At 40.9% G+C, this 57,671-nt stretch carries 38 protein-coding genes (2 of these 38 cut by a window edge); 13 read left to right on the forward strand and 25 right to left on the reverse strand.

Going from position 1 to position 57,671, the window contains the following annotated elements:
* Nucleotides 1–1,098, reverse strand: the 5' portion of a protein-coding gene (gene acsA, locus ACQCT5_RS14550) for an acetate--CoA ligase (RefSeq protein ID WP_499642723.1). Its footprint begins 621 nt before the window's first position; the window shows 1,098 of its 1,719 coding nt (coding positions 1–1,098); its start codon is at nt 1,096–1,098; its stop codon lies beyond the left edge, outside the window.
* 218 nt (nt 1,099–1,316) lie between these two features.
* Between acsA and ACQCT5_RS14555 the strand changes: the two genes are divergently transcribed.
* The 5 genes from ACQCT5_RS14555 (at nt 1,317) to motB (ending at nt 5,527) form a co-directional block, all read left to right on the forward strand.
* Entirely contained in the window at nt 1,317–1,949 is a 633-nt protein-coding gene (locus ACQCT5_RS14555; RefSeq protein WP_499642724.1) for a GNAT family N-acetyltransferase, read from the forward strand.
* 45 nt (nt 1,950–1,994) lie between these two features.
* Entirely contained in the window at nt 1,995–2,639 is a 645-nt protein-coding gene (locus ACQCT5_RS14560; protein WP_499642725.1) for an acetoin utilization AcuB family protein, read from the forward strand.
* Entirely contained in the window at nt 2,636–3,811 is a 1,176-nt protein-coding gene (locus ACQCT5_RS14565; RefSeq protein WP_499642726.1) for an acetoin utilization protein AcuC, read from the forward strand. The genes ACQCT5_RS14560 and ACQCT5_RS14565 overlap by 4 nt, the downstream gene beginning before the upstream one ends.
* A gap of 188 nt (nt 3,812–3,999) precedes the next feature.
* Complete coding sequence (gene motA / locus ACQCT5_RS14570; protein WP_499642727.1) at nt 4,000–4,794, forward strand: flagellar motor stator protein MotA; 795 nt, start codon at nt 4,000–4,002, stop codon at nt 4,792–4,794.
* Complete coding sequence (motB, locus tag ACQCT5_RS14575; RefSeq protein ID WP_499642728.1) at nt 4,787–5,527, forward strand: flagellar motor protein MotB; 741 nt, start codon at nt 4,787–4,789, stop codon at nt 5,525–5,527. The genes motA and motB overlap by 8 nt, the downstream gene beginning before the upstream one ends.
* Nucleotides 5,528–5,592: 65 nt before the next feature.
* On the opposite strand, the gene motS is transcribed toward motB, so the two are convergent.
* From motS to ACQCT5_RS14595, 4 genes are all read right to left on the reverse strand, one after another.
* Nucleotides 5,593–6,348, reverse strand: a complete 756-nt coding sequence (gene motS, locus ACQCT5_RS14580; RefSeq protein WP_499642729.1) for a flagellar motor protein MotS — start codon at nt 6,346–6,348, stop codon at nt 5,593–5,595.
* A complete protein-coding gene (gene motP / locus ACQCT5_RS14585; protein WP_386642966.1) occupies nt 6,345–7,160 on the reverse strand; it encodes a flagellar motor protein MotP in 816 nt (271 codons plus the stop codon). The genes motS and motP overlap by 4 nt, the downstream gene beginning before the upstream one ends.
* Nucleotides 7,161–7,264: 104 nt before the next feature.
* Complete coding sequence (gene ccpA / locus ACQCT5_RS14590) at nt 7,265–8,263, reverse strand: catabolite control protein A (protein ID WP_499642730.1); 999 nt, start codon at nt 8,261–8,263, stop codon at nt 7,265–7,267.
* 419 nt (nt 8,264–8,682) lie between these two features.
* Nucleotides 8,683–9,759 (reverse strand): bifunctional 3-deoxy-7-phosphoheptulonate synthase/chorismate mutase, encoded by a 1,077-nt coding sequence (locus tag ACQCT5_RS14595; protein ID WP_499642731.1) that lies wholly within the window; start codon nt 9,757–9,759, stop codon nt 8,683–8,685.
* A 361-nt stretch (nt 9,760–10,120) separates the two neighbouring features.
* Between ACQCT5_RS14595 and pilM the strand changes: the two genes are divergently transcribed.
* On the forward strand, nt 10,121–12,274 hold the full coding sequence (gene pilM / locus ACQCT5_RS14600) for a pilus assembly protein PilM (protein ID WP_499642732.1): 2,154 nt from the start codon (nt 10,121–10,123) through the stop codon (nt 12,272–12,274).
* A gap of 37 nt (nt 12,275–12,311) precedes the next feature.
* On the opposite strand, the gene ytxJ is transcribed toward pilM, so the two are convergent.
* The 3 genes from ytxJ to ACQCT5_RS14615 form a co-directional block, all read right to left on the reverse strand.
* The gene (gene ytxJ, locus ACQCT5_RS14605) at nt 12,312–12,638 is read right to left on the reverse strand and encodes a bacillithiol system redox-active protein YtxJ (RefSeq protein ID WP_499642733.1); all 327 of its coding nucleotides are present in this window, start codon (nt 12,636–12,638) and stop codon (nt 12,312–12,314) included.
* A gap of 78 nt (nt 12,639–12,716) precedes the next feature.
* Nucleotides 12,717–13,202 (reverse strand): YtxH domain-containing protein, encoded by a 486-nt coding sequence (locus tag ACQCT5_RS14610; RefSeq protein WP_499642734.1) that lies wholly within the window; start codon nt 13,200–13,202, stop codon nt 12,717–12,719.
* A 13-nt stretch (nt 13,203–13,215) separates the two neighbouring features.
* Nucleotides 13,216–13,650: a DUF948 domain-containing protein gene (locus tag ACQCT5_RS14615; RefSeq protein WP_499642735.1), complete on the reverse strand. Its 435-nt coding sequence runs from the start codon at nt 13,648–13,650 to the stop codon at nt 13,216–13,218.
* 242 nt (nt 13,651–13,892) lie between these two features.
* Here ACQCT5_RS14615 and ACQCT5_RS14620 point away from each other — a divergent pair, with 242 nt between their 5' ends.
* Nucleotides 13,893–15,008 carry an aminopeptidase gene (locus ACQCT5_RS14620; RefSeq protein ID WP_499642736.1) on the forward strand — a complete coding sequence of 372 codons (1,116 nt, stop codon included), beginning with the start codon at nt 13,893–13,895 and terminating at the stop codon, nt 15,006–15,008.
* Between the two features lie 500 nt (nt 15,009–15,508).
* Here the strand turns inward: ACQCT5_RS14620 and murC are convergent, their stop codons facing one another.
* From murC to ACQCT5_RS14645, 5 genes are all read right to left on the reverse strand, one after another.
* Nucleotides 15,509–16,819 (reverse strand): UDP-N-acetylmuramate--L-alanine ligase, encoded by a 1,311-nt coding sequence (gene murC, locus ACQCT5_RS14625; protein WP_499642737.1) that lies wholly within the window; start codon nt 16,817–16,819, stop codon nt 15,509–15,511.
* Between the two features lie 331 nt (nt 16,820–17,150).
* Nucleotides 17,151–18,236: a nicotinate phosphoribosyltransferase gene (locus ACQCT5_RS14630; RefSeq protein ID WP_499642738.1), complete on the reverse strand. Its 1,086-nt coding sequence runs from the start codon at nt 18,234–18,236 to the stop codon at nt 17,151–17,153.
* A gap of 170 nt (nt 18,237–18,406) precedes the next feature.
* Complete coding sequence (locus ACQCT5_RS14635) at nt 18,407–20,947, reverse strand: DNA translocase FtsK (protein ID WP_499642739.1); 2,541 nt, start codon at nt 20,945–20,947, stop codon at nt 18,407–18,409.
* Between the two features lie 75 nt (nt 20,948–21,022).
* On the reverse strand, nt 21,023–21,634 hold the full coding sequence (gene ytpR, locus ACQCT5_RS14640; RefSeq protein ID WP_499642740.1) for a YtpR family tRNA-binding protein: 612 nt from the start codon (nt 21,632–21,634) through the stop codon (nt 21,023–21,025).
* Nucleotides 21,635–21,650: 16 nt separating this feature from the next.
* Complete coding sequence (locus tag ACQCT5_RS14645) at nt 21,651–22,460, reverse strand: DUF1444 domain-containing protein (RefSeq protein ID WP_499642741.1); 810 nt, start codon at nt 22,458–22,460, stop codon at nt 21,651–21,653.
* Between the two features lie 686 nt (nt 22,461–23,146).
* Between ACQCT5_RS14645 and ACQCT5_RS14650 the strand changes: the two genes are divergently transcribed.
* Complete coding sequence (locus ACQCT5_RS14650) at nt 23,147–27,586, forward strand: S8 family serine peptidase (RefSeq protein ID WP_499642742.1); 4,440 nt, start codon at nt 23,147–23,149, stop codon at nt 27,584–27,586.
* A gap of 46 nt (nt 27,587–27,632) precedes the next feature.
* Here the strand turns inward: ACQCT5_RS14650 and ACQCT5_RS14655 are convergent, their stop codons facing one another.
* On the reverse strand, nt 27,633–27,944 hold the full coding sequence (locus tag ACQCT5_RS14655; protein ID WP_499642743.1) for a thioredoxin family protein: 312 nt from the start codon (nt 27,942–27,944) through the stop codon (nt 27,633–27,635).
* 5 nt (nt 27,945–27,949) lie between these two features.
* A complete protein-coding gene (locus tag ACQCT5_RS14660; RefSeq protein WP_499642744.1) occupies nt 27,950–28,963 on the reverse strand; it encodes a PTS sugar transporter subunit IIC in 1,014 nt (337 codons plus the stop codon).
* Nucleotides 28,964–29,175: 212 nt separating this feature from the next.
* Here ACQCT5_RS14660 and ACQCT5_RS14665 point away from each other — a divergent pair, with 212 nt between their 5' ends.
* Nucleotides 29,176–31,323, forward strand: a complete 2,148-nt coding sequence (locus ACQCT5_RS14665; protein WP_499642745.1) for a methyl-accepting chemotaxis protein — start codon at nt 29,176–29,178, stop codon at nt 31,321–31,323.
* Nucleotides 31,324–31,433: 110 nt separating this feature from the next.
* Here the strand turns inward: ACQCT5_RS14665 and ACQCT5_RS14670 are convergent, their stop codons facing one another.
* A complete protein-coding gene (locus ACQCT5_RS14670) occupies nt 31,434–31,964 on the reverse strand; it encodes a hypothetical protein (RefSeq protein WP_499642746.1) in 531 nt (176 codons plus the stop codon).
* Nucleotides 31,965–32,131: 167 nt separating this feature from the next.
* On the opposite strand from ACQCT5_RS14670, the gene ACQCT5_RS14675 reads away from it, so the two are divergent.
* Nucleotides 32,132–32,572: a YtoQ family protein gene (locus ACQCT5_RS14675; protein ID WP_499642747.1), complete on the forward strand. Its 441-nt coding sequence runs from the start codon at nt 32,132–32,134 to the stop codon at nt 32,570–32,572.
* A gap of 180 nt (nt 32,573–32,752) precedes the next feature.
* Here the strand turns inward: ACQCT5_RS14675 and ACQCT5_RS14680 are convergent, their stop codons facing one another.
* Nucleotides 32,753–34,009, reverse strand: coding sequence for a helix-turn-helix domain-containing protein (locus ACQCT5_RS14680; protein WP_499642748.1), 1,257 nt, complete (start codon nt 34,007–34,009; stop codon nt 32,753–32,755).
* 252 nt (nt 34,010–34,261) lie between these two features.
* Between ACQCT5_RS14680 and ACQCT5_RS14685 the strand changes: the two genes are divergently transcribed.
* Nucleotides 34,262–35,518, forward strand: a complete 1,257-nt coding sequence (locus ACQCT5_RS14685; protein WP_499642749.1) for a helix-turn-helix domain-containing protein — start codon at nt 34,262–34,264, stop codon at nt 35,516–35,518.
* 63 nt (nt 35,519–35,581) lie between these two features.
* On the opposite strand, the gene ACQCT5_RS14690 is transcribed toward ACQCT5_RS14685, so the two are convergent.
* The 5 genes from ACQCT5_RS14690 to ACQCT5_RS14710 form a co-directional block, all read right to left on the reverse strand.
* On the reverse strand, nt 35,582–39,754 hold the full coding sequence (locus tag ACQCT5_RS14690) for a S8 family serine peptidase (protein ID WP_499642750.1): 4,173 nt from the start codon (nt 39,752–39,754) through the stop codon (nt 35,582–35,584).
* 692 nt (nt 39,755–40,446) lie between these two features.
* Nucleotides 40,447–41,160, reverse strand: coding sequence for a hypothetical protein (locus tag ACQCT5_RS14695; RefSeq protein ID WP_499642751.1), 714 nt, complete (start codon nt 41,158–41,160; stop codon nt 40,447–40,449).
* 18 nt (nt 41,161–41,178) lie between these two features.
* Nucleotides 41,179–41,718, reverse strand: coding sequence for a signal peptidase I (locus tag ACQCT5_RS14700; protein ID WP_499642752.1), 540 nt, complete (start codon nt 41,716–41,718; stop codon nt 41,179–41,181).
* 423 nt (nt 41,719–42,141) lie between these two features.
* Entirely contained in the window at nt 42,142–43,377 is a 1,236-nt protein-coding gene (locus tag ACQCT5_RS14705; protein WP_499642753.1) for a helix-turn-helix domain-containing protein, read from the reverse strand.
* 221 nt (nt 43,378–43,598) lie between these two features.
* Nucleotides 43,599–47,699, reverse strand: coding sequence for a S8 family serine peptidase (locus tag ACQCT5_RS14710; protein WP_499642754.1), 4,101 nt, complete (start codon nt 47,697–47,699; stop codon nt 43,599–43,601).
* A 404-nt stretch (nt 47,700–48,103) separates the two neighbouring features.
* Here ACQCT5_RS14710 and ACQCT5_RS14715 point away from each other — a divergent pair, with 404 nt between their 5' ends.
* A complete protein-coding gene (locus tag ACQCT5_RS14715; protein ID WP_499642755.1) occupies nt 48,104–48,376 on the forward strand; it encodes a hypothetical protein in 273 nt (90 codons plus the stop codon).
* Between the two features lie 20 nt (nt 48,377–48,396).
* On the forward strand, nt 48,397–48,753 hold the full coding sequence (locus tag ACQCT5_RS14720; RefSeq protein ID WP_499642756.1) for a dockerin type I domain-containing protein: 357 nt from the start codon (nt 48,397–48,399) through the stop codon (nt 48,751–48,753).
* 128 nt (nt 48,754–48,881) lie between these two features.
* On the opposite strand, the gene ACQCT5_RS14725 is transcribed toward ACQCT5_RS14720, so the two are convergent.
* The 3 genes from ACQCT5_RS14725 to ACQCT5_RS14735 form a co-directional block, all read right to left on the reverse strand.
* The gene (locus ACQCT5_RS14725) at nt 48,882–52,910 is read right to left on the reverse strand and encodes a S8 family serine peptidase (protein WP_499642757.1); all 4,029 of its coding nucleotides are present in this window, start codon (nt 52,908–52,910) and stop codon (nt 48,882–48,884) included.
* Nucleotides 52,911–53,124: 214 nt separating this feature from the next.
* Nucleotides 53,125–57,237 carry a S8 family serine peptidase gene (locus ACQCT5_RS14730; protein WP_499642758.1) on the reverse strand — a complete coding sequence of 1,371 codons (4,113 nt, stop codon included), beginning with the start codon at nt 57,235–57,237 and terminating at the stop codon, nt 53,125–53,127.
* Between the two features lie 288 nt (nt 57,238–57,525).
* A protein-coding gene (locus ACQCT5_RS14735) for a DUF84 family protein (protein WP_499642759.1) crosses the window boundary here: on the reverse strand, nt 57,526–57,671 show its final stretch. Its footprint extends 379 nt past the window's final position; only the last 146 of its 525 coding nucleotides appear in the window; the start codon falls outside the window, past its right edge; it ends in the stop codon at nt 57,526–57,528.

Consider the following 57,671-nt stretch of genomic DNA (forward strand, 5'->3'; position numbering starts at 1 on the left):
GATCAGTTGTGCCCCTGTTTCCGTCATCCACCATGTATCATGTACACGTAGGTTGAAAACTTTTACTCCCCAACGAATTACTTCTGGGTTCAGAGGCTCGCCTACACTCAGGATGTGGCGGAGCGAAGTCAGGTCAAACTTCTTCACTACCTCGTCCCCTGCACCCATCAGCATACGAAACGCAGTCGGTGCGCTATACCATACAGAAACGCCGAAGTCCTCGATGGTCTGATACCACGCCTCAGGTCTGAAGCGTCCTCCCACGATGACGTTCGATGCGCCAGCCAACCATGGTCCGAATATACCGTATGCGGTTCCTGTCACCCAACCTGGGTCGGCCGTACACCAGTATACATCCTCTTCCTTTAGGTCCAATACCCATTTAGCGGTTTGATAGTGCTGTACCATCGCATTATGGACGTGCAGCACACCCTTGGGCTTGCCAGTGGATCCACTTGTATAATGAAGAACCAGTCCGTCCGTCTTATCCACCCATTCAATCTGCAGCTTTTTGCTCGCATCTTTCATGCGTGTATTAAAATCAATAAACGGTCCTTCCTCTTTTACATTTTCCCCTACCAGCACAACATGCTTTAATGCTGGCAGGTCATCAAACGGAATACGCTTAAAAAGCTCAGGAGTCGTTACGATCACCTTCGCTTCACTATCCTCCAAACGGTCTTTAACGGCACCTTCCATAAAAGCCTCGAATAAAGGCCCTACGATGGCACCTAATTTAATCGCCCCGAGTGCCGCAAAATATAGCTCCGGTGAACGTGGCATAAAAATGAATACGCGGTCCCCTTTTTCAACATCACATGTCTGGCGAAGAATATTCCCCGCTTTGTTGGACATTTCCTTCATTTCCTTGAACGTGTATTTTTCATCACGTTCCGGGTCGCGGTAGTAAAGCGCCACTTTGTTCTTTCTGTGAGTCATGGCATGGCGGTCAATTGCTTCGTATGCCACATTCACTCTTCCTGTTTCGGCAAAACTGAAGCTCTTTTCCACTTCTGCCCAATCGAAATTTTGGTAGGTTTGTTGATAGTCTTCGAGATTATAGTTCCCCTTTGTTACTGGTAGCGCTTCCACTTTCATCTACAACTCCCCCTTATGTAAAATATACCCTCTATTATAGTATAGTTTTTATTTTTTCTCAATTTTTTAAAAAATCGGTGTAATGACATGAATTATTTCCCGTTTTCTAGTAGACTTAAAGGGTAGCAGGCATGAAAGCGTTTTATTTCTCTTGTTTTTTTCCAGTAAAAAGAGAAAATAGTTTTATACTATCGTAGGTAAAAGTGGGTGAATGATTGATGGAACATAGAAAAACGTACAATGCAAAGGAAATCAAAACGAAAAATAGCCGCTTGATTATTGAAGGGCCCGTAACGCCTGAAAAACTCGCAAGCTATGAGTTCCATGAAGATCTGATTGCTTTCAGGCCGCCTGCTCAGCAGCGAAAGGCATTGATTGAGATAGCGGGACTTCCTGAGGGGAGAATCCTGATTGCACGGACACATGATACGATCGTAGGATATGTGACTTTTTTATATCCTGATCCGATGGAAAGATGGTCGGAAGGAAAGATGGAGAACCTGATAGAACTCGGTGCCATTGAGGTTGTGCCAGAGGTCCGGGGTAGTTCAGTCGGTAAGACCCTTCTACAGGTATCAATGATGGATAAAATGATGGAAAATTATATTGTCATAACAACTGAATATTATTGGCATTGGGATTTAAAAGGGACTGGGCTGAATGTCTGGGAATACCGGAAAGTGATGGAAAAAATGATGAATGCCGGTGGCTTGGAATATTACGCTACCGACGATCCGGAAATCAGCTCGCATCCTGCCAACTGTCTGATGGCAAGGATCGGGAAAAACATTGATGCAGAGTCTGTACAGAAATTTGATCAGCTACGCTTTCACAACCGCTTCATGTACTAGCATATGATGTCTTAAGGGAACTTGTTTTACAAGGGGGAGAGACTTTTGATCGTTGAACGTATAATGAAGAAAGACGTTTTTACGCTTTTGCCTACCGATACGGTGGAACAGGCACTTCAATTGATGGAGAAAAAGAGTATCCGTCATATTCCGATCGTCAATGCCAAGCAACAGTTGGTCGGGATCATTTCGGACAGGGATGTGCGGGACGTGATGCATTCCTCGCTATCTGAACATGCAGGCAAGGATGATTTGAATCAGCCACTTTCCAAAGTGATGAAGACCAACCTTCTCACCGGGCATCCGCTTGATTTTGTGGAAGAGGTTGCGGCATTATTTTACGAATATAAAATAAGTTGCCTGCCGATTGTAAGTGACTCTAAATTGGTTGGTATTGTAACAGAATCAGATCTGCTGTATACCTTTATCCAGCTGACAGGTGCCCACCAGCCGGCATCGCAGTTCGAAGTCAAGGTGGAGAACATCTCTGGTAAACTTGCAGATGTCACATCGATCTTACGTAAACGGAAGCTCAATATTCTAAGTGTCCTGGTGTATCCACATGAGGACGAACAGTATAAGATTCTGGTACTGCGTGTGCATACCATGAATCCTACCGGGGTAATCAAGGATCTCCAAGAGGAAGGCTATGATGTGCTATGGCCTAATCTTCCGGGTGTGACCTCATGAAAAAAGCGGTTTTCGTTTATTCGGATGATTTCCAAACCTATAAATTCAGTGAGAATCATCCATTCAACCAACTTAGAGTCAGGCTCACCTATGATTTGCTTCAAAAAAGCAATCTTCTGTCCTTTCAGGATGTGGTCCCTCCTCGGATGGCGACTGACGAAGAATTGGCTTTGGTCCACGATCCCAAATACATCGAAGCTGTAAAACTCGCTGGCAAGGGACTATTGCCAAAAGAAAAAGCAAACAATTATGGACTTGGAACAGAAGATACCCCAATCTTTCCAAATATGCATGAGGCAAGTGCCCTTTTAGTGGGAGGCACCTTGACTGCTGTGGACTATGTGATGACAGGGAAGTCGGAACACGCACTGAATCTGGGTGGCGGGCTGCACCATGGATTCCATGGGAAGGCTTCCGGATTTTGCATTTATAATGATAGTTCTGTGGCCATCAGATATTTACAGAAGAAATATAATGCGAGAGTGTTGTATGTGGATACCGATGCCCATCATGGCGACGGTGTGCAATGGACCTTTTACGAGGATCCTGATGTCTGCACCTTGTCCATCCATGAAACAGGTCGGTATTTGTTCCCAGGAACCGGGAATGTGAATGAGCGCGGGCAAGGGGATGGCTATGGCTACTCCTTCAATATTCCAGTCGACGCCTTTACGGAGGATGATTCCTTCCTTGAAGTGTATGAGCAGGCATTGACCGAAATTGCGGCCTTTTTTAAACCGGATATCATCTTGACGCAGAATGGCGTCGATGCCCACTATCATGATCCGCTGACCCATCTATCCACCACGATGAAGGTTTACCGGGAAATTCCGAAGCTCGCCCATAAAATTGCCCATCAATACTGCAACGGCCGCTGGATTGCTGTTGGCGGTGGCGGCTATGATATTTGGAGAGTGGTACCGAGGGCCTGGTCGCATCTTTGGGCTGAGATGATTGATAATAACACTGTCACGGGAGCAATCCCGGAGGAATGGATGAAGGAATGGGAAGTGCAAGCTCCTGTAGCTCTCCCACCAAACTGGGAAGATCCAATAGACATGTACAAGGCCATTCCACGAAAGCAGGAAATAACCGAGAAAAACAAACAGATTCTCTTAAAAGCCCTATATCCGATCAGCCATCTCAATAATGACAACCACAACATCGGCTGACCCACCCTACAAAACACTTTTCTTATTATTGGAAAAGTGTTTTTCTTTTTGGATTATCCGGTCGCACAATTTTATCAATTTAAAATAACCCTCTATAAAAAAATGAGAGATTATGTCGAAGTAAATAGAAAGAGAAGTTAAATCTTGTATTTGCAAAAGTTTATAGAATAGGAACAGGTGGTTATTTCATGGATAAAACATCGGTAGTAGGTCTCATTTTAGGATTAATAGCTGTTGGAGTTGGGATGTTTTTTAAAGGTGTCACTCCAGTTGCTTTAATCAATCCAGCCGCTCTTTTAATTATTTTATTGGGTACAGTAGCTGCTGTAACGATCGCCTTTCCAACCTCTGAAATCAAGAGAGTGCCAAAGCTTTTCGGAATTTTATTCAAAGAAAGAAAAATGATGGATCCGATAGAATTGATCAAAACTTTTTCCGGTTTGGCTCAATTGGCAAGAAAGGAAGGTTTGCTGGCACTTGAATCAACAACCATCGATATTGAAGATGAATTTTTGAAGAACGGCTTAACATTGGCAGTCGATGGTCAAAGTGCCGAATTCATCAGAGATGTATTATCAGAAGAAGTTGAAGCGATGGAAGAAAGACATCAATCCGGAGCTTTAATATTCTCACAGGCTGGTACATACGCTCCTACATTAGGAGTACTCGGTGCAGTTATCGGACTGGTTGCTGCATTAAAATATATGAATGATATCGATGGTCTCGGCCAGGCGATCAGTGCAGCATTCATTGCGACATTACTTGGGATTTTTACAGGATATGTGCTTTGGCATCCATTTGCAAATAAGCTGAAGAGGAAATCAAAACAGGAGGCCAAATTGAAATATATGATGATTGAAGGAATATTATCTATTCATGAAGGCGAATCTCCTAAAGTAATTGAACAAAAGCTAACCTCCTATCTGCCTGCAAGTGAAAGAAAGAAAATTTTTGAAGGAAGTGATGGGAACAAGGATGAGTAGAAGGCGGAAACGACATGACGAAGAAGAACATATTGATGAGTCCTGGTTAATTCCGTATGCTGACCTATTAACACTACTCTTAGCATTGTTTATCGTTTTATTCTCCATGAGTTCCATCGATGCAAAAAAGTTCCAAGCACTTTCTGAGGTTTTTAATGAAGTTTTTTCTAAAGGCTCAGGTATCATGGAATACCCAAATCCAGTTCCACAGCAGAATGCAGCAGTTTTGGATGAACAGGATGAGGTTGAAGAGCAGTTGGAGAAAAAGGCAGATATGCAAGAACTTGAATCCCTTCAAAAGAAGATTGACTCTTATATCGAAGAAAAGGAACTTAGTAATATGCTGGACACTTCCTTAACAGATGAAGGGCTATTGGTCTTAATCCGGGATAACGTATTATTCTCATCTGGAAGTGACCAGGTGAGAACAGATGATTTGGAGATGGCAAAAGAAATTTCCGATCTATTAGTGATAAACCCGCCGAGAAACATTATTATCAGCGGTCACACAGATAATGTTCCAATCAATAACTCCCAATTTGCTTCAAACTGGGAATTAAGCGTAATGAGAGCCGTCAATTTTATGAAGATTGTAATTGAAAACGATAGGCTTGATCCCAGCTGGTTCAGTGCTAAAGGTTTTGGAGAATACGAACCTATTGCTACCAATCAAACTGCAGAAGGAAGAGCACAGAATAGACGTGTTGAAATATTGATACTTCCAAGAAACTGACGCCAACCCGAATGAGGATTGGCGTTTTTTTATCATGCTCTTTCGTAAAGAAAAAAAGACCAATATTAATTGATCTTTTCCTCATACTGCGGGTCCGAAATGACTATTTCTACCCTTCTATTCTTTTGAAAATTTTCACTTGATGTGTTTGGTACGATTGGCCTTGTATCCCCATACCCCACTGCTACAAAGCGCTCGGAGTCGAGATCATGCTCAGCAACGAGGTAGCGGATGACACTGCTTGCCCGGGCAGCGGACAATTCCCAGTTAGAAGGGAACTTTTCAGTGGAAATCGGCCTATTATCCGTATGTCCTTCCACCTTCACCAAATTTGGTATTTTCGTCAGTAACGTACCTACTTTATCCAGGAAAGGATAGGCTGTTGGAAGGATTCGTGCTTCTGCCGTTTCATAGAGTACTTTTTCTTCCAGAACGAGCACGATTCCGCGTTCGGTGCGATTTGCAAGGACGACATCCTCCAAATCGTTCTCATTGAGGAATTTCTGTACTTCATACAATAACTCCTCTAGATTTTGCTCACTTTCCTGTGGATTCGTCTGATCTTCTTCCTTGTTGTTCGTTGATTCTGTCTCCACAGTAAAATCGGTAGGATGGTCAAACGGAACGGCGGAAGGATAATAATCCAAAATGTTCGTCTCTTTGAAGGATTCTGCCACCGCCTTGAATTTAACCAAATCTATTTGGGACATGGAAAATAAAAGGATAAAAAATACGAGTACAAGCATGAAAAGGTCGGAAAATGTCACCATCCATAGTGGTGCACCTGGTGCCTTTGACGATTTTCTCTTCCTGATCATCATCGGACGGTCTCCTCCATCCCCTCCATCACTTCCACTTCTTCTTTTTCACGATCTTGTGCAGTCAGGAATGCAGATAACTTCTCTTCGAGGATTTTCGGGTTCTGACCGGATTGGACTCCGATGACCCCTTCGATGATGATCTGCTTCATAAATACTTCTTTTTCTGTCTTGTTCCCTAATTTATTCGCCATGGGCAAGAAAACAAGATTTGCCAGCAAAGAGCCATAAAGAGTAGTCAGAATGGCAATGGCCATGTTTGGACCCAACGTTGTGGGATCGTTTAGATTGTTCAACATTAGTACAAGACCGATCAATGTACCGATCATTCCCCATGCAGGTGCATATTCCCCCGCTTTTTCCAAGATGTTTTTGCCTTTTAGGTGGCGTTCTTCCATTGCGCTTATTTCTGCGTTCATAATATCATGAATGACTTCCGGATCCACTCCATCCACTGCCAGCAGTATCCCTTTTTTTATAAAATCATCTTCCACATCCTCGAGCTCTGCTTCCAATGCCAATAAACCTTCTCTTCTTGCACGGTCAGAAAGACGGACAAATGTTTCAATGAGAGCAGGCAGTTCCGTTTCCTCTCGGGAAAATGTCGCCTTCAGCACTTTGGGCATCAGCTTCATTTCTTTTAAGTTAAAGGTAATGAAAAGTGCGCCTGTTGTGCCTCCAAGAACAATAAACAAGGACGCAGGGTCCAAGAAGCTTGCAGCTCCGGCAAATCCAGAGTTGCTTAATATTCCAAAGGCAATCATCGCAAATCCAAGAACTAGTCCAATAGGTGTTAACATATCAAGCTTTTTCATACTTTCTCCCCTGACCTTACAGCGCTTTTTAAAATTTTTGATATAAAAAGAGGACAAATTTTAAAGCATTTTGTCCTCTTTTACTATCTATATCGACAGTTTTTTTATTTTGTTGAGCGCCTAAATTCAATTCGGTGAGGAAGTACGACAGTTTGTTCTTCGACTTTTTCCTTGTTCATGAATTTGGTCAATAAACGCATTGCCACTGCACCGATATCATACATCGGCTGTACCACGGTCGTAAGAGTCGGGCGTACCATCGTAGCCAGACGGGTATTATCGAAACCGATCACTTCTATATCATTTGGAATATGAAGACCTTGATCCTGTGCACCGTGAATGACACCAAGCGCCATTTCATCTGTACCAACAAAGATTGCTGTTGGTCTATCATCCAAGCTGATGAGCTTCTCTACAGCTTCAATTCCTGAGTCGTAGCTGTAATCACCTTCGAGCACGATTTCTTCATCGTAGGAAATGCCTGCTTCCTGAAGCGCATTTTTATAGCCGGTCAATTTCTTTTCCCCATTGATCGGTTCATCAAAAAGTCCGGAAACATATCCAACACGCTTATGGCCTTTTTCCACGAGGGCAGTAACTGCATCAAAGGAAGCTTGTACATAATCAATAGTAACGGACGGTACTTTGTTGTCTCTTTCAATGGAGGCTGCAAGTACGATTGGTACAGGGGATTTTTCGAATTCTGCAGCAAGGTCTTCTGTGATATTTCCGCTCATGAATACGATTCCATCTACTTGCTTGCCAAGCATCGTATTTAAAAGATGCAATTCCTTATCAACATTCTGATCAGAGTTGCTCAGGATTATATTGTACTTATACATTGTCGCAATATCTTCAATTCCACGTGCCAGTTCTGCGTAGAAGATATTCGATATATCAGGGATGATTACACCGACAGTAGTCGTCTTTTTGCTTGCCAATCCACGGGCAACTGCATTTGGACGATAGCCCAATCGTTCAATCGCTTCGAGCACTTTCTTTCTTGTGGTCGGTTTTACATTCGGGTTTCCGTTTACTACACGGGAAACCGTTGCCATGGAGACATTCGCTTCTCTGGCAACATCATAAATTGTTACGTTCATTCAAACACACACTCCTTCATTTACATGCATCTATGTAGGTAAAACAGATATATATAAGATAATAATGGCAATTTCAGCGCATTTATTTTATTATCATACGTTATTATGGTGGGACAAGCAACGAATTTACTGCCTTTTTGTTCATCTTGCCCTATCCGGGATAAATTATTTGTTTTTTCGTGATAAAAGCTGTTCTAATCAAAAGCTCTGTTGAACACCGCTGTTGATTTCCGCACTAGGCTTCGCTTTCCGCGGGACGTTTGTGAGCCTCCTCGGCTTCGCCTGTGGGGTCTCCCCTAAGCGCAACACCCGCAGGAGTCTTCGCCTATTGCTCCAATCAACAGCTATTATCCTGAAAATATGCTTTATTTACCAATAAAAAGACGAGCAGCTCGGTGCTCGTCTTGGATGGTTATCTCTTATGATTTATAAGCATAATGGCTGCGGAGCTCTGTTATGAATTCATTGAACATATCGATATCCATTTGCTGTGCAGAGTCGGAAAGCGCAACAGCTGGATCTGGGTGAACCTCTGCCATGACTCCGTCGGCTCCGATTGCCAGGGCAGCTTTTGCTGTAGGCAATAGAAGGTCTCTTCGCCCAGTGGAATGTGTCACGTCCACAAATACCGGTAAATGTGTTTCCTTTTTCAGAATAGGCACTGCGGAAATATCCAAAGTGTTTCTGGTTGCACGCTCGTACGTTCTGATACCGCGTTCACAAAGGATGATTTGATCGTTTCCTTGTGAGATGATGTATTCTGCTGCATTGATGAATTCATCAATCGTTGCAGCTAAGCCGCGTTTTAATAGTACAGGCTTTCTTACGGCACCAGCAGCCTTCAATAATTCGAAATTCTGCATGTTACGGGCACCGATTTGGATAACATCCACATATTCACAAGCAGTTTCGATATCTGCCGGGTTGATGATTTCACTGATGATGGCCATGTCGAACTCATCGCCGACACGCTTCAGGATTTTCAAGCCCTCAAGGCCAAGACCTTGGAAGTCGTAAGGGGAAGTTCTAGGTTTGAATGCTCCACCGCGTAAAAGCTTGATTCCTTGAGCTTTTGCAGCCTGTGCCACTTGTGCCACCTGCTCGTAGCTTTCCACTGCGCACGGTCCGATGATGAAGTGTTGAGAACCGTCGCCGATTTTTACACCTTTTACATCTACAATTGTATCTTCCGGTTTTTTCTTCCTGGATACTAATAGGGCTTTTCTATGATCATCCTTTTGGAGTTCAAGACCAGCCTTGAAAATTTCCTTGAAAAGATGCTGCAAGGTAGATGTCTCGAATGGACCATCATTATGTTCCGTAATCAGGTCGAGCATCTTTCTTTCTCGCACAGGGTCATATCGATTTACACCTTGCGCTTCCTTGAGCTTCCCAATTTCCTGTACAAGCTCACCGCGCTTATTGATGACCTCTAATAGTTGTAAGTTAAGTTCTTCTACTTGTTTTCGCAAGGCGTCTAGCTCGTTATGACTCATTTAAATTCATCCTTTCCTTATTTATAGGCCATTTTCGCAGAAATTGTTGCTTTTGACGAATACAACATAAACACGAAAATATACATTACTTCGTGCTCTTTTCGATGTATCAGATAACATAATTTTTAAATAATGCGAAGTTAATCTCTGTAAAAAATCCAAATGCCGATTTTTTACGGTCAGAAGCAACAAACTTTATGAAAAGAGCTTATTTATAACAGCACCAAGTTATGGTACATTTCTATTAATTAGTTATTATAAACGAACAATCAGTGATTGTCACGAAAAATCTCTTTAATAATTAAACGCTTTTAAGCGATAAAGTATTATATGACTTTTTATAGAGGAAGGTGTACCTATTTTGGAGGGTAACTCGAAAGTCTTTGCATTGGATATTGGAACAAGATCAGTGGTCGGCCTATTATTGGAACAGCAGAATCAACAGTTCAAGGTCCTTGATATGGTGACAAAGGAGCATGAGGAACGAGCCATGCTGGATGGGCAGATACACGATATTTTAGCAGTTTCCAAGGTGATCGAATATGTAAAAATGGAGCTTGAAAAAAATCATGGTCCGCTTACGAAAGTTTGTGTTGCAGCTGCGGGTAGAGCCCTTAAAACGCAGACCGCCCATTCGATCCAGAACATTAAAGGGAAATCACTTTTTACAGAAAATGATATTTTCCTATTGGAGCTGGCAGCTGTTCAAGAAGCTCAAGCGCAGCTATTGAACGATCAGCTGGATTCCGCCAATCAATATTTCTGTGTAGGATATTCGATACTCCGCTATTACTTGGATGGCGAGGAAATCGGTAGCCTTCTTGATCAAAGAGGTGAGATTGCTTCAACAGAGGTCATCGCCACCTTCTTACCGAAAATTGTGGTGGAGTCCCTCATCTCTGCATTACAGCGGGCAAACCTACAGTTGGAAGCATTGACCCTGGAACCGATAGCGGCAATCAACGTGCTGATTCCACCTAGCATGCGTCGCCTGAACGTTGCACTTGTAGATATTGGTGCAGGAACCTCGGATGTTGCCATTACAAGGGATGGCACAGTTACTGCCTATGGAATGGTCCCTGTTGCTGGAGATGAGATTACAGAGGGATTAAGCGACCAATTCTTATTGGACTTCCCTCAAGCGGAACTGGCAAAAAGAGATATGATACATAAAGACATGATTACCTTCACAGACATTCTAGGATTTGAACATACTCTTACGAAAGATTCCATAATTGATTCTATTAAGCCTTTCATCGATAAACTGGCAAAAGCCATTACAGATGAAATCAAGCACCAGAATAATAGGCAATCACCGAAGGCTGTCATGCTTGTAGGCGGCGGAAGCTTAACGCCCACCCTAACCTCCATGATTGCCCATTACCTTGAGCTTCCTGAGAACCGCGTGGCAATTCGTGGGGTGGATGCCATCCCACAGCTTCAAAAAGCGGACATTACCATCACTGGTCCTGAATTTGTCACTCCTATCGGCATTGCAATAGCCGCAAAGCAAAAACCGATCGAATATGTCTCTGTCACTGTAAATGATCTGCAGGTGCGGCTATTTGATGTGAAAAAGCTAACAATAGGCGACAGTCTATTGGCAGCTGGCGTTTCCATCAACAAACTGGTAGGAAAACCAGGTCTTGCCTTGATGGTTACCGTTAACGAGAAAAGCATCACACTGCCTGGCAGCCTTGGGACAGCCCCTAAAATATACAAGAACGGGCAGCTCTCCCAAAGCTTTGATTCCATTCAGAACGGCGATTCCATTGAGGTGATTAGAGGCGTTGACGGCGTTGACGCTGCCGCTACAGTCAGAGATGTCATAGGGGAGGATCTACCGAGCTATGCGGTAATAATTAATGGAACAACTCAGGTCATAGAGCCAACTCTTCTCATCAATGGTGAATCAGCTTCTTTTGACAGTTTCTTAAGAGACCGTGATAGAATTGTATTTCATTATCCTTCTAGCATCAGGGAGTTACTGACATATCTTAATCAAAGTGAAGATGAGGGTTTTTCTCCTTTTGTTCTTTATTTGAACGATGAAAAAACAAAGTTCGAGCATTTCTCCAAGAACCTTTATCTAAATGGAAAAAAAGCTTACCTGCAGGACAGCTTTTCGCCAGGCGATGAGATTGAATGGAAAGAAGGTTCACAAGCGACAGTGAAAATGGTGTCCATGATTCAAAACTATGAAACAAGGCAGGAGATATCTGTCCTATATAATGGGCAAAAGGTAATCCTTCACAAAACGCTTCTTGAATTTTATCGGAATGGAGTACTGTTGACGGAAGATGATACACTATCCAATGGAGATCATCTTCAGCTAATGGTGAGAAGAAAAGAGCCGTTTATCTTCCAGGATATTTTCCGATTTGTAGAAATCGATAAGCCACACGAAGCAGGATCATTTAAACTTCAAAAAAATGGTGCGGATTCCTCTTTCTATGATTTTATTCAACAAGGGGATGTGCTCGATATCATGTGGGAGAAAAAGGTATACCAATAATAAAAAAAACGAACGAGCAGCATGGGCCCGTTCGTTTTTATTTTACATTCTCCTGTAGTGAAGAGTAAGTAATTTTCCAATGGGAAGCGTCCCATACAACTTTTCCGTCTTTGAAAAGAAGTGCCTGTGGAGATTCATGTTTGATGGCATATGTCTCAGCAATATAGTTTGATAAGGATCTAGCTTCCTGTACATGCAAATAGTACAAAGGAATTTCATTGTGGTCTGCAGCGAAATTTTCAAATTCCTCATATGCTGCATGGCTTATTGGGCAAGTTGTACTGTTCTTAAACAATAGAAACGTACCATTTTCCTTTGCCAGCTCTTCAAATTTTTCAACAGATTGAACCAACGTTTTACTCATAGAATTACACCATCCTCTAGATTGTCCCGAATTAAAAACGGCGAAGTTATCATATCACTTCGCCGCATTATACTCAAGTTATTTAGTTTCAGTCAATTGCTTCTCTACATCTTCCAATGCAGCTTTTGTATCTTCAAGCTTCTTTTTCACTTCATCCGTCATTTCATCAGAACCACTTTCAATCGCAGTGGCCGCCTCAGAGATGATTTCCTGAACCTGATCCTGAAGATCTGAAGAAACATCACCGTTTCTATCTTTCAGCTGCTTCACTTTATCCATCACTTGCTGCGTCTGCTCTGTGATGGCCTTTGATAATTGATTGGACTTCTCACGTGCCTGCTCAGCCAAGTCTGTTGAAAAATCTGTTGCTTGCTGTTTCCAGTTATCTGTTCTTTCCTTAAGTTGAGTCGCTTGATCGGTAATGTCTTCACGAAGCTCTCTACCTGATTTAGGCGCTAGGAAAAGTGCAGTTGTCGCCCCAACGATTCCACCAATCAATGTACCGATTAAAAAGTCCTTTGTGTTGATTCCATCATTGTTTTTGTTCATTTCTTCGTTACTCATTTCCGATTCCTCCTCATAATTTGTTGATTTTGTTTTTCTGTTTTTTCTCATTCCATTTTTCCACAAGCTCCATTGCAACATTGGACCATTGAACCACCTGGGAAACCTTATCCTGATTCTGATCCAATTGATGTGCTACATTATTTGATAACCGTGATACGGAATGATTAAACCCTTGAATGGAAGTACCAACATCCTTAACGGCGGTCACAACCGTATTAAGCTGCTGCGATTTATCTTGAATGTCATCCATCAAAACGTTGGTTTTATGTAATATCTGCTCCGTCTCTGTCGTGATTCCCTGCATCTGCTTTTCGATACTTCCAAGAGTACCTGCAACTTGATCCAATGTGCCTTGCACAGAACGAAGAGTTTTCGAAACAAAAATTACTAATACTAAAAATGCAATTGCTACGATAATGGCACTCACGTAGAGCAAGTCGATCAAATCTGACACCTCCTGCTGAATATTTGCATACTAGTTGTTTACCCCACATGATAAAGTTTAAACATCTTATACCACTTCTTATTCTATGAGAAAGACAAAATCCCTGCTAGAAAATGCGCAAATTGTACATTTTATAAAAAAAATTCAGCTGTCGGAAAATCAAAAAAATTAAACAAACTCCGTGAATTCGGTTACAATATAATGGTTACATACTAAACTTCATTAATTAGGGGGCAATACATGTGAAAGATCCTCGCATTCAAACTTTAGCCAAAAACCTGATAAATTACTCGGTTAAATTGCAAAAAGGTGAAAAAGTACTTATTGAAAACTTTGGCCTTCAACGAGAGCTCGTTGTTGCCTTGGTGGATGAGGCATATAAAGCTGGCGGCTACCCGTTCGTGTCATTAAAGGATGTACAAGTAGATCGTGCCTTGCTTATGGGTGCCCAGGAAGAACAATTTAACATGAAGGCTGATTTCGAAGCAAATGTGATGAAAAATATGGACGCATATATTGGATTGCGTTCCGGCGATAACATCAGTGAACTTTCCGATGTACCCGATGAAAAGCAGAAAATCCAGGGAAGCACAGTTGGCAAAAAGGTTCACCGTGACATCCGTGTACCGAAAACAAGGTGGGTTGTTCTTAGATACCCTAATGCTTCCATGGCTCAGCTTGCAAAAATGAGCACAGAAGGCTTTGAGAACTTCTACTTTGACGTTTGCAACCTTGATTACGGGAAAATGAGCGATGCAATGGATGCACTGGTTTCCCTTATGAACAAGACGGATAAAGTGCGCATTACAGGCGAAGGCACAGATCTAAGCTTCTCGATCAAGGATATCCCGGCAATTAAATGCGCAGGGGAAATGAATATTCCTGACGGTGAAGTCTATACTTGTCCAGTAAGAGATTCGGTAAATGGAACCATCTCCTACAACACTCCTTCACCTTACCAGGGATTCACTTATGAAAATGTCAAATTGACTTTCAGAGACGGGAAAATCGTAGAAGCATCTGCAAATGATTCCGACCGCATCAACAAAATCTTTGACACGGACGAAGGTGCACGCTATATCGGTGAATTTGCAATCGGTGTGAACCCTTATATTCAGCACCCGATGCAGGATATCCTTTTCGATGAGAAAATTGACGGGAGCTTCCACTTCACTCCAGGTCAGGCATATGAGGATGCTTACAATGGAAACGACTCCGATATCCACTGGGATATGGTCATGATCCAGCGCCCTGAATATGGTGGCGGTGAAATCTACTTTGATGATGTACTGATCCGCAAAGACGGTCGTTTTGTCATTCCGGAACTGGAGAGCTTGAATCCGGAGAATTTGAAATAAGATCGATCTTTGATAAATGGACCCGGCCTCACCGCATGATGCGTTGTGGCCTTGGTCCGTTTTTTTAGTTGTTTCAAAGGTTGGGGCGTGCTCTGAGTGAATTGTGGTCTCAAATACGCCTTAAGACCGTCATTCCTTATTTTCAGTTGAATGGTGGTCTCAAACATGCTTTTTGTTACCTCCATTTCTTGCTTTCGGTCGAATGACGGTCTCAAACACGCCTTTTGTTACCTCTATTTCTTGCTTTCGGTAAAATGATGGTCTCAAACACGCCTTTTGTTACCCCTATTTCTTGCTTTCGGACGAATGGTGGTCTCAAACACGCCTTTTGTTACCTCCATTTCTTGCTTTCGGACAAATGGTGGTCTAAAACACGCTCTTCCCCATACACAACCTCCGCAACACCTGCCACTCTGTACTTGCATCCCCTCTTAATACAAAATAAAAAAGAGAACAAGGTATAATCACTACCTCATTCTCTTTCAATATTTCATATACGCTTAATTCAATTCCGGAGCCTGCAGCTTCTCATAAGCTTCCTGGAATTTAGTGATATCTCCTGCACCCATGAAAATGATGACGGCATTTTCATGGCGAGTCAACATCTCTGTTCCTTCTTCGCTGAGGATTTCTGCCTGCTCGATTTTTTCTTTTAAATCGTTGATCGTCAGCTTGCCTTGGTTTTCCCTTGCAGAACCGAAGATGTCACATAGGTAGACAAAGTCCGCACCGCCAAGACTTTCAGCAAACTCATTCAGGAACGTCTGGGTCCTCGTGAATGTGTGCGGTTGGAAAACGGCGATTACATCTCGATCCGGGTACTTTTGATTCGCAGCTTCAATTGTTGCGCGAATCTCTGTTGGATGATGGGCGTAATCATCGATCAGCACCTGGGAACCGACCACTTTTTCGGAAAATCTGCGTTTTACGCCACCGAAAGTGAGCAATTGGCTCTGTATCACGTCAACAGGTACTCCTTCATAATGGCATAGAGCAATAACAGCCAAGGAGTTCATAATATTATGGTCGCCATAACCATTAATCTTGAAAGTGGCATAATGATTGTTGCGGACAAATACATCGAATGTTGTTCCTTCGGTGCTCTTCTCGATATGTCTTGCCTGGAAGTCGTTCTCTTCCCCTAAGCCATAATAGATTACCGGAACCTTTGCTTGGATCTTCTGGAGATACTCGTCATCTCCACAAGCGATGATCCCTTTCTTGACTTGAAGGGCCATCTCCTGGAATGCATTGAATACATCATCAATGCTTCCGAAATAGTCCGGATGGTCGAAATCAATGTTTGTCATGATGGTGTAATCAGGGTGATACGATAGGAAGTGTCTTTTATATTCGCATGCCTCGAATACGAAATATTCGCTGTCCTCTGCACCGCGGCCAGTACCGTCCCCGATCAGGAAGGAAGTCGGCTTTGCTCCTTGGATAACATGGGCCAGCAATCCTGTAGTGGATGTTTTCCCGTGAGCGCCGGTTACGGCAACACTTGTGAATTTCTCCATGAACTGACCAAGAAATTGCGGGTACCGGATTACAGGAATGTTCAATTCATGCGCCGCCACAATTTCTTCATGTGAATCAGGAAATGCATTTCCTGCTATTACTGTCATGTTATCTTTTACATTGTCTTTATCAAAAGGAAGGATGGTTATACCTTTTTCTTCCAGACCTTTTTGGGTAAAAAATTTCTTTTCAATATCCGAACCTTGAACTTCAAATTTCATATCGTGAAGAATACCAGCCAAAGCACTCATTCCTGTACCTTTAATACCAACAAAATGATAAATGGTCATGAAAAAACCTCCAACATTTATCTATATATAATCCGTCTGTAACACTTCCTTACAGTCGAATCGAATAGTAGTTTTTTATTTGTAGGCAATGCCTCCGTAACTTCGATAGTTACAGTATATGATTTATATCTCAAAGTGATAATTCCCTCATTCGAAAGCCATCAAACCATATGTATACCAATTTTTTGCCCAACAACTTGTTATTATAGCATGTAATTCAGTTATTCTCCACTTTATCAAAGGAGTGCAGTAAAGTACCCATGATCCACTAGGGGAGAAAAACTGATAGAATCATTGTTCCATCAGTTTTCAAAAATGCTTTATGAGGATATTAATCCACTTTTTCCAAACGTTCATTGAAACGATATTTCCTTCCAGCTTTCGCTTGTGGCTCCCCGTTCAGCATGACATTGTCCCCGGTAAACCCAATAGTGATCTTCAGCAGACTGCCTCCGATACCATAGATGTCCACCGGAACCTTCTGCTCTTCAAATTCCATGATCCTCTGTTGATTGAAGCCTCCACTTACCACGATTTTCACATGCTGAAAGCCTTCCTTATCGAGCGCTTCCCTTAATGCGAATACCAATGGGCCATTCACTCCTCGTGGATCAAACGTGCCCAATACATCCTGGTTACGTATGAAGTGCTGATCAATCATCGTTCTCGATGTATCAATGCGAACACCTTTTAGCTTGTCTCCAAAAACTCTGGCTACCTTCAGTGCGTCTGTAATGACATCGTTGTTGTAATCAACCAGAACAAGCAAATCGTCCTCAGGAAACTTTTCATGATATGCCTTGGATGCTTCGACTATATCACCATTAAAAAGCTGGATAAGGGCATGCGGCATCGTTCCCATTCCCTTTTTTCCCCACCACTCGTTCATCGCGTGTGTAGCCTGGGCTGTTGAACCACCGATATGTGCAGCATATCCATCCCCTGCTTGCTGGGTGAAATGGTCGTCGCGGTCACCCATAAAAATGACAGGCTTCTGCCCTGCAGCCTTGACCACATTGTAGACATTTGTCGAAACTGAAGTGCGTCTTGCCAGTATGCCATCGATGACACCTTCTAGGAACCCAAAGTTTTGATATGGCCCTGTAATTGTAAGCACCGTCTCAAAAGGACTTATTTTATCTCCATCCTTCAGTGAGTATATTTCCAGGGAATCAGGGTCATCTGCAAATGTTTTTATCAGGGCGATTACTTCATCCGTTCCACAAAGTACTGCGTGCTCTTTTTGGAAGAATTGCATGGTAACAATATTGTCAGGTTTATATTCACGTACAATTTCACGCGTTTTCAGGAAATAGACAGCGGAAAACCAGCCCTCTTTCACACGTTCATCAAATTTGAATGTACGATTGGTCAACCTTTTGATTTTTCCTTGTAGCTTTAACTCTATTTCTTTCATCCAAAAAGCTCCTTACGTCCCCTATTTAACAGCTGTTAAATAATGAAGAATGGTTACTGAGGTATAGGCGGCCGGGACAGATTGCCCAATCCGCCTACACTTGTCTTATTAACTATTATCTATATTATAAGAAGTTTATATCCATTTACAACTTTTCCTGCATCTAATCTTCAATACTCCGCTTCTTGCCTTGTTACCAGTTCTTCCTCGGAGACTAATACATCACGGGGCTTACTCCCTTTCGGACCTGATATGACTCCCTGATCCTCCATCAGTTCCATCAATCTGGCAGCGCGATTGTAGCCGATTCTGAATCTGCGCTGAAGGCTGGATGTGGAAGCGACGTTCTGGTCCACCACAAACTGGCATGCTTCGAGGAACAATTCATCTTCCTCTTGAACATAGCTCTCTTTCAGCAATTCCGTCTGTTCAAACAGGTAATTAGGCTTTTGTTCTTTTCTGACGTGTGATACCGCTTTTTCGATTTCTTCATCCGAAACAAAGTTTCCTTGCACACGGATTGGCTTTGGCGCTCCATTTTCCAATAACAGCATATCCCCTCTGCCAAGAAGCCTTTCCGCCCCGCCAATATCAATGATGGTTCTTGAATCCACTTGGGACGACACAGAGAATGCGATACGAGTTGGAATATTCGCTTTGATCAAGCCGGTAATAACATCAACAGAAGGTCTCTGAGTCGCAATAAGGAGGTGCATTCCGCATGCTCTGGCTTTTTGGGCAATACGGCAGATCGCCTCCTCGACGTCACTTGGCGCCACCATCATCAGGTCAGCGAGCTCATCGATGATAATGACCATATAAGGCAAGGTTTCCTGATTATGCTTTTTGGCGCCTTCATTGTATTTTGCAATATCCCTTACGCCTGCATGGACGAATAGGGCATATCTTCTTTCCATCTCCTCCACTGCCCACTTCAATGCAGCAGTTGCAGCCTTTACATCTGTGATGACCGGGCTGACCAGATGAGGAATATGATTATATGGCGTCAACTCGACCATTTTAGGATCGATCAGCAAAAGCTTCACTTCATCTGGAGTACTCTTATAGAGCAAGCTCATGATAATGGAATTCACACATACGCTTTTTCCGGAACCAGTTGCGCCTGCAATCAGTCCATGTGGCATCTTCTGCAGGTCAAACACAACCGGCTGGCCGGAAATGTCCAGTCCCATGGCAACCGTCAATGGAGAAGCATTCTGTATGAATGATGGGTGTCTGAGAATCTCCCTGATAAGTACCGGTTTACTCACCCGGTTTGGAACTTCTATTCCGATTGTGTTTTTCCCTGGAATCGGCGCTTCCATCCTGATATCTCTAGCAGAAAGGCTCAGCTTGATATCATCACTGAGGTTTGTAATTTTATTCACTTTTACTCCAGGTTCAGGCTGTACTTCGAATTGTGTCACAGACGGCCCCTGTGTTGCTTTAACGACCTTCGCCCCTACTCGGAAATGGTGCAGGGTTTCATCAAGCAGCCTTCTTTGGTCCTCCACCCATTCACGATCATTCTCTGAATGCTGTGGGGGTATATTCAGAAGGTGGATAGGCGGCTTTCGATAGTATTCAGGCTGTACCTCTTCGGTTTTTCGTTTTTCCAAGGTGCGTTTATCTTGCTTTAGCATAATCACATTATAGGGAATATGCTGTCTCTTGTATTCTTTATTTCTATCATTCTCCGACTCTCGTCTTGGGCTTCTGACTGGTTCGGCCTGCTGCATTGGTGGACGTTTCGGCTCTTCTGGTTCCATCGTAGTCTCATTCATACCTACTTCTTCGATTGGTTCCATCGTGGTCTCATTCAGATCTATTTCCTCGATTGGTTCCATCGTAGTCTCATTCATACCTACTTCTTCGATTGGTTCCAACGGTTCCGCCAGTTCTTCCAATTCAGGTTCAGTCTCTTCTTCTATTTGTGAAACCGCCTCTTCTACAATAGGATAAAACTCGTAGTTATCGTTCTCCGGAGATACCTCAATAGGTGTTTCTTGCTCTTTCCGGTAGTGATCCACTTCAAGCTCGGCATTGCTCTTAAACTTTTCACTTTTCGGAGTTTGTTCCACGAAATACGTTTCTTCCTCTTCGATATGCCTGTTATTTTCCGTCTCTTCTTTCAACAGACCAAAGCTGAAGGCTTGCACTTTTTCCTTTTCCGTCTCCGGTATGGAAATAGAGTCCTCTTTAATAGTCAATGACTCTTCCATAATAGGATCTACGTTTACTTGATGGTTCTGTCCTACGAAGCTAAGAGTTTCCAATTCGATTTCAGGAATTTCCTCCTCCACTTTTTTACTTACAGGTGGACGAAGGCTATAACCATATACCGGGGACACCACTTCAGTTGGGTGAAACGGCTTCTTCTCTTTCCAGTTCGGCTCCACTTTCTTTTGCACGACCTTTTTGGGAGGTGCAGCTTCTTTTTTAAACTGTTCTTTTATAGTTGGCTCAGAAACCTGCTTTGTGTTCGAAGACACAGTTTCCTTCTTCTTTCTTGGTGCCACTTGCAGAGGTGGTTCCGTCACAACCTTCTCTCCATCGGGTATTAACGGAAAGCGAAATTTGCCATTGGGGTACTGATAGGAAATTCTCGCCTGCATATTCTTCTGTTCCGGTTTCTTAGCATAACTCTGCTCAATTCTCTCCTGCTCGACATCATCATTTAGCTGAGCAAACAGCTTTTTAAACCAGTTCACATCTATCACACTCTTTCTTACTTTAATTTAGCGAAAAATACCACTAGAACGGTCTAGTGGTATTTTCTTTGATTTTTACTTCCCGAAAGGTTGTCCGGCTTTGTACTCATCGGAATCAAGGACTAAAATCCCTTTTTCGGCAGGTGCATTCGGCAGGTCCAATTCTTTGGCGGAACAGATCATTCCATATGAGGCAACCCCACGCAATTCTGCATCCTTGATACTTAGGCCGCTTGGCATAACCGCCCCGACCTTAGCTACCACGACATGCTGTCCCTTGTCTACGTTAGGTGCGCCACAAACGATCTGCAGCACTTCAGTGCCAACGTCCACTTTGCATACACTCAGCTTGTCTGCGTTTGGATGCTTTTCCTTTTCCACCACATGACCTACGACGAACTTAGGGCTCAGATCAGGAGAAAAGCTTTCCTGCACTCCGTTTTCTTTAAAAGCGTCATTGATTTTTCCGACCAATTCTTCTGTAAGTTCCACTTGGCCATTAAACTGTTCCACTTCGACATACTTGGAAGCTTCAAATAGATTGTAGCCGGCCACTTCTTTCGTTTCACTGTCCAGGATGGTTGCTACATCTCCGTTTTTTTCAAAGGTCCTATTTTTCAGTTCCATATCTTTTATGTAGATAAGAAGCGTATCGCCAATACCTTCTTTATTATAGAATACATTCATGTGTAAACCCCTTTTCTCATTTTGTATCCTTATTGTTTTTCCCTAGAATGAAAATTGGTTCCAGTTCTCCTTCTTCATATAGGAAAGAAAGAGCCGTTATCGGGATTTTGCCATTCACAAAGAAGCTCATGGTCAATTCAGCAAGTACATCATACCCTACCTCATTTTGAATGTCAGCAACTATTAGTACATCCTGATGGGGTACAGCCACCGTCATGGTTCCTGTAATCTGCTTTTTAAAGGAATCCAGAAAGCTTTCATTCAGTATTCTGCTCGCATCGTAACCGTCATTGGAGCGGACGAAATAAAAAGTGTTGCCTGCAACGGTATCCTCTTTCATGTTCGTCGGGAGGGAGCGAACATTGAACATTGCCATCTCTTTGATCGTTTTCTTTTCCAGATTCTCTTTTTGAAGCAGTTTCTCATCAATCAGCTTATAGGATTTCCCTAGATCGACGGCATAATAAATCCGCGTTTCCGCAGTATGCTCATCATATACCAGTGGAATATCATTGCTTGAAGTCGGGAAGGAAGTGGACCTTATTACCGGATAGATGTGGCGTTCCGCTCCATTCAATTGGATTGGTACCCTCATGCTCGTTAGTGCTTCCTTAACATAGTATACGTACTCGTCTATGGCTTTTTGGTCATTATTCTGTTCGTATTTAGCAAGCACACCTTGAAGAGCTACACTGATCCCTTTTTGGGTTTCCTTATCCTCTACTCGAAGCGATTCTTGCTCTCTATCATATTTAAAAGTCCAATTGGGATTGGATAATTTGTCTTCCAATATCCGCTTTAATTTCAGGACGGTCATTTTCTCCATGAGGAACATTCCTTTCTCTCATTTAGGTCAACCTTTATTGTACAACAAAAATAGACAACGTGTAATGGGATAGCCCCTTTTCCTCTTTTTTCTCTGGAGATTTGAAATTTTCCATTTCTACCTTTTCCGCTAGTTAGGAAAATAATACTCTTTAATCGGAAAAATAGTTATTAAGCCGCTTTATTGCCTAGCTTTTCCTAGTTCCTTCCGCTTACATGATGTTGCTTTATTCTTTTAGGAATACTTGCATTAGTAAGATTATCTCGATTTTTCGTCAAATCTTTCATTTTTTATAAAGCTAGTGATTAGTGCCTACTACTCCTACTACCTAAGTAGTATGGATAATATCTTATTAGACCTAGATTCATTAGAATATTTTTACATTATTTCTTCGTTTGGGATATCTAGGCATCATTGTACTATTTTACCATCCAAAATAATCCAACTATACCAAAAGAATCATTTTTTGAATATTCTGTTTTCTTTCTTTCTATTTCGACATTCTTCTTCTACATTCTTAATTACTCTTAAATTGTCAACTTAGAAAAACCTACATATACCGGCTTTTTCCAAGTAAAGCGGCCGGATTCTACCATTCTCGCAAATTAAATGGTAGAAGAATTCTGTCAAAGAAAGGGGGATACATGCCGTACGGTTAATCAATACCAATTTGAGGGGGATGTTGAATGAGAAGGAAACGTAATATTGCTAGGTTATTCAGTATCATTATGTGTTTACTTTTGATCGTCCCAAGTTTCACGCTTAACAAAGCGGCTGCACAAGGTAAAGGAGCCACGGTCTCCTTGTCAGGTGAATCGAAAATAACAGCAGCCAGTAAAGTTCCTGATCGACTTGCGACCCAGTTCTCCAAGGACGGTGAAAAGGTCACTTTCCTGATCAAGTTCAAGGAGCAGGTTGACACAATGGCGGTAGCAAGCAAAGCGGCTGAATCAGCAAAAGCCAAGGCTGCTACTGCAAACCAGGAAAAGCTTATGAAAAGAAATGCAGTTGTTTCTGAACTGAGAGCAACTGCAATCGAAACCCAAGTGAATGTAAAAGAATTTCTCGAAAAAGAAGTGGAAGCCGGAAATGCCAAGAACATCCAATCTTTCTACGTGGTGAACGGAATGGCTGTCACCGCCACAAAAGAAGTAATGGAAATGCTTGCACAGTTTCCAGAGGTGGAAAAACTTCTTCCTAACGAAACAAGGCAGCTTGATCCACAAATTGAAGCTCAAAAATCAAATAGTGTCGGCTTGGCGTTAGAAAATCAAAAGCCGGCTGCAGGTTTGGAGAATATCGAGTGGGGTGTGGCTCAGATTGGAGCTCCACAAGCCTGGGAAATGGGAGTGGATGGAACCGGAACTGTTGTCGCAAGTATCGACACAGGTGTCCAGTGGAATCACCCAGCGTTGGTAGAGAAGTATCGTGGATACGATGCCAATAACCCAACAAGCCCTAATCATGAGTATAACTGGTTTGATGCAACTCCTGCCAACCAATCAACTCCTTATGATGATGACGGGCATGGAACGCATGTTACCGGTACGATGACTGGTTCTGAGCCGAACGGTTCCAACCAGGTCGGTGTGGCACCTGGAGCAAAATGGATTGCAGTTAAAGCGTTCACTCCTTCAGGCGGAACCGATGTTGCCTTGCTTTCTGCAGGGGAATGGATCCTGGCACCAAAGGATGCAAATGGTGTTCCAAATCCTGCAATGGCACCTGATGTTGTCAACAACTCATGGGGTGGGGGAGCAGGTCTGGACGAGTGGTACCGACCTATGGTTCAGGCATGGACAGCTGCTGAAATCTTCCCGGCATTTGCTGCAGGGAACACTCGTGTAGGAAATCCTGGAGGACCGGGATCTGTTTCCAATCCTGGTAACTATCCTGAGTCCTTTGCAACTGGAGCAACAGATGTAAATATGAATCTGGCAAGCTTCTCTCTTCAGGGGCCATCTCCTTATGAAGAAATTAAACCTGAAGTTTCAGCTCCAGGTGTAGGTATTAGATCTTCATTCCCAGGCAATGAATATGGTGCCGCCAGCGGAACATCCATGGCAAGCCCGCATGTTGCCGGTGTGGTAGCCTTGCTTAAACAAGTCAATTCCTCCTTGACTATCAGTGACATTGAGGAAATTTTGATGACCACAGCTACACCAAGAACCGACTCCGCATTCCCTGAAACTCCAAACAATGGATATGGGCATGGAATTGTAAATGCATTCGATGCTGTATCCTCCATCATCTCTGGCTTAGGGAAAATTAAAGGGCAGGTTGCAAAAGATGGAGAAGACGATCAAGCTCCTACTTTTGAACATACTGCACCTGCAGAAACATATGCTGGAATGAATTTACCATTAAGCATCAATGTCCAGGATAACGTCAGTATTTCTTCTGTTACACTTCAATATCTCGCTCAGGATGGCAGTTGGGCGAATGTCGATGCTGAACGTGCATCCGGCACCTATAATGATGCCATCTACACTGCTTCCATTCCAGGTGAAGCAATCGCAGAACCATCTGTTTCCTACAAATGGGTGATTGTTGATTTCGGAGGAAATGAAGTTGCTTCCGATACGTACGAAGTCAGTGTTCAACCTGGTATCACACTTGGATACACAGAAGACTTTGAATCCGATCCGATTGGATGGTATTCCTTCGGGGCGGAAAATTCATGGCAATGGGGTGCTCCAACGAGCGGACCTGGCGCTGCCAACTCCGGTGAAAAAGTCTATGCTACTAATCTTGAAGGAAATTACGGGAACAGTGCTAACATGACACTTGTGATGCCTCCTGTGGACCTGCCGGCAGACAGTGCAGCCTACCTGCAGTTCATGAACTGGCATAACCTTGAAACACGTTATGACTTTGCCCATGTGTTTGTTTCCACTGATCAAGAAAACTGGACTCAGCTTCTACGTTTTGACGGTGTGACTACTGAGTGGCAAGCAAGGGAAGTCGACCTGTCCGAATATGCAGGACAGCGCATCTATATCGGCTTTAACGTCACAACCGATGGCAGTGTGGTACGAGATGGCTGGTATATTGATGATGTAGTACTTTCAGCAGAATCTAATGCCGCTGAAGCTGCAATCAAAACTCAGCTTGGTGTACAAAAAGAAAATTCCGTAGAACTGAAGGAAGAACAAGTGAATCCAGATAAGATCCATCCTGCATCAACTCCTGTTCAAAAGGATGAATCAAAAGAAGAATTCAATCCTGCAGCACTTCCTTTAAGTGCACAGGTAACAGTTATCGAGACTGACAGAACGGTAAATACGAACCCTGCAAATGGCCAATATGAATTGCTGCATGCAGCAGGAAGCTATACCGTTAAGGCGGAGAGCTATGGATACTACCCTGCTGAGCAAACAGTGGATATCCCGGCAGATGGGGAAGCGGTAGCGAACTTCGTCCTAGAGGAAATCCCTCAAGGTACACTTACAGGTACTGTTACAAACAGTGCTACAGGTGAACCTATTGCAAATGCTACATTAATGCTTGTTGAGGATGCAGCTGTTGCACCTGTTACAACAGATGAGAACGGCAACTATTCTATCACTGCTTATGAGGGAGATTACACTTTACGAGTTATGGCTCCTTCCTTCTACAGTGAAAATATTCAAGTCAGCGTAGAGCCGAACGGCGAAGCAGCACTTGATGTGGAGCTTCGTCCATTCATCGGCTACCCTGGTGAAATCGGCTATGATGATGGCACTGCAGAGAATGCACGTGCATTCTACGATGCCGGAAACGGTTGGGCAGTAAAAATGTCACTTCCTGAAGGCCAAAACAGTGCCCTTGTAACAGGCGGTTTGTTCCGCTTCTGGGATACGGAATGGCCAGTTCCTGGTGGTACGGCATTCCAAGTCGAAGTATATGATGCATCAGGTGCAGATGGCGCGCCAGGTCAGAAGCTTGCTGGTCCATTCGATGCAACGGCACTTCGAAATGGGGAATGGACAGATGTTGATCTATCTGAACACGGTATCATTGTAGAGCAGGACTTCTACATGGTATACATCCAATCCCATCCGAATCCGAATACACCTGGTCTTGGTACTGATGAAGATGGCGAAAATGCTGCTCGCAGCTGGCAATTGGTTGGAGGCGCATGGTCTCCTGTACCTGAAGAAGAAGGTAACTACATGATCCGCGCAAGAGTCAACTTCGAAGTGACAGCGCCTAGCATCACTTCCCCTGCGGACGGATCGTATACAAACGAAGAGACTGTTACAGTAGAAGGTAATGCGGCTCCTACTACAACAGTACATGTTTTGAATAATGGCGAAGAAGTAGCCACTACTACTGTTACAGAAGATGGAACGTTCGCTGTCGATATCAGCCTGAATGATGGAGAGAATCTCTTAACAGCGAAAGCTTCCACTGACAATGGAACGACAGATCCGTCGGAGCCTGTAACAGTGGTCCTTGACCAAGCAGCGCCGGATTTAACAATTACTGGTCCTGAAAATGGGTCCAAGACAAATCGCGAAACAGCGACAGTCACTGGAACGGTTGCAGATGAAAATCTGGACTTTGTTAAGGTGAATGGAGCGGAGGTTGCGGTGACGGACGGAGCGTTCTCCCACCGAATTCTACTTGAAAGCGGCGAGAATAACATCCAGGTCATCGCACAGGATCTTGCAGGCAACAGTACGACACAAGACGTCACTGTCTTTGCTGATTATGATGCTCCTGTGATCGAGAACTTGCAGCCTACGGAAGATAAGCACTTGAAATCTGGAGAATCTGTGAAGATTGAATTCAGCAGTGAACCTGGATTACGTGCAACCTTCTCAATCCGTATGCCTTTAACCAATGCTTCGGCCATGCTGCAGAACAATGAACCAAGCAACGCAGTTGAACTGCCAATGATGGAGCAATCTCCTGGGTACTATGTTGGTTATTGGACAGCAACTTCCAGCGTGGTTGCCAGCGGAGCCGAAATTGAGGTGAAAGCAACTGATGAATATAATAATGTGACTCGTGCGCTAGCAGAAGGTAAATTGTATATCAATGAAGCTGGCGAAGACGATGGTAAACCTGGTAAACCTGGCAAGCCTGGGAAGCCTGGGAAGCCCGGCAAACCTGGAAAAGGGAAAGGGAAAAAGAACTAAAGTACGAAAAAAGGATGCGGGAGAAAGTTTCCCGCATCCTTTTTACTTATAAAGAAGTAATAAATTGTTCAATCTCTTCCTTAGTTTTTCGATCCTTACTGACAAAACGCCCCGCTTCCTTGCCATTTTTGTAGGCAACAAAGCTAGGAATTCCAAAAACACTCAACTCGGCACATAAATCAATGTACTCATCGCGGTCCACATAGATGAATGTATACTCATTAAACTTTTCCATAATTTCAGGCAATACCGGTTCAATTACTCTACAGTCCGGACACCAGTCAGCCGAAAACATGAAAACCACATTTCGGCTTTCCTTTAATTCATTAAATTGCTCCAACGATTGTAATTTCTCCATTTTCATTACCCTCCAATGTTAATTTTCATATCGCCATCTTTGATATAGGATTTTTTTCTCATCCACTCTGATATAGCTAAACTTACCACAGCCGGGCCAATAATGTGAAGCAGCAAGACTTTGAGCAGGACGGAAACCGAGAAGCCCATGGAAGCAAATGTCATGATCTGCCCGACAAATCCACTCGTGCCCATGCCTGCCCCCTCTTTCACGTTGGTCATGTTAAAAATGGTTGTTCCGATCGGAGCGAATACAACTCCGGCAATAGTCGGAGGAATGATGATCCATGGATTTCTGATAATGTTCGGCACCTGAAGCATGGAGGTTCCGATTCCAATCGCCAAAAGACCTGAAACTTTATTTTCCCTGTAACTGCTGACCGCAAATCCGACCATCTGGGCGGCACATCCAATGGTTGCCGCACCTGCCGCGATTCCCTCAAGTCCAAGCATGAATGCAATTGCCGCACTGGAAATGGGTGCCGTCAAAGCCCAGCCCATCAAAACGGCTACAAGTACTCCCATGATGATCGGCTGTTGTTCTGTTGCCCACATGATGACAGAACCAAGACTGGTCATTCCATAATTGATCGGCGGCCCGATAAAGGTTGCAACGAAAAAGCCTACAAGAATCGTAACAAACGGGGTGACCAGAATGTCCACCTTCGTTTCCTTTGAAACCACTTTCCCTATCTCAGTTGCAAAAAGGGCTGCAATGAAACTTCCTGCCGGCCCCCCCAGCTGTGCTCCAGCAGCACCGGCAATGACGGTTGCAAACAATACGAGCGGAGGTGCCTTCAATCCATAGGCAACTGCCGCTCCTATGGCAGGACCCATCAGCCCCATCGCGAGCACGCCCATCTCAGTGAACCAAGTCCACCCAAGCTGGTCCCCCACTGTTTTAATGATCAGTCCGATGATCAACGACGAAAATAATCCTAAGGCCATGTAGCTAAGCCCGTCAATCAAATATACCCTCGGTGACATTGTCACACCCTTCTTATGTAAAAAGGACTTCATTCTACCGCCTCTTTCCTACTAAATATTCATACCCTCAAACTAATCATATCCAAATTTAGTTTCAGCGCAATAGATAATTCTATTCTTATTTTCATAATCTTTCAAAACCTTATTGTGAATTTTGTTGAATTATGTCTATAATTACTTTAAAATATCTGATTTTTATAAAAACATATAAAATTCGAAAAGATATAAGGATTTAGGGGGGTACCATGAAAACAATCAGAGGAAGAGTCAGATTTATTTTACTAACAGCGATTTTGGGACTTATTGTAGTTTTACTTTTCAACTTTTTATTCTATTTCACTCAGTCTAATGCGAAGAAACAAGAAACAGCACTTTTTGAAGCGGTGAACGGAAGTAAGGACATCAAATATTCATTTGCCGATACACGTAAAAATGAGCAGGAGTTCCTGCGTGTACCAAGTACGGAAACTGCAGAGAAGATAAAAGAGAATCTCGCAGGAATTGCAACTGAATCAGAGAAGCTTCAAAAACAGTTTGCAGAATATGATGATCTTGTTGCCTTGTTTTCACAAATCCAGGCTTCGTCCACGAACTATTTAAATGAATTCCAGCCGTTGGAAGAAGCTTACACCGAAATCGGATTTACAGAATCAACCGGACTGCAGGGACAAATGGGGAACATGGTCCGTAACCTGACCATCAACATCCAAGGTGCAAACCAGGTGGAACTTGAAGAGGTTCTGCTAGATCTACGACTCTATGAACAGCAATACCTGGCGTCCAAACAGGAGATTCGCTACCGGGATTTCAAGAAAACAGCCGAAATATTCCGTACTACCCTAGAGGGGACAGATCTAACCGACTCTCAAAAGGCCGATATTATCAACCTTTTCAATCCATATACGGAAACAATGAATACCCTATATGAAAACTATACCATGTCCGTCACGTATATTCGGAACTTTGAAGAAATCAGCAATGAAGTGGAGTCAAGTGTCAATGAGGTGGAGTCCAATGTCTCCTCTCTACAAACGGAGCTCCAAAAGGAATTAAACTCCAATCTTCAAACAATCATGCTTTTATCACTCATTATCAGTGTTCTACTGCTTCTATTCCTGAGCACCACCGGTTATTTCCTGAACCGTAAAATAGCTGTTTCGATCCGTTCCCTAAAGGATGGGGCATCGAAAATCGGGGAAGGGAATTTTGCGTATCGTGTTCCCATCACTACCAAAGATGAGATGGCCGACCTGGCTCAGACATTCAATTCCATGGCTGAGAGAATGCAAGTTTCCTTGTTAAAGGTAATGGAAGCAACGGACAAGCTTCATTCCTCTTCCCAGAACCTAGCAGCCATTTCAGAGGAAACGACTGCACAATCAACAGAGGTGAATGAAGCAATCAAACAGGTCGCAATGGGGTCGAGCGAGCAAGCAAGACATTTGGATGAAAGTACAGAAATTCTGCATCACGTCAAAGAAGCCGTCGGAAAAACTGATCGCTTCAGCAAAGAAATCAAGCTTCAGGCTGATAGCGCCAAGGTAGTCGGGGAAGAAGGGTTGACAGTCGTACAAGACCTTCACCAATCATCCGAGCAATTCCTGTCCCTTGCCAATCATCTGACAGAACGTGTACAGCAGGCTACCAAACAATCACAACAGATTCATACTATCGTAGCAACCATACAGGAAATAGCAGAAAACACAGACCTTCTTGCTCTTAATGCAGCCATTGAATCTGCAAGAGCCGGTGAAGCCGGAAGGGGTTTTGCAGTAGTTGCCCAGGAAGTACGGAAGCTTGCGGAACGATCCAAGCATGAAGCACTTTCCATTAAAAAGCTAGTTGCGGAAATGGGTAGCCAGATGAGTAAGCTATCCAATGATGCCCTTCAATTCAATGAATACAGGGAGCTCCAGCAGCAATCCGTTACTCAGACAAAGTCATCGTTCGAAAAAATCGCACATAATGTCCTGGAAATCAACCATAAAGTGAATGATGTCCAACAAGCTATCGCGCAGGTTACCCACTCAAACGTGATGCTGGAGGAAAAATTATCAGAGGTGCATTATATTTCAGAGGAAGCAGCAGCGGCCTCCGAGCAGGTAAGTGCATCAAGTGAACATCAGATTTTAGCAATCGAGCAGGTGAATGAGGCGGCACTTTCCCTATCTGATATAGCTACTGAGCTTCAAGAAGAAGTGAGTCAGTTTGTTGTGGTGGATGAAGTTGGTGAAGATGAAGCAGCACAGTCGGCATACCTGGATTCTGTTGAAGACTATGAAGACGAAAATGTGGACATGGAGCAGTTCGAAGGGCTACATGAAGAACAAAAAGCGTATAATGAGGCGGCAATTGGCCTCGAAGAAGAAGAAAAACACAATTACAAGAAGTAGTATATTTATTAAGCAGCTGTCCTTGGGGCAGCTGCTTTATTTATTTACCTCCAATGAATTTCCCCATAAAAAAAGCCAACCATCGAATGGTTAGCTGACATCTATTTTAATTAGCTCTCTTCCCCCTGCACTTCCACAGATGATACAATTTCCATCATCGTATCCGCACTCTTTTCCATATTATCAGGGTCGGTCACAGTCGTCATCTTGACTCCGCCAACTCCAACCGTTATCTCATAGAACTCTTCCTTTTCATCGTCCAGTCTATCAATAATCACGTATCCAAATTCTCCATTTTCGGTAAATGTCTCTTCCACTTCAGGGCTATCATAGGCTTCAAGAGTAGATTCATAAATGACCTTAGAATCATCCGGTTCAAAAGGATTGATAAAGAGTATATATGTCTGTTCTTTATGTGTCAGGACTATATTGTTGGTTGCAGCACTATCCACTTCATACCCAGGAGGCAGATAATAGTTGAATTGATCGCTGGTCTCGTTTGTTTCTTTCTTCTCTTCGCTCAAAGATTCTTTAACCGCTTTCAACGTTTCCTTCGATGCATCCTCAAATGTTAAGGAACATCCACTTAATAATAGAATCGAAAAAATAAAAATAGAAATAAATGCTCTTCCCAAATACAACTCTTCCACTCCTTTAGTACATTTAGACTAGAAAATACCACTTCATCTATCATACCTATAATAGTTTTGTGTTGACAAGGATATTTTCGAATTATCACTTTATTCCTCCATTTATGATAGACTAAAAAGCAGGAAAACTACAAGAGGTACTATTTGGAGGGATAAGGATGAAACTGACAGTTTACCTAGCAGGAGAAATTCACACACCATGGCGCGAGGAATTGATGGATAAGGTCCGCGCACTGAACCTTCCCATCAATTTTGTCGGGCCGATGACTGACCATAATAAGTCGGATAATATCGGTGAAATCGTTCTTGGAGAACAAATGAATGCAATAGCCAAAGATGAAGCTGCATCCCAGATCAACAACCTGAGAACACAGCTTCTCATGAAAAAGTCTGATATGGTGATCGCCCTATTCGGTGAAAAGTATAAGCAGTGGAATACGGCGATGGATGCAAGCGCGGCGATTTCCCTGCAAAAACCATTGATTCTCATCAGGCCGGAAGCGTTGCATCACCCTTTAAAAGAGCTATCCAATAAAGCGAATGTGACAGTTGAGACAGTGAATCAGGCATTGAAGGTATTGGCTTATATTTTTGAATAGCAAATGAAAAAGCAAAGATATTCCAGCAGATTCTAATTCGGAGTACAAAACTGATTCACTGTGAAAATGTTCTTTAATTTCACAATCCATAGTATAGTCTGCTGCAACACGCACAAGAGTGTTTAAGGATGAAACCCCTTAAACACTCTTATTTTGGAGTATTATTAGTTCAACCATATTTTAATGAATGTGCCCTGTCTTTAATAATTGGGTATATTTCTCTTCATGTTGGTTATTTGCATAGAATCTATATTGCCAAAATGCTAACAGACATTTTTTAAACCTTTCCATATTCCCTATTCTATTGGATAATTCCGCCACCTCTAATAACTCCATCAAACCATTTTCAAAATGATTGCATTTACATTGAAACAAAGCATAAGCATAGCGAAAATCCAGATTTTTTTTTTCTTTTAGCCATGGTTCCTTACTTACAGCCATGTCCTCGATTACATGTTTGAATCTTTTTATTAATTTTTTTGCATCATCTAACCTATTGTTTCGAACATATGTCTCTAATATTATTGACATACCAACATACAAATCGTCCCTAACCTCCAGCCAGGAGAGATATTCATCTGCATATTCAGACCGTCCGAAGTCCAAAAGTGCCACATATCGATTACCTACTGCTGTATCTGCAAAGAATTCGTTTATTTGTGCATATTTGTTAATAAGTTCTAACACTTCCTCAAGAGTTGCACCTAATCTTGCCAAGGCAAAACCCTTATACATTAGAGCCCACCCACAAAACTCCCCTTCAGGTGCCAAGTGTTTCAATTTTTCAGCGTAATTCAATACTTGACCCCATTCTTCACGCCGATAGTAATCTGCCATGATCCACATATATGCTTCTTTCCTATAATCAACTGGCATATAGGCCAGTTGATCTAGTAAATGTGTAAGTGCATGCTGGCCCTTGTTTGTCAATCTAACAATATAAAATTTTCGAAAATAGCTGACTGCTACATTTTCTGAAAAGCGATCCAACTCACTATCTATAATCACCTCATACAGAGGAAGTGCCAGCATACCTTTTCCTTCATGGAAGAGATTTTCTGCTACAGAAAATATATATTGTAAGTTTTTCTTCCTCATCGTTTTTGAACTTTCTTCCAACATCATCGTTATCAAATCATTGCAATGCTTTACAAAACCTCCGGATGCACATTTATATAAGAACTGAATACTTCTTCGTTTGTCGATGCGATTCCCTTCGTTCAAGCATTCTTCCAAATAGTGTTGATAAAAGGTACCTTCAGGTAGCCCGAAAGCACTTGTAATCGAATCTAGATTTTGCAAAGAAAGCGGCTGTCTATGATTGAGAATCCGGCTAATCTCGCTAATGTGAATACCAGAATTCTTCGATAGTTCGGTTTTATTACAGTTGTCCCTTTGCATATATTTCTGAATCTCTTGAAATAGTACAATATTCATTCTTATTCACCCGATTCTTTAACCAGAATACTTTATACATCGTTACTCCATGTCAGTTAACATACTATTATATGGTTTTCTATCATAATTTGATAGAATTTTTCAAAAATAATATTCCGTCAAACCTAATTATAATAAATGGAAACACGATATGAAAGAGTTGAAAGAGAGAAATTACACGCCTGGGGAAAAAGCATTCATTCGACCAGGAATTTTTTCCTTTCAATTTTATTTCTACTAGGGGGGAAATTCATGCATGAAGGAAGAATAATAAAGTATTTTCGCCAGAAAGCTAAATTAACCCAACAACAGCTTGGAAATGGAATATGTTCTGACACTCATATAAGTAAAATTGAACGGGGAATGACAGAATATTCTTCAGAAATCACGGTGTTGCTTTCTAAACGGCTGGGAATAAATATCGAAGAGGAAATAGAGAGATACCATAACATAAAGAAGCTCCTGAGTCGTTGGCATGATGCAATCATCATGCAAAGAATGGAAGATATCGAAAATATCAAAGACGAACTAGAAGAAGAAAATCTCATTAAAATTAGTGATTATCAAGTTCTTTATGAACTGCTTAAAGCGAGATATCACCTTCTACATAATAATTTTAGAATAGCAGACAAAATCATAAAGGATATACAAAAGGAACAAAGGAAGCTACCACCATACGAAAGTAACTTACTGAAGCATAATTTAGGGATGTATTACTTGTCTAATAAGGAAATGACAAAAGCGGTCCATATTCTAAAAAAAATAAATTTTAAAGATTACAATAATCCAGAGTATTATCTTACTCTAGCAACCTCCTATCTGGGAGTAAATTCAAAAGTCATGGCTTATTATTATGCTGATAAATCTTTGGAACATTTTATTAAAAGTAATAATTACCTTAATGTGATAGATGCTGAAATGATTATGTTAATGACCCATAATGGAGAGGATCAACGTGATTTCCCAAAAGTAGCCAAGCAATATGAAAAATTACTCCAAACATGCGATCTTTGTCATGCCCTCGGTAAAAAGGCGCTAGTGCTTCATAATTTTGCATATGAGCACTATTGTAGAAAAGACTTTGAAGCTGCCAGCCGCTTGTATCAAAAATCAATGTTATTAAAAGAAAAAAAATCAGCAGCATACCTATCCTCATTGGAAGGTTATGTCAGGAGTAGTCATGAGGGGAATTATTTGTCAACTGAGGAATTAGCATATCTTGGACACGAGGGATTATCAATTGCAAGAGAAATCAATCTAAGCTTGTATATGTATAGTTTTCAGCTTCTCCTATATTTGATTCACAAACAAAAAACAGAATATTATAACTTTTTAACCACGAAAGCTTTACCTTATTTTAAAAAGAGTGGTTATGTTACTTTAGTGAAACGGTATGAAAAAGAACTTTTCAACAATTATTTTAAATACGGGCATAAGGATTTTGCCCTAAAACTTGCAGATATATTAATTAATGATGTTGAAATACAAGAAGGTGTGGGTAGTTATTAAGATAGTTTCGCATGAACTGTAAAATTACTGTTAAATGCCAGGGATTTCTCCCCGGCATTTTTTTTAATATTTCAATTCAAGTCCTATAGATCGGAATAATTTTTCTAAAGTAACATTGCCCCGTTTTTCTTTAGGTTTTTTATTCCCTTTGACATCTGGCCCTACTTTCAAGAAATTTTTCTCGATGTATCGGAGGTCTTTCTCATCTACTTTACCATCTTGGTTGATATCTCCCTTGTTTACACCTACATTCTCTTTTCCATAGGAGAAAACAGCAATAATCGCATCGTTAATATCAATCATTTTGTCACCATTTACGTCACCCGCATAGCCTGTTTCTATTTGGGCTATATGTCGTGTCCCTACTAACTCACCATCAATATACGTCCCTACAGTCTGAGTCGTTTTGCTCGTAAGGTGACCAGGTACTTGCACATAGATGTCATAATCTTGTTCTGTAGTTGGTAGTTTATCTATTGTATAGTAAGCATTACTATGAATAATCGATGCTTCAAAGGTTTTTCCATTGTTATTTTTCGCATAGACCTTTGCTCCAAGCTTAGAGTAGTCAATCGTATTATCCCATTGACCATTTTCTCTTATGAATGCTTCGGGTTTCATGTTCCCATTTACGATGGAGTATTTTGCCAGAATTATAAATGACTTGTCTTTATATACTCGAATCGTAGTAGGGTTAGAATCTGATGTTTTCTTGTATTTAAAGGCAGTAGTATCAAATGATAATGATAATCCATCTTGGTAAGTGTAGTTTTCATCGTTTATGACTTTGAATGTGACATCCAAAAACGGTAAGTTCTGATCGATAGCTAAATCATTTTCCTCAATCGAAGCTCCTACTTTGACAGTACTAGCATTTAATGTTGGTTCATCTAATATAACGTTAACTCCCTTTTCCTCCGTGTACTTTTCAAAGGCCTCATTGACTTTGACATTCAGAAATTCAAAGTGTTTATTATAGAAAGGTACAGTGAATTCTCCAGAGGCCAGTTGCTTAACATTGTTCAAATTCAATGTCATCGTAATTTCGTCCCCAAGACGCACCTTTTCTTTATCATAACTTGGAACCGCGTATTCCGTTCCTTCTTTTATGAACAGGTAACGATTTATGCCTTGCGGATATCCTACTGAAGCTGTTGCATTATCAAATACAAATAAATTGGAGTCTAAATAAGACATTTGGTCAATTCTTTCCTTCGTTGCAGGGAATCTAAAGTTCCCTTCGCTATCCACCGCAAGGAAATAATGATTATAGTAGTTATACTCCCACCAAAGTACACCATTCACAGATTGATCGATAGCCATCCCTTTCTGTTTGAGAGCATCGACAGTCGAATCATATACGTTTCCGTGAATCCATACTGCAGGGCCGTCATATCCTTCTTCTATTGTGTACATCGAATCATCCACTTCATAAATACCAGGATCCATGGATACCTCTACCTCCGGAGGAGTATTATCAATCATCACCATTGCGCCCTTTCCCCGGGGTATACCTTGCTCATCATACCCAATCATCTCGAATGTATAATCACCTTCCGGCAGTTTCACCTCTTTATCAGAAATTGGCTGCGAAGGATCATTGGTAAATGGGTATACTTTTCCTTTAAAAATAGCATCCGCCCAATAATCAATACCTGTCAATAAAAGGCTTGCATCAATGGTTGCAATAAATCCAATTGCTTCCCCTGATTTTCCATCTTTAACCAATACATCAATCGTCTCTAATGGAGTTGATAATTTTACGATTGCATTGGTATATGGCGTATAATACGGATGTGCCTTCGAATCATTCGCAATCATAGGTCTTGTCAATACCATTTTCTCAAATCCTTTTTCTGTCACACGGATGGAAAAAGGTATTCGGTAATTTTCTTCTTCATGTTCCGAATTAATAAGGGTAACATATCCTTCATACCGCCCGAATTCTGCATCTTGTGAAACGCGTATTGTCGGCTCAACCTCAGCAGTTTTTCCTGGTTCAATAGAAACTTTATTTGGTATTATTAATTCTACGCCATTTTTGTCGGCATCCCGAATTTCTCCTTTAGCTGGTAAGAATTCAACATTTGTGTTAAACTCCTTCACATCTTTTTCATTGAAGTTCTGTATAACTATTTTCCTGCTGTCTTCAATAGGCCCATCTTCCTCTTTAAAGTGACTGCCGAAAGCAATTGATCCCGTTTCTTCATCAATTTCGATGAAATTCCCATCTTGTTCATGCATCGTTTTGTCCATAACTTTTATTAGGGTTTCTGCATGGACCGCTTCATACGCATTAATTCGGCCTGAGCCGATTTCATTGACGGAGTATTCACCATTCATTTTATCCGCCGTATTCATTAAGGCCGTTTTCACATCAAAAGGTGTATATTCAGGATTGGCTTGCAAGATTAGCGCTGCCGTCCCAGCTACGTGAGGAGCAGCCATGGATGTCCCTTGGAGACGAGCATATGCGCTATCGTAATTTTCCCCATCCTGTGGATCATTGATGAACTCAGGAATAGTAGAAAATATTGCCACTCCCGGCCCGACGACATCTGGTTTAATGTCATCATTCCCGTTAACGGGACCTCTTGAACTAAATTCAGCTAAGCGGTCTCCTTCTGTCTTAATGCTACCTAATGATTCAAAGGTGATTTCTGATTGTGAAAGCAACTGTTCTCCGTCAGCTTTTGTAATCCGGAAAGTAGGAATATAATGCATCCCTTCCCCAAGATAAGCTTCTATTTCACCCTCAACATGGTTGTAGACAATTACAGCTTTAGCACCTGCAGCTCTAGCATTTTGAATTTTTTCATCAAATGTAATGTTGCCTCGTTGAATGATTGCTACCTTACCAGCCACATCTTTATTGTTAAAGTCACTTTTAGTTCCTATTCCCACATCGACAGTAGGCAAGGTTTTATTTTCGAGAACTTTTAAGTTATCTGTAAAGTTTTGCGCCAATAACTTCATGTCGGTTATGCTGGCTTCCCCTGCACTTGCAGTAATCGTTGGAATGGTTACCGTAACATCACTGGCCCCTACCGTAATTCCTAATGCAGCTGCTCCAGGAGATCCTAGCGTTTTTTCACCAGGTCCTGCGTTTCCTGATGCAACGACAGTGACAACGCCTGAGAGCATCGCATTATTGACCGCTATAGATGCTGGATTTAGCGGATCATTAATACTTGATCCCAAAGATAAGTTAATAACATCCATCCCATCTTGGACCGCCCTGTCAATGCCTGCAATGACCGCAGCGAGCGAACCTCTCCCATAAGAGCCCAAAACACGATACATATATAAATCGACATCAGGGGCTACTCCCTTTACTGCAGATGGCGAGCTGTTTTTCTTTTGTGCTGCGATAGAGCCAGCTACATGCGTTCCATGTAAAGTATAGTAACTGGAACCACCTTCAAATTCAGGCCTTCCGGAATCCTTCCACTCCTGATAAGTTGCCTCCATTGGATCCGAATCATTATCAACAAAATCGTATCCACCTTTATAAGAATTTTTTAAATCTGGGTGATTATAGTCAATTCCTGTATCAATCACCCCCACTTTCACTCCCGAACCAGAAATGTTCTCTTGATGCAGCTTGTCCGCACCGATTTGTACAAGGCTATCATCTACCTTTGAGGAAGTTGATGATTTCATTTCACTTGCTTCTTCTGGTAGGTCAAGCTTCACTTCGGCATCTTTCCAAATACGTTTGACAACTCCTGTACTAAGTAACTCTTGCACCGCCGTTCCCGGTAATGTCATCGCTACCCCATTGAATGCCTCATGGTATTCTCTCGTAATCTTGGAGTCTTTCATCTTTTCTTCATTTGGTCTATTTAAGCTTTTGATAGTTTTCCATTCTTTTTGAAACGTATCGTGATCTTTTTTCACTTTACTTTTTGCTGAAGAAAGAGTCATTCTTTTTCCTTTTGCAGCATTCTTTGCCACTTCCACCTCTGCTGGGTCAGAATTAAATTCTACAATTACGTTGACTAATTCTGAACTCTCTTTGTTAATATCAGGTGAAACGACAAACCCTGGTGTAATCTCAAGTTCTTTCAGCGCTTTCCTTTGCTGCTCCGTTAAATTAACTAACATCTGCTCCACACTATTTTTATTATTCTGAACATTATCTTCAGCAATAGCTTTATATGAAGTCCCCGTGGAAAATAACAAACTAGCAACTAAAGTTCCTGTAATTAAATGTTTTATTTTTCCAATACTCATACCGTTCCTCCTAGAAAAATTATTCTAAATCTAAAGCATGGTGAAAAAGAAATTTAGTAGACTCATAATAATTGGCTCTGATTGTTGATATTGAGTAGGATTCTAGCTGTTTACTTCTTACAGAGGTACCGGCAATCTTGAGATCCCGCAGGGCAAAGCCCGGGGAAGCTCAAGGTAGCCCTTGGATAAGCTCAGCCTGTTGCGGAAATCAAGAGCGGCGCTTAACAGAGCCTAATAATCAAATCCAAGTTTCAACAATTGTTGCGTCATCACCGGGTGATTTTTTTATTAGAGAAAATCCCTTAGGTATTTCCTTTCTAATAGCTTCTAGATTTGTTCTCATCAAGATATAGTTAGTAGGTTTATTGACATCGAATACCCTTGCTATATACATGTCCTGATAGTCTATCGGACTAGAAAATATAACTATGATCGGCATTTTATAATTTGTGAAATTAATCTCACTAAATGAATTTATCAGTCTGTCCTGGTTGACCATCATAATTCTCCCTTTTAAAACAATTTCAAAGCATGTAGTACATGATGACAAAAAGGAAGCCAAGAATATCGAAAACTGAGGATATTCTTGACCCTTAACACTAGTGTTTATCTTTGATTGTTTAGTAACTTCGTATTTAGAGAAAAGGATTAGCTCGAAAGTTGGTATTCAATACGTGTAGTATTTTCTATTTTCAATATTTAGCCCCATCAACCATTTGTTTTGCTTGAATATTTAAATTGGAAGAGTAGGTGACGCCTTGGTATTCGTTCCCTGCTGTATGATCCAATTTAATTGCAAAGGAAAGGTCGATATATTGATTATCGTTCAATTGCCAGAAATCATGCTTCTCCCCTTCTTTTGACCCCTCGCCTAATACCATCTTCGCTTTTCCTGTACTGCTTTTTGCTGCTGGTTGGATTTCCTCTTCTTCTACAAATCCAACTACCATTTCAACTCCAGGAGTAATCTCTTTAGATAAAGTCTTGGCTTCATTTGTTGGACCATTGAAGAGCTGATCCAAGTAAATTCTTGATTCTTCCAGGATGTCATCCGTCATTTCTTCTCCTTCAGAGAACTTATAGGCAATATATCCTATTTTATAAGCATCAAGAGAAACATCAGTATCTACAGACTGGTTATACGTTGCTTTAAGATAAACATCCATATCCCCAGTGTTTTCGATTGTTAACCATTCACCATAAACTAATTGGGATGGGGCAAAGCCTGTTTGGTCAACTATCATGGTCTCCATGTCTTGGCCGTTATTAATTTCTAGTAAACCGTTTGTTATTTGTCCAGTAGCATTTGTCTCAGATGTAAACCAAGAATATGTACCGAAACTTGCCGACACCACCATCGTTCCTACCAACGCACTACCTAAAAACGCATTTTTCAATTTAAACATTTGAATCCCCCTTATCCATTATGATTGTTTAATCTCTTTCTTCCTCTTTGACTTCATTTTTTCAAATACCGCTATACATACATAGCCTGTTAAAGGTAGAGCTATGAACAGTAAGAAACCTAGTGGGCCCTTTATAAATTGAGAAAAATAGCCTAAGAATGGAATCAGAAATATTTTTTTTCCTACAATCTCATTAGCTGTTGTGACATTCTCGTCTGCTGAATTGTTGTTATCACCTTTCGTATAAAAATGTCTCCCCCCATCTGCTTCAACAATGGACGTGATTCTATGAGTGACCAGTAGTTGCTCTTCGTTGTAAAAGGAAATAATGTCACCCTTGCTAAGATCACCTGGATCAACCTCCCGAGTAATAATGACATCCCCAGCCTCAAAAACTGGTGCCATACTATTCGATAATACGGTGAGAGGCTTTATCCCCAAAACGCTTAGTGGTTTGTTACTGTTTAGGCTAGCGAAAATGGAAAATAGTATGACCATGATGAATAAGATGGTTGTGATCGTTAAACCCTTTTTTAAAAATGCTGCAGCCTTTTCCATTTCTCACCCTCGTTTCTAGTTGTTGTACCAATAAGGTTTTTTGTTGAAGGAAAAAAATTCGCTTTCATTCAGAATACTATTTAATATTCTGATTTTTACTTCTATTAAAATTATTGCACAGTTAAGAGGGGAAGGGTATTGGGGGATTTAATAGTATTCAGCTCTGCAAATCCGATGACTTTTCATCAAAAAAACCTCTCAAAGTTCGATAGAATAGGAATATATTAATAGAAAAAGAAGAAGGGTGAAAAAACAACCAGTACAATAATCCTAGTGCATTCCCCCAACTTTTACTCTTTGTAAAATGAAAAACAAAAAAGCTGTCCAATACTTTTGGAACAGCAACAATTTACTATAAGTTATAGAAATTCTTTAATCGTGTGAGTCTCACAGGGGAGACCAGCAGTTGACTCCCGCATCCTACTAAATGCTAAGGAGTCTACTAGCATACCTGTTAGCCTCCTTATGCTTGCCTTGATCTAGGTAGTATTGAAACATCGTTTTTTCATAAGTATGCAACTGATGATAATTCCCGTTCTTGTTAAGCATAGGGATGATTTTTTCCTCAATAAATTGATAATAAAGCTCTTTTTCATCATCGTGCAGTAAACGAAGCATTTGAAAGAATGCTAAGCTACTAGGATCTTTGATTTCCTTTGATATTTCCATACCCGTTTGAATCAATTGCGTCAGCATACTATCCCCTTTATTTTCTTTTATCTGTAAGCTACAGTAAATATATCCTATAAAGTTATTCAAGTAATTGGAAGATTTTTTATTAACTTTAAATAGGTCCAATGTCTTTTTATAGTATTTTCTTGCGTTTTCATTATCCCCAATATAAGAATATTCATAAGCTAAATTACTTAGCAAGTTGGCTTTTTTTGAAGTATCATTTATTATTTCGCATTGCGCAATCAATTGGTTATATCGATTTACAAGATCTTCAAAATCCCATAGCTCGTTTCTTCCTTCATTGATTAATTTGATTGTTTCTGCATCGATGATTTTTTTGAAATTATTTGTTTTTCGAAAATATTCAAGTGAAAGTTCACTATAATAGTAAGCCTTTACTTTAAATTGTAGATTGTGATAGGCAATTGCAATCTGATAATAGAATTCCAGGTTCTGATATTCTTTTTCATTAATTTTAAGAAGATATTCCAGTGCTTTTTTGAAGTTACCTTTTTGAAGTTCTGTTATTCCTAATAGATGGTGGAGTAAATGAGTTTCGTACGTATTTAAATCTTTGCGGACGTTATATATTTTATCAATAAGTGCTTTGGCATTCGTTATGTCCCCTTGCAATAGAAAATACCTTGCTTGCAGAAGAAAATACTTATTTTTCACTGATTGGATTAAAAACAGAGAATTCTTTTCAATTTGATTTTTGAGTCGTTCAATTTCATTGTTCTGTTGCAAGACCATACAATCGTGCCATTGATGCAGAAGTTTTTCAAATTTCTGAAGCGATTGTAATTCTTCTTCCATATTAATTCCCAGCTTCTCACTTAATAGATTGGTGATCTCTGATGAAAACTGAGTCGTTCCCCTCTCAATTTTACTTACATGAGTTACAGAACAGACCCCTTTTCCCAGTTCTTCTTGTGTCAGGCAATTTTTTTCCCTATGGAATTTAATTAGGATTCCTAAACTCAATGCAACACACTCCCAACTATTTTATCTACTATATACTGAATGGAGCTTTTCCTTATCATACCTTTTATTTGCATTCAGATGTAGTAGCATTATTAGTTTTTTGCGATAATTTAGAATCTAATATTCAAATCCACTTTTAAATGATGCAATAGAACAAGGGCAGCCTAAAGAATAGGACTACCCTTGTTCATCGTTGTAAGTGTATGTCAGAGCCTGTTACATTAAGAAGTAATACCCAACTCTTTTTTTATCTTTTCAATAGTCATGCCATTCGCTTCAGGTTGAGGGTCTGGCGTATCGAGTACAAAGTCGTTTTCTGATAAATAGTACTTTTCAAGAAGTTGAAAATCCAACTCATTTGTCGTACCATCGAAATTTATATCTGTACTTCTATTTTCAGTTCCCCAATGCTCATGAAGTAATAAGACATCATATATATCTACAACATTGTCTTTATTAATATCACCTGGCTTTGATACTGCAGTTCTATAGGAAATCCATTCTCCAATATCAGTCCCATTCACTTCATATCCAACTTCTAATGGGGTGTATGTCGTATAATGTCCTGGCACATCAATAATCATCGTATATTTCTTCACTGTTACAGGGAGATTATCCACATATAATCGACCATTAGCTTCTAATCTCGCTGGATAGGTTGTTCCTTCCATATCTTTTAAATGGACAGCTGCTCCCACTTTGGAATAATCTCTACTATAATCAAATCCACCATTTTCTGTTAACAATCCTTCAGCACCTAAAAATCCTGCATCCACCTGTGAGATTCTTGGATAAATTGGGTGAAGTCCGATTTCCGTCGTTATTCGTGGTCCATTATTTATCTGCATCGTAGTAGTACTAAATAGAGGTGAATAAACATATCTAAATTCTTCTGCATTTGTATCTGCGGTCATTTCAAATAAAACTACATCTCCTGAGACGCCCTCTTCTGGGATAGATATGTCAATAGTTGTCCGTGTTGTACCTGGTTTAGTAGTTGTTTCTACTAATTCCGATCCTTCCGGCAATTGGTCTCCTAGCTGGAAATCAATAGATTCATCAAAGAACTTATCTTGATAAGATAGAGTCATAGAGAGGTCCTTGGCATTTGTAAGATTATTTGCATAGAACGTGTACTTGATTTTATCTCCCATTCGGTACGACTCTTTATCTGGCTTTGCAAATATAAACTGTGACCCTTCTTTTACATAATAAACGACTTTAGGTATAGCCGTATTACCTGCATAATCAGCACCAAGGAATTGCAATTTTCGTATGGAGCTCGTTGCAACATTGAGTGCTTGTGAGAACTTACCATTTTCATCCACTTCAAGGCGAAGGTTTGGACCGGTCGGGCCATACCAAAGGTTGTTATCTGCTTGACTCAGTGAAATGCCTGCTTGTTGTGATTCATTTAGTTCTTGATCGATCAAAGTACCTGATAATGTTACCGTGTCTTGGCCTTCTGGTAGCACAACAATTGGCAAATCCCCTTTCGGCATGGCATCTGTCTCTTCGAAGGTCACTTTTGGTGCACTATTATCAAGGCTAATGGTCGACGTTCTAGCAAATTGCTTTCCATCCTTTGTCGTGCCAATCATCTTGACTTCATATATGCCATCTTCTGCTCTAATTCTAGTATAGCTAATTGGCTTCTTCTCGTGTCCGGTAAACGGAAAATAATAACCTGCAAATCCATCTTCAATGAAATAGTCAAAATCAATCGCTGCTCCCGTTGCGTTTACTCCTGTAATCCAGCCTAAGTCTTCTTTTGTATCGGGATCCACCAATATCCAGTCCAATGTTTCCATTGGGGAATTTAATCTAAAGTCAAGATCTGTAGCCTTCCTACTGTAAGGATTTTTCACCCGGTTAGTCGAAATACTTGGTGTATATACTTCAAAGTGTCCGATCCCTTCTTCCACTACCTTTGCTCCAAAAGGAATACGGTAGATTTCATCTGTATCCTTTTGGTTTTTAATGACAATATATCCTTCGTAGGTTCCTTTTTGGGAGGATTTCGGAATCGTAAGAAAAGCATTGAAGCGCCCCTCTTTATTTTTTTTCACTTTAATCGACCTTGGAACATTCAGTCTTACACCATTTTCCACTGCATCCAGGGATCCTGATGCTTCCGCTCCAACATTATATTCAACAGAGATATCATACTTTTTGTTTTTCTTACTATTATTTGTAATCGATAGATTCGTTGTTTTGGTGATATGTTCATCCCCCATTGGAATGAAACCGTAACTTAAGCCACCAGTTTGTTCTGGGATGAGTGTTTCTTCTCCGTTTTCAATAAATGGCGTTTCATCCAGCACGGAAATGAACGTATCTGAGTGAAGTGCCTGCATTGGATCGACTCGCCCCGCTCCGACTTCAAATACACTATATTGATTTTGTAATGGATCTGCTGTATTCATGATGACAGATTTAATATCACTTGGTGTGTAATCCGGATGGGCTTGTAATAATAACGCGGCAATCCCGGCAACTTGAGGAGAGGCCATGGATGTTCCTGATAATCGTTGGTAAGCAAATGAATAATCAGTAGAATCTTCTTTATTATGCATATATGCTGGGACGGTGGATAAAATATTCACGCCCGGTGCTGTTACATCTGGCTTGATATCATATAATGTGCCTGATGGGCCCTTTGAACTGAAAGAAGCAAGCTCATCTCCGCTAATTTCCGCTTCACCCATTTCCCCAAGTGTGATAGTTGGTGTACCCTCTTTAAATAATTCTTTTACTGCTAAACCATCTTGATTTGATAGAGAAAAAGTAGGGATATTTTCGTTGTTTTCTCCTAGATAGTGTGGAATATGGCCGTCGTCCGGGACATTGTTATAAATTACAACACCAGCAGCGCCATTTTGTTTAGCGTAATTCATTTTTTCAATAAGGGCATAGGTGCCTCTGGCAACGAATGCAACCTTTCCATTTACATCTTTTCCGTTGTAATCACCAGGTCCGCCTTCTCCAACTTCGACCATTTCGTAATTTTGCCCCTCGAGCTTCCTAAAATCATCCGTCCATTTGTTGGTCATTAACTGCAGGGTACCGTCCGACTCCTTGCCAGCTGCAGAAAACGTACCATTATATGTCGTGACAAAAGAGGGGGCAGAACTGGCTCCTACCGTCAAAGCAAGTGCAGCAGCTCCAGGCGAACCTAATGTACTATTCCCTAAATCTCCTGAGTTTCCAGCAGCTACGACTGCCGTCACACCACTTAAGACGGCATTATTGACCGTTAAGCTAGAAGCATCTAGTGGATTGTTCGTTTGTGCTCCAAGCGATAGATTAATGACATCCATACCGTCTGCAACTGCACGATCTATGCCGGCAATAATCGCGCTATTCGATCCGCTTCCATAAGGACCCAATACACGATAAGCATACAAATCGGCTTCAGGAGCAACACCTATTACCTTATAATCCGATTCATTCTCAGCTTGTCCAATAATTGTCCCTGATACATGTGTTCCATGATTTGTATAGTATGTGTTACCTTGGTTCACTTCAGGATACCCAGGAGCTGCTTTCCAATCCTCATATGTGGCTTCCATCGGATCATCATCATTGTCTACAAAGTCATATCCACCTTTGTAAGCATCTTTTATATCTGGATGATTATAATCAACCCCTGTGTCTATAACGCCAACCTTTACTCCTTTACCTGTAAACCCTTCTTTATGTAACTGATCGATATTCATAAAAAGGATACTGTCCACTTTGGTTGTTGCCTCTTCTTCCTCTGTTAATTTAGGTGGAGGAGTAAGCTGTACTTCTAATTCGCTGTAAACTGCTTTAACCACATCAGAGTCTAATAGATTTTCAACCTTATTGGCCGGTAAGGACAGGGTAATTCCATTAAAAGCATTTTTATAAGAGTGCTTTACTTCGTAGTTCGCTTTCCCGGATTTCTCCTTTGGCACAAGCTTGTCATCTAATTCTTTTTTAAATTTTTTATGTGAGTCTTCCACCATTTTTTTCGCCTTTTCAAGAGGAACCTCTTCCCCTTTTAGTGACTTGTAAACTGTTTCTGCCTTCGCAGGTAATTGCTCGAATTCAACAATGACTGTCACATTCTCCTCACTCTTTAAATCAATGTCCCTTGATAATTGAAGGCCTCTAATAGAGCGGTTTGTCTCTAATTTTTGGAGTGCCTCACGTTGTTCTTTTGACAGACTCGCAAGAATACTCACGGCATTCTGCTTTGGTTCTGCATGGACAATTGGTTCTGAACTGATTGGCAAAGCAGAGCCTAAAAGTATTCCAACACTTAGCACAATCTTCGGCAATTTACTACTTCTCATCCTTTTTCCCCCTGTGTCATTTTACTTATAATTTTAATGTCGAATCGCTTTCATGTCATTGGGGGGAATTTTGTCAAATTATGAAAGGAAAAACTTAAAGATATTTTAATAACTAAAAACTAAACACTGAATCATCACACTTTTCATAGATTTTCTATTCTATTTGATATAATTCACATCCAAAGAACCAGTTCTAAATACTTATGAAATTTGGGGGATATTCAAGCAGCAGGTATCAATATTAGTCAGGCAGATAATTTCATTTATGAATATTTGTACACGATGTTACCTGATTATCGTATTTTCCCAGAAGCAGATGGCACTTTTGAAATGGAAGTCCCTTTGTTAGACCAACAAACAATATAGCAAGCTTGGATGCCCTAGATGCTGCGACGAACAAAACGGTGAAAAGAACGTATAACTTTGTTCCCGAAGGTACTTCCTATATGACAGGAGTCTACAGTATAAAGTCCGCTAAACCTGGAGACATTGTTACGTTTACGATGACTGCCAATAATGTTAGACAATTAAAAGAAGCAAAATTCACGTTATATTTCATTGATTCAATGGAAATTCTCGATATAAAAGAAAGTGATGCATTATCCAATTATGATGTAGACCTACAAACTGATTTGTCTATGGCTCCACATCCAATGCAAAAGTGGATCTTAACCTGACTGGAGATCAAGAAATCACAGTGAATATCCCCGGTCACTTCCCTTATTTTAAAGATATTTTGGTGAATAAAGAGGAAGATGGAGAAATTACAGGATCTTTAACTTCCATTACTGCGTTTACGTATGCAGGTGATGTGAATCAAGACGATGTAATTGATATTTTTGATGTTCTATATCTAAAAGAAAAATGGCAGTCTGGTGATCGTTCTGCAGATATCAATTTAGATGGCATTGTCGATGAGAAGGATTGGAGTTATGTTGAAGCGAACTATCTAATGAGAAATCACACTTTAGATGAATTAAAGGATGTTGTTCTGAACCATCAAGGCATGACCCTAGAGAAAGTGAAAAAGGAATTAGGGATTACTAATCCGTAGCCCAAGTCAAAGAAAAAACGCTTGCCCCCCTAGTAAAAGATGACCTCTGAATGAACAGGGGTCATCTTTTTTAAATGCCATTGATATTTAAAACATCCCCCCACATAAGCATCGTGGGGGGATGTTAGTTAATTTAAATCAGCTAATATATCATCTAGTGTTCTTCCGGACTCAATTTCTGTTGGTTCTCTGGAAGCTTCTCCAGTCGGATTTTTTAGTAAATAATTCTTTTGGATGAAGCTCATATCTTTGTGATCCACTACACCATCAAAGTTGATATCTGCGTTTCTGTCGTTAGATCCCCATTGCTCTTCGAGATAGACAGCATCCAAGATATCGATGACGCCATCCTTATTCACGTCTCCTGCAAGTGCACCAAGAAAATTCAAGAATTTTTTCTCTCCTAAATGCCTAGTTTCTCTACCGATGGTAAAACTCTTCTTAACAGTAAAGTGTCCTGGTATATCAAGAAGGAGGAACATTTTTTCCTGAGTGGAGGGTAATCCTAGGATACTAAATTGAGCATCCTCTTTAATTTCAGCGGGATATACATTACCTTCAATATCCAATACCCGAATATTCGCCCCTAATGCAAAATAGTCGATATGTGTAGAGAGTAAATTTCCAAACCCATTCCTTTCATATACGGCTTCTCCATTAATATTCCCCTGCAATTCAGAGTAGCTTGACCAAACTTTAACTGGTGGTGAAATAGAAGAAACGGATACCTTTGAGTTATCTGCTTTTGTTAATGATACCGAGTTTGCGGTAAGTGGAAAATAGTCACTTACAAACGCATCATCCTTAATAGTTACATTAACATTTAATAAGGTGGTTACGTCTTCTAGGTTAGATTCAGTCGTCGTTAATGTGATAAAGGTGCCATTATCTGAATCAGTGGTTTCAAGGTGAACCTTTTTCTTCCATTCCTCCACTACAGAGATTTCTTTGATATCTATTACATCTTTATTGTATTGGTAGGAAAAGCTTAGCTCCTTCCACGGATCAAGATTATTTGTACGGAATGCAAAATCCATGCTATCACCTGACAAGGCTTCTTTTTGCGTCGGAATACTAGCAACGTATGGTGCTCCTTTTCTTACAAGGTGGTAGTTTTTTTGTAAAGATGCAATACCTGCTCGGTCTCTTCCTAGGATACTTAAGTTCATTACGTTTAAGTGACGGGGAAAAGAAGCATTGATAGCAAATTCACCATCATCACTTAAAGGAGTATTTTGCCAAAAACTGCTACTCTTATATGTTACCGAGTTATTTCCTTGATTTACATCAATGCCTGTTGTCTTAGCTGAATCAATTTGATTATCATGAATGCTGCCTTCCAATGGATAAGTGGTATTTTCAGGTTCCACTTCAATAATTTCTGTTTCTACATCCATTTCTAACGTTGGCATTTCTTTATCAATGATAAAGGGCATATTCACCAAAAGTTCTTCCCCATCATCTTTGATAAAAACAAATTTTAAATAATACGAACCAGGAGTTGCTTTAATCGTTTCATAAGCAATCGGTGAATCGGGATTATTGGTAAAAGGGTAATATTCCCCATTGGAGAACGTGTAAAATGAATACGGCCTTTCCACTTGTAGAAATGCTCCGTCCATGCTTCCTACAAAACCTAATTCATCCCCAGTATTAGCGTCCGTTAAATATACATCGATATTTCTCATGTGTGAATAGAGGGAAAACTTGGCATTCATGGCAGTCGGACCACCACTATAGTTTTCTCTAATGGTTGATAAGGTGTCATTCGCCGTTAAGTACTCTATACCATCTTTCGAGAGTCTAAATGCGAAAGGAACTTGGTAGTTATTTGTTTCATCTTCCACGTTTGTGAAGGTAATAGTACCTTCATAAACTCCTTCTTCCGCCGTATTTGGTATAGTTAAGAAAATATTATTTGTTACTTGTTTATTAGCTGCAATACTAACTGTTTTTTTTGTATTCACTTTTACTCCATTTTTTGCTCCATCCTTCGAACCGCGAATTCCTACATGGAATTGTGAATCAATATTAAATGTCACCTTCTTATCTAGATGATTAGTAATGGTAATACTTGCATTCTCTCGATGATGAGAATCATTGGTGATAAGTGTTCCCAACGCTAAAGCACCTGTCACGGATGGAGCCCACTTTTTCTCACCATCTATAAATGTCTCGGTTTTACCCATTACTTTAATGGTCACAGAAGCCGTTTCTGCCTTCCAAGCATTAACTCTACCAGCCCCGATATCAAAGACGCTGTTCGCACCATTAATTGGCTCCGCTGAATTCATTAAAAGTGCTTTGATATCTCCAGGAGTTAGAGAAGGGTTTGCTTCTAATAGCAAAGCAGCAATTCCTGCGACATATGGAGTAGCCATTGATGTGCCAGATAATTTCGCATATGCCGAGGAATAATCTTTTTCTTTCCCACCATAGTAATGTGGTACAGTGGATAATATATTCCCACCTGGCGCAACAATTTCTGGTTTTATATCATACGTAAGTCTTGCTGGCCCACGTGAACTGAAAGAAGACAGCGTATCATCCTGAACAACCACAGTTGGAACTAATTTAGTAAAAGTAAAAGTCATTTCATCTATTGCTAGAATTTGTTTAATTTTATCTCCTTGCACCCCTCGCAGATGATAGGTAGGTACAAAGTTTTCATTTTCGCGATATACAACCCCATTATAATTCCCATACCCTGGCGTATAACTGAACACTACTGCTGCACCATGTTCTTTAGCAATCGCAATTTTCTCATCTGTACGAATAGAACCCGTTTTTATCAAGACTATTTTTCCATTTACATCTATATTTTCATAATCGCTTTGCATTCCATTCCCAGCATCTATTACCTCGAAAGTTTTTCCTTCTAATGATCTCGGTGAATTCTCCATTCCAGCAGTTGCATATCGAACTTCGCTCGACTCTTTGCCTTCCTCATATAAGAATTCTCCTTCAAAATCTGGATATGCAACCATCGTGTTAGTAGACCCAACGGTAATATTCAAAGCAGAAGCAGCAGGAGATCCGATCGAATATAACGAAGAACCAGTATTCCCTGCAGCGGAAACGGTTGTAACGCCTGCAAGTACGGCATTATTAAGGGCCACGGAAAAGGGGGATAGCGGATCATTTATGTTATTCCCTAACGATAAATTGATAATATCCATTTCTGCTTGAACAGAATATTCAATTCCTGCTAATATGTCTTCCATCGTCCCTGTTCCATATGGCCCTAAAACACGATAAGCATACAATTCCACCCCCGGTGCTACACCTAATACGGATAAAGGCGAGTCATTTTTATTCTGACCTGCTATGATTCCGGCAACATGTGTACCATGGGAAGTATAATAGGCGTTAGAGCCAAGAGTTTCTGGGAGGCCCGATTCAAGCCAATCTGAATAGGTAGCCTCCATTGGATCATCATCTTCATCAACGAAGTCATACCCGCCATGATATACATCCTGTAAATCTGGGTGATGATAATCTATACCCGTATCTAATACAGCTACTTTTACACCTTTGCCTGTTAGCCCTTTTTCATGTAATTTGTTTACTCCTGTCAATTCAAGTGGATGCTTCCCGTCATATGCTTGTCGTGTTACATCCTCCTTGTTTTCGGGTAAATCTAATTGAATTGTTTCGTTTTTCCAAATGTTTTTTATCACTTTCGATTTTAATAATTTCGGAATATCAGAAGTTGGTAAATGAACGGTCACCCCATTAAACGCTTCTTTATAGCTTTTTGTAACTTCTCCGTCGATATTTAATTCTAATAGATCTTCCGCAAAAATTTGGTGATCTTTCTCCACTAACTGCTGCCCTTCCTCAATGGAGGCTGTTTCCCCCTCTGCTTCTTTTATAGCTACTGCTGTTTTTGGAGTGAAATGGTTGAATTCCACAATAATCGAGATCTCTTCATCACTAGAATAATCAATGTCACCAGGAAGGTTCACTTCTGAAGTTACCGAAGACCTTAAATCGTTAATGGCCCTTCTTTTTTCTGCTGATAGTGATGTCATCGCATCCTCTATCCCTATATTCTCCTCTGCTACAACTGTGTTAGAATTCGAAATGGCCGGTGTAATACTACTTATGAATAATGCACCAACCAACATCAATCCTACGATTTTTTTCCTTTTCAAATGCCTCTCCCCCAACTTGTTCGTACTGATTACCTCAGTCATTACTAGTAATTCGTGAAAATGTGAAAGTTCCCTATTGGGGGAATTTTTTAGGTGAAAAGTATGAAGAGGGGATTAATGATAATAAAAGTTGCAAGTGATTTTCCCCATAAAAAAACCACACCCATATTTTTCATAGTGGATGTGGTTTTTATTTTATTTAATTCATACTTCCCTATTGCATATTCAGCTCGTTCAAGATTTTTTCTAACGTTTGTCCTTTATAATTTTTCTTAGGTTTTGGCGCATTTTGGATGGTCGGATTTTGCATGAAATAGTTGTTCACAACAAATGCCATATCCTTCTCATCTACAATGCCGTCATAGTTAATATCGGCTTCGCGTTTATTAGTACCCCAATGCGTTTGGATGTACACTGCGTCCATGACATCGATGACATCATCTTTATTGACATCCCCACCGATCGCAGTTTTGTAAGGCAGATATTTTCTTTGGCTTGTTACTTTACCGTCATCATGGTATCCAACGTTAAATGTATTGTGCACAGTAAAGTGGCCAGGAACATTGAACTCGAATTGGAACTCTTCATCTGTTAAAGGTAAATGCTGAATCTGATAACCTGTTGACGGTGATGTTAAAAATCCTCCTTGATACACCGTGTCGTCCTTACCTGTTACCTGAACTTTCACACCGGCCTTCTTGTAATCATTTGAGTTTGGAGTTCCACTCGAATTCATAAATGCTTCTGCAGCAACACCTCCGTAAACCATTGAATACGTTGCCTTGACAAAGATCATCGGATTTGCGCTCAATGCTTCCTTCTTTTCATTATTCGTATCGGTGTAAGATGCAGTCATATACCTGGCATAAAATATAGGGGCTTGCGAATAGTTGTCTTCCTTCATCTTAAACTCTATATCCGCTAGGGAAAGGTCATCAGACAATGCCGGCACTCCATCCTTCGTTGATACTGTAACTGTCAATTTGTTGTAATCCCCAAATTCTTTTACATCCTCTACTTTTATATCAACTGCATCACTAACGCTGCTGTGCGTCGTTACAGTCGGTTCAGCCAAGGCAGTATTATACTGCAACGTATACACAGCTTCTTTTACATCGGTTACATTGTCTAGGGTTAAAGTCGTTTGTACAGACTCTCCCATATTTGCAAATATTTTTTCAGCCTGCATATTTGCGTGCGGCTCTCCTTCACGAATAACGTAGATCATTCTACTATTATTCCATGTTTGATTGGACGCAGCATCTCTACCATAAAACCAAAGTTGCATTGGTCTTGTTTGATTCACTGGAATATCAACGGAGAATGTTCCATCTTCATTAACAGGAATCTGTACCGGTCGGCCTCCAAGCTGATCATGATAAAACATTTCGTTACTTCCTTGTGAAACATCAAATCCTGCAGCCTTCATATCTTCCGTTTCTTTATCAAAAATGGAACCCGTCACGTTTATCGTATTTTCTTCAGGGGTGTATTCATATACATCCTCTTTTATATTAAGATCAAGTTCCGGTGCGATACTCTCAATATAAAGGGTAGATTCTTTAGAGAAAGTTTTTCCTGAATCATTCGTCCCTACGAATTTCAATTTATAAGATCCTTGCTTGGCTAATTTCGGGTTATAAGCGATTGGCTTGTCCGCATCACCAGTAAACGGATAGTAATACCCTTCAAATACATGCTTAAGCCCAAGATCCACTTTCTCATTCATCAACATACCATCGTATGTTCCGATAAATCCTAACTCTTCGTTTGTTTTGCCATCCACTAAAAACACATCGAGTGTACGCATATGGGATGTTAAATTTAAATATACATCTGTGTATCGTCTAAGCGCATTATAATCTTTCGTTGTTGTAATTTCTTTATTAACTATTTCTACAAACTCGATTCCTTCCTTTGTCGTGCGGATAGCAAACGGCACTTGGTATGTTTCTTCCGGATTTACTTGGTTTGTATAGGTAATATAACCTTCATACGTTCCTAACGCCGCTGTTTTGGGAATCGTAATGAATACATTCGTTTTCTTTTTCCCATTTCCACTCACTTTTACTTTCTTATCTGTGGAAAGCTGAACGCCGTTAGCATCTGCGTCGTTTGATGTTCTATAATCGTTTTGGAATCGCCCTTCCAACACTAGAAACTCAATATTTACATCAAATGTTTTTGCTTGTTTACTATTGTTGTAGATTGTAAGAGAACGTTGATCTGTCACATTGGTTCCATCCGGTGCAAAGGTTCCAAAGCTGATTGCCCCTGTTTTATCTTTTACCATCTTATTATTACCTTTTTTGTCTAATTGTCCTTGTGTTTCATCATTTACTTCGATTCGGCTTTGAGAATGAATTGCTTCGTACGGATCCACTACACCTGCTCCCACTTCATAAACGCTATATTCCCCGTTTAGTGGATCTGCAGTGTTCATCAATACTTGCTTCACTTGTTCAGGAGTGAAATCCGGGTTCGCTTGTAATAATAATGCCGCTACCCCAGCCACATTCGGGCTTGCCATCGATGTTCCTGATAGTCTTTCATAGGCATATTGATAGTTTCCGATTTGATCTTCCCCATGCATATAAGAAGGTACTGTAGAGAAAACAGATACGCCTGGTGCTATTACTTCCGGCTTAATATCGTATGTCGTACGAGCCGGTCCGCGTGAACTAAAGGACGCAAGCTTGTTTCCTTCCGTGATCACTTGCCCAATTTCATCAAAGGAGAATTCCGTGGTGCCTGTTGCTTTTTGTTTCAACAGCGTTCCTTGTTCATAGGATAGAGAAAATGTCGGAATCATTCCGTACCCTTCTCCTAAATATGATGGAATGAATCCTTCTCCCTGAATGTTATTAACCATCAATACTGCTTTTGCGCCTCGTTTTTGTGCTTCTTTAATTTTGGCGTCCAATGTGAGAATTCCTCTATCGATGAGGACAATCTTTCCCTTCACATCTTTGTTGTTAAAATCAGAAGCTGCCCCAATTCCAGCGAATATAATTGGAAGACTCTGACCCTTTAACTCTTCTACTTTATCATCTAGGCCCTTCGCCAAAAGTTTTAGATCCGCGGTTTCATCTTCCAATATACCTCTAGACGTTTCGATAGTTTCTGGTGTATCGCTCGCACCAACTGTTATCGCTAAGGCAGCAGTACCTGGGGATCCCAGTGTGTACATCCTGTCTCCGCTGTTTCCTGCAGCAACAACTGACGTTACCCCCGCCAGCACCGCATTATTTAATGCCATACTAGTAACATAGAGAGGGTCATTGTAGGATCGGCCCAGAGAAAGGTTTATTACATCCATTCCATCTACCACCGCCCGATCGATTGCTGCTAGGATGGCTTCCGTTGTACCAGAACCATATTGTCCTAACACACGATACGCATAAATATCCGCTTCAGGTGCTACACCAGTCACGGCGTAATCTGCATTATTTTTACCTTGTCCTGCTATGATACCCGCTACATGGGTTCCATGTTGCGTATAATAAGTGGCACCTGTCAAAGGATTAATTTCTGCATATCCCGATTTTTTCCAATCATCATATGTTGTCTCCATCGGGTCATTATCGTTATCGACAAAATCATAGCCGCCTTTATAAGCATCCTTTAAATCAGGATGATTATAGTCAATTCCCGTATCGATAACCCCTACCTTAACCCCTTCACCTGTAAATCCTTCTTGGTGCAATTGATCCACACCAGGGAATGTCATACGTTTAGTTTCTGTCGTTTCGTCTGATGATTTTTGTTCCACAGGGGGTTCTACTTGCACTGTTTCATTACTCCAAACGGCTTTTACTACCTTGGATTGTAATAATGCCTCCACTTTATTAGAAGGTATTTCCATGGATACCCCGTTAAGAGAATGCTTATACGACCTTTTAATCTTATAGATATCTTTTTTCGCTTTTCCATCTTCTTGATAAATGCTCTGTAAGTCTTTCTTGAACGTCTCATGGGCAGCATCGGCCTTTTGCTTCGCCTTAGCTAACGACACTTTTTTCCCTTTTACCGCCTCTTCTACTACCGCTGTCTTAGCAGGCTTGTCCTTGAATTCAACGATAACGGAAACTTTATCATCGCTCTCCAAATTCACTTCAGGTGCTAATTGCAAACCAGACTGATCGCTGATTTGTAATTCATTCAACGCTTCACGTTGGGCTGGCGTGAGACTTGTTAATACCTGATTAATACTTGAAGATGTTTCGGCATGAACGTTATTCGGTTTGGAAACCGGCACCATTGCACTTAATAAAAGTCCAGTTGCCAATGCCAATTTTGCGATCTTCTTGGTAGCTATCTTTTTCATTTATCTTTTCCCTTCTTCCTCTCTTTTGATAGCTCCATTGTATCGACATTTGACGGAATCTTATTTTTGAAAAATTCCATCAAATTTAATAAATTTTATAACTCAAATTTAAGATCTCTAAAGGATATCTCCTTGTACTGTTGCATGGAGCTTGTAAAGATACTAAATTGGCATATTTCCCCTAAAACAAAAAAGGATATCAAAATCTGTGCGATTTGATATCCTTTTCCTATTTTATTTAATTTTTTGTATACGAAAACAGAACCTAATACAGATATTCTGAACCTTTTAAGTTTCATGATAGTACTGCCATTGCCCGATCAGGATCAGACTAACATGCTTGAACATTTCCACCCGGGAGACCGCTCCGTTCGTAAATATCCCGAGTGCCCCCTCATGCTTCCGAATTCCCTCTCTATTGCAATATTGTTCCA

This window comes from Sutcliffiella halmapala (assembly GCF_050107295.1).
Lineage (GTDB): Bacteria > Bacillota > Bacilli > Bacillales > Bacillaceae_I > Sutcliffiella_A > Sutcliffiella_A halmapala_A.

Bases quoted from the DNA above. Each gene is read 5' to 3' on its own strand.
- ccpA (WP_499642730.1), bottom strand. From the start codon at position 8,263: ATGAACGTAACAATTTATGATGTTGCCAGAGAAGCGAATGTCTCCATG.
- ACQCT5_RS14655 (WP_499642743.1), bottom strand. From the start codon at position 27,944: ATGGAGAAATTACAATCGTTGGAGCAATTTAATGAATTAAAGGAAAGC.
- ACQCT5_RS14555 (WP_499642724.1), top strand. From the start codon at position 1,317: ATGGAACATAGAAAAACGTACAATGCAAAGGAAATCAAAACGAAAAAT.
- ACQCT5_RS14685 (WP_499642749.1), top strand. From the start codon at position 34,262: ATGCATGAAGGAAGAATAATAAAGTATTTTCGCCAGAAAGCTAAATTA.
- ACQCT5_RS14650 (WP_499642742.1), top strand. From the start codon at position 23,147: ATGAGAAGGAAACGTAATATTGCTAGGTTATTCAGTATCATTATGTGT.
- ACQCT5_RS14675 (WP_499642747.1), top strand. From the start codon at position 32,132: ATGAAACTGACAGTTTACCTAGCAGGAGAAATTCACACACCATGGCGC.
- ACQCT5_RS14665 (WP_499642745.1), top strand. From the start codon at position 29,176: ATGAAAACAATCAGAGGAAGAGTCAGATTTATTTTACTAACAGCGATT.
- ACQCT5_RS14700 (WP_499642752.1), bottom strand. From the start codon at position 41,718: ATGGAAAAGGCTGCAGCATTTTTAAAAAAGGGTTTAACGATCACAACC.
- ACQCT5_RS14730 (WP_499642758.1), bottom strand. From the start codon at position 57,237: ATGAAAAAGATAGCTACCAAGAAGATCGCAAAATTGGCATTGGCAACT.
- motS (WP_499642729.1), bottom strand. From the start codon at position 6,348: ATGATGATCAGGAAGAGAAAATCGTCAAAGGCACCAGGTGCACCACTA.
- murC (WP_499642737.1), bottom strand. From the start codon at position 16,819: ATGACCATTTATCATTTTGTTGGTATTAAAGGTACAGGAATGAGTGCT.
- ACQCT5_RS14595 (WP_499642731.1), bottom strand. From the start codon at position 9,759: ATGAGTCATAACGAGCTAGACGCCTTGCGAAAACAAGTAGAAGAACTT.
- ytxJ (WP_499642733.1), bottom strand. From the start codon at position 12,638: ATGAGTAAAACGTTGGTTCAATCTGTTGAAAAATTTGAAGAGCTGGCA.
- ACQCT5_RS14680 (WP_499642748.1), bottom strand. From the start codon at position 34,009: ATGAATATTGTACTATTTCAAGAGATTCAGAAATATATGCAAAGGGAC.
- motA (WP_499642727.1), top strand. From the start codon at position 4,000: ATGGATAAAACATCGGTAGTAGGTCTCATTTTAGGATTAATAGCTGTT.
- ytpR (WP_499642740.1), bottom strand. From the start codon at position 21,634: ATGAATGTATTCTATAATAAAGAAGGTATTGGCGATACGCTTCTTATC.
- motP (WP_386642966.1), bottom strand. From the start codon at position 7,160: ATGAAAAAGCTTGATATGTTAACACCTATTGGACTAGTTCTTGGATTT.
- ACQCT5_RS14690 (WP_499642750.1), bottom strand. From the start codon at position 39,754: ATGAGTATTGGAAAAATAAAACATTTAATTACAGGAACTTTAGTTGCT.
- motB (WP_499642728.1), top strand. From the start codon at position 4,787: ATGAGTAGAAGGCGGAAACGACATGACGAAGAAGAACATATTGATGAG.
- ACQCT5_RS14710 (WP_499642754.1), bottom strand. From the start codon at position 47,699: ATGAGAAGTAGTAAATTGCCGAAGATTGTGCTAAGTGTTGGAATACTT.
- ACQCT5_RS14645 (WP_499642741.1), bottom strand. From the start codon at position 22,460: ATGGAGAAAATGACCGTCCTGAAATTAAAGCGGATATTGGAAGACAAA.
- ACQCT5_RS14660 (WP_499642744.1), bottom strand. From the start codon at position 28,963: ATGAAGTCCTTTTTACATAAGAAGGGTGTGACAATGTCACCGAGGGTA.
- ACQCT5_RS14630 (WP_499642738.1), bottom strand. From the start codon at position 18,236: ATGAAAGAAATAGAGTTAAAGCTACAAGGAAAAATCAAAAGGTTGACC.
- ACQCT5_RS14565 (WP_499642726.1), top strand. From the start codon at position 2,636: ATGAAAAAAGCGGTTTTCGTTTATTCGGATGATTTCCAAACCTATAAA.
- ACQCT5_RS14610 (WP_499642734.1), bottom strand. From the start codon at position 13,202: ATGAGTAACGAAGAAATGAACAAAAACAATGATGGAATCAACACAAAG.
- ACQCT5_RS14695 (WP_499642751.1), bottom strand. From the start codon at position 41,160: ATGTTTAAATTGAAAAATGCGTTTTTAGGTAGTGCGTTGGTAGGAACG.